This window comes from Butyrivibrio sp. AE2032, assembly GCF_000702965.1.
On sequence record NZ_JNLF01000003.1, the window covers coordinates 1,905,069 to 1,962,739 of the forward strand.

At 45.7% G+C, this 57,671-nt stretch carries 47 protein-coding genes and 1 riboswitch (2 of these 48 cut by a window edge); of the genes, 46 read left to right on the forward strand and 1 reads right to left on the reverse strand.

Annotated elements, in window-relative coordinates; translation table 11 throughout:
* From BO18_RS10420 to BO18_RS10605, 38 genes are all read left to right on the forward strand, one after another.
* Nucleotides 1-455 carry the final stretch of an SGNH/GDSL hydrolase family protein gene (locus BO18_RS10420; RefSeq protein WP_034446007.1) on the forward strand. Its footprint begins 739 nt before the window's first position, so 455 of the gene's 1,194 nt are visible here — the last part of the coding sequence; the start codon falls outside the window, past its left edge; the stop codon is at nt 453-455.
* A gap of 152 nt (nt 456-607) precedes the next feature.
* Nucleotides 608-1,309 carry a polyphosphate polymerase domain-containing protein gene (locus tag BO18_RS10425; protein ID WP_034446011.1) on the forward strand — a complete coding sequence of 234 codons (702 nt, stop codon included), beginning with the start codon at nt 608-610 and terminating at the stop codon, nt 1,307-1,309.
* Between the two features lie 3 nt (nt 1,310-1,312).
* Nucleotides 1,313-1,972, forward strand: coding sequence for a DUF4956 domain-containing protein (locus BO18_RS10430; RefSeq protein ID WP_051688647.1), 660 nt, complete (start codon nt 1,313-1,315; stop codon nt 1,970-1,972).
* Nucleotides 1,969-4,374, forward strand: coding sequence for a CotH kinase family protein (locus BO18_RS10435; protein WP_034446013.1), 2,406 nt, complete (start codon nt 1,969-1,971; stop codon nt 4,372-4,374). The genes BO18_RS10430 and BO18_RS10435 overlap by 4 nt, the downstream gene beginning before the upstream one ends.
* Before the next feature lie 66 nt (nt 4,375-4,440).
* Nucleotides 4,441-6,024 carry an NAD(P)/FAD-dependent oxidoreductase gene (locus tag BO18_RS10440; protein ID WP_034446015.1) on the forward strand — a complete coding sequence of 528 codons (1,584 nt, stop codon included), beginning with the start codon at nt 4,441-4,443 and terminating at the stop codon, nt 6,022-6,024.
* Nucleotides 6,025-6,082: 58 nt separating this feature from the next.
* On the forward strand, nt 6,083-6,703 hold the full coding sequence (gene udk, locus BO18_RS10445; RefSeq protein WP_034446019.1) for a uridine kinase: 621 nt from the start codon (nt 6,083-6,085) through the stop codon (nt 6,701-6,703).
* Nucleotides 6,704-6,736: 33 nt separating this feature from the next.
* Complete coding sequence (locus BO18_RS10450; protein ID WP_034446023.1) at nt 6,737-8,026, forward strand: DUF6077 domain-containing protein; 1,290 nt, start codon at nt 6,737-6,739, stop codon at nt 8,024-8,026.
* A 26-nt stretch (nt 8,027-8,052) separates the two neighbouring features.
* Nucleotides 8,053-9,741, forward strand: a complete 1,689-nt coding sequence (locus BO18_RS10455) for a hypothetical protein (RefSeq protein WP_185752402.1) — start codon at nt 8,053-8,055, stop codon at nt 9,739-9,741.
* The gene (locus BO18_RS10460; RefSeq protein WP_034446029.1) at nt 9,738-11,201 is read left to right on the forward strand and encodes a DUF6056 family protein; all 1,464 of its coding nucleotides are present in this window, start codon (nt 9,738-9,740) and stop codon (nt 11,199-11,201) included. Before BO18_RS10455 ends, BO18_RS10460 begins: the two co-directional genes overlap by 4 nt.
* A 12-nt stretch (nt 11,202-11,213) precedes the next feature.
* Nucleotides 11,214-11,993, forward strand: coding sequence for a hypothetical protein (locus BO18_RS10465; protein WP_034446031.1), 780 nt, complete (start codon nt 11,214-11,216; stop codon nt 11,991-11,993).
* A gap of 13 nt (nt 11,994-12,006) precedes the next feature.
* A complete protein-coding gene (locus BO18_RS10470) occupies nt 12,007-13,599 on the forward strand; it encodes an MBOAT family O-acyltransferase (RefSeq protein ID WP_081860985.1) in 1,593 nt (530 codons plus the stop codon).
* Between the two features lie 9 nt (nt 13,600-13,608).
* Nucleotides 13,609-14,703 (forward strand): hypothetical protein, encoded by a 1,095-nt coding sequence (locus BO18_RS10475; protein ID WP_051688648.1) that lies wholly within the window; start codon nt 13,609-13,611, stop codon nt 14,701-14,703.
* Nucleotides 14,703-16,154 carry a DUF6056 family protein gene (locus BO18_RS10480; protein WP_034446035.1) on the forward strand — a complete coding sequence of 484 codons (1,452 nt, stop codon included), beginning with the start codon at nt 14,703-14,705 and terminating at the stop codon, nt 16,152-16,154. Before BO18_RS10475 ends, BO18_RS10480 begins: the two co-directional genes overlap by 1 nt.
* An 18-nt stretch (nt 16,155-16,172) precedes the next feature.
* Nucleotides 16,173-17,681 (forward strand): hypothetical protein, encoded by a 1,509-nt coding sequence (locus tag BO18_RS10485; protein WP_034446038.1) that lies wholly within the window; start codon nt 16,173-16,175, stop codon nt 17,679-17,681.
* A 23-nt stretch (nt 17,682-17,704) separates the two neighbouring features.
* Nucleotides 17,705-18,706, forward strand: coding sequence for an SGNH/GDSL hydrolase family protein (locus BO18_RS10490; protein WP_034446040.1), 1,002 nt, complete (start codon nt 17,705-17,707; stop codon nt 18,704-18,706).
* 7 nt (nt 18,707-18,713) lie between these two features.
* Complete coding sequence (locus BO18_RS10495; RefSeq protein WP_066738292.1) at nt 18,714-19,124, forward strand: hypothetical protein; 411 nt, start codon at nt 18,714-18,716, stop codon at nt 19,122-19,124.
* Nucleotides 19,117-19,458, forward strand: a complete 342-nt coding sequence (locus BO18_RS10500) for a hypothetical protein (RefSeq protein ID WP_034446042.1) — start codon at nt 19,117-19,119, stop codon at nt 19,456-19,458. Before BO18_RS10495 ends, BO18_RS10500 begins: the two co-directional genes overlap by 8 nt.
* A gap of 160 nt (nt 19,459-19,618) precedes the next feature.
* A complete protein-coding gene (locus BO18_RS32660) occupies nt 19,619-23,188 on the forward strand; it encodes a GH25 family lysozyme (RefSeq protein ID WP_051688650.1) in 3,570 nt (1,189 codons plus the stop codon).
* Nucleotides 23,189-23,202: 14 nt separating this feature from the next.
* Nucleotides 23,203-24,678: a hypothetical protein gene (locus BO18_RS10510; protein WP_034446044.1), complete on the forward strand. Its 1,476-nt coding sequence runs from the start codon at nt 23,203-23,205 to the stop codon at nt 24,676-24,678.
* Nucleotides 24,679-24,724: 46 nt separating this feature from the next.
* Nucleotides 24,725-25,810 carry a dTDP-glucose 4,6-dehydratase gene (rfbB, locus tag BO18_RS10515; protein ID WP_034446048.1) on the forward strand — a complete coding sequence of 362 codons (1,086 nt, stop codon included), beginning with the start codon at nt 24,725-24,727 and terminating at the stop codon, nt 25,808-25,810.
* Between the two features lie 18 nt (nt 25,811-25,828).
* Nucleotides 25,829-26,698, forward strand: coding sequence for a glucose-1-phosphate thymidylyltransferase RfbA (gene rfbA / locus BO18_RS10520; protein ID WP_034446051.1), 870 nt, complete (start codon nt 25,829-25,831; stop codon nt 26,696-26,698).
* A 107-nt stretch (nt 26,699-26,805) separates the two neighbouring features.
* Nucleotides 26,806-27,312 (forward strand): hypothetical protein, encoded by a 507-nt coding sequence (locus tag BO18_RS10525; protein WP_034446053.1) that lies wholly within the window; start codon nt 26,806-26,808, stop codon nt 27,310-27,312.
* 27 nt (nt 27,313-27,339) lie between these two features.
* A complete protein-coding gene (rfbC, locus tag BO18_RS10530) occupies nt 27,340-27,885 on the forward strand; it encodes a dTDP-4-dehydrorhamnose 3,5-epimerase (protein WP_034446055.1) in 546 nt (181 codons plus the stop codon).
* Nucleotides 27,885-28,883 (forward strand): ABC transporter permease, encoded by a 999-nt coding sequence (locus BO18_RS10535; RefSeq protein ID WP_242856551.1) that lies wholly within the window; start codon nt 27,885-27,887, stop codon nt 28,881-28,883. The genes rfbC and BO18_RS10535 overlap by 1 nt, the downstream gene beginning before the upstream one ends.
* A gap of 205 nt (nt 28,884-29,088) precedes the next feature.
* On the forward strand, nt 29,089-30,501 hold the full coding sequence (locus BO18_RS10540) for an ABC transporter ATP-binding protein (protein WP_034446057.1): 1,413 nt from the start codon (nt 29,089-29,091) through the stop codon (nt 30,499-30,501).
* Nucleotides 30,502-30,506: 5 nt separating this feature from the next.
* Complete coding sequence (locus tag BO18_RS33960) at nt 30,507-32,672, forward strand: class I SAM-dependent methyltransferase (RefSeq protein ID WP_066738228.1); 2,166 nt, start codon at nt 30,507-30,509, stop codon at nt 32,670-32,672.
* 6 nt (nt 32,673-32,678) lie between these two features.
* Nucleotides 32,679-34,790: a glycosyltransferase gene (locus BO18_RS10550; RefSeq protein ID WP_034446058.1), complete on the forward strand. Its 2,112-nt coding sequence runs from the start codon at nt 32,679-32,681 to the stop codon at nt 34,788-34,790.
* Nucleotides 34,791-34,796: 6 nt separating this feature from the next.
* Complete coding sequence (locus tag BO18_RS10555) at nt 34,797-36,893, forward strand: glycosyltransferase family 2 protein (RefSeq protein WP_034446061.1); 2,097 nt, start codon at nt 34,797-34,799, stop codon at nt 36,891-36,893.
* 93 nt (nt 36,894-36,986) lie between these two features.
* A complete protein-coding gene (locus BO18_RS10560; protein WP_034446064.1) occupies nt 36,987-38,726 on the forward strand; it encodes a phospho-sugar mutase in 1,740 nt (579 codons plus the stop codon).
* An 8-nt stretch (nt 38,727-38,734) separates the two neighbouring features.
* Nucleotides 38,735-40,165: a glycosyltransferase family 2 protein gene (locus BO18_RS32665; RefSeq protein ID WP_051688651.1), complete on the forward strand. Its 1,431-nt coding sequence runs from the start codon at nt 38,735-38,737 to the stop codon at nt 40,163-40,165.
* A 5-nt stretch (nt 40,166-40,170) separates the two neighbouring features.
* The gene (locus BO18_RS10570; protein ID WP_034446067.1) at nt 40,171-41,136 is read left to right on the forward strand and encodes a glycosyltransferase family 2 protein; all 966 of its coding nucleotides are present in this window, start codon (nt 40,171-40,173) and stop codon (nt 41,134-41,136) included.
* Nucleotides 41,137-41,178: 42 nt separating this feature from the next.
* Nucleotides 41,179-42,588 (forward strand): undecaprenyl-phosphate glucose phosphotransferase, encoded by a 1,410-nt coding sequence (locus tag BO18_RS10575; protein ID WP_034446069.1) that lies wholly within the window; start codon nt 41,179-41,181, stop codon nt 42,586-42,588.
* Between the two features lie 124 nt (nt 42,589-42,712).
* Nucleotides 42,713-44,098 carry an LCP family protein gene (locus tag BO18_RS10580; protein WP_034446071.1) on the forward strand — a complete coding sequence of 462 codons (1,386 nt, stop codon included), beginning with the start codon at nt 42,713-42,715 and terminating at the stop codon, nt 44,096-44,098.
* 52 nt (nt 44,099-44,150) lie between these two features.
* Nucleotides 44,151-45,110 carry a glycosyltransferase family 2 protein gene (locus BO18_RS10585; RefSeq protein ID WP_066738230.1) on the forward strand — a complete coding sequence of 320 codons (960 nt, stop codon included), beginning with the start codon at nt 44,151-44,153 and terminating at the stop codon, nt 45,108-45,110.
* A gap of 10 nt (nt 45,111-45,120) precedes the next feature.
* On the forward strand, nt 45,121-45,753 hold the full coding sequence (locus BO18_RS10590) for a GTP pyrophosphokinase (RefSeq protein WP_051688763.1): 633 nt from the start codon (nt 45,121-45,123) through the stop codon (nt 45,751-45,753).
* 425 nt (nt 45,754-46,178) lie between these two features.
* Complete coding sequence (locus tag BO18_RS10595; RefSeq protein ID WP_034446076.1) at nt 46,179-46,694, forward strand: hypothetical protein; 516 nt, start codon at nt 46,179-46,181, stop codon at nt 46,692-46,694.
* Nucleotides 46,695-48,284, forward strand: a complete 1,590-nt coding sequence (locus BO18_RS10600) for a peptidoglycan DD-metalloendopeptidase family protein (RefSeq protein WP_034446077.1) — start codon at nt 46,695-46,697, stop codon at nt 48,282-48,284.
* Between the two features lie 74 nt (nt 48,285-48,358).
* On the forward strand, nt 48,359-49,651 hold the full coding sequence (locus BO18_RS10605; protein ID WP_034446080.1) for a UDP-N-acetylglucosamine 1-carboxyvinyltransferase: 1,293 nt from the start codon (nt 48,359-48,361) through the stop codon (nt 49,649-49,651).
* A gap of 62 nt (nt 49,652-49,713) precedes the next feature.
* On the opposite strand, the gene BO18_RS10610 is transcribed toward BO18_RS10605, so the two are convergent.
* Nucleotides 49,714-50,790, reverse strand: a complete 1,077-nt coding sequence (locus tag BO18_RS10610; RefSeq protein ID WP_034446082.1) for an HD-GYP domain-containing protein — start codon at nt 50,788-50,790, stop codon at nt 49,714-49,716.
* Between the two features lie 84 nt (nt 50,791-50,874).
* Nucleotides 50,875-50,992: riboswitch (FMN riboswitch) on the forward strand.
* Nucleotides 50,993-51,157: 165 nt separating this feature from the next.
* Here BO18_RS10610 and BO18_RS10615 point away from each other — a divergent pair.
* From BO18_RS10615 to ispD, 8 genes are all read left to right on the forward strand, one after another.
* A complete protein-coding gene (locus tag BO18_RS10615; protein ID WP_034446085.1) occupies nt 51,158-51,937 on the forward strand; it encodes an ECF transporter S component in 780 nt (259 codons plus the stop codon).
* A gap of 170 nt (nt 51,938-52,107) precedes the next feature.
* On the forward strand, nt 52,108-52,545 hold the full coding sequence (tsaE, locus tag BO18_RS10620; protein WP_034446087.1) for a tRNA (adenosine(37)-N6)-threonylcarbamoyltransferase complex ATPase subunit type 1 TsaE: 438 nt from the start codon (nt 52,108-52,110) through the stop codon (nt 52,543-52,545).
* A gap of 18 nt (nt 52,546-52,563) precedes the next feature.
* Nucleotides 52,564-53,820, forward strand: coding sequence for a bifunctional tRNA (adenosine(37)-N6)-threonylcarbamoyltransferase complex dimerization subunit type 1 TsaB/ribosomal protein alanine acetyltransferase RimI (locus tag BO18_RS33965; RefSeq protein ID WP_034446089.1), 1,257 nt, complete (start codon nt 52,564-52,566; stop codon nt 53,818-53,820).
* Complete coding sequence (locus tag BO18_RS10630; protein WP_034446091.1) at nt 53,817-54,740, forward strand: ribonuclease Z; 924 nt, start codon at nt 53,817-53,819, stop codon at nt 54,738-54,740. The genes BO18_RS33965 and BO18_RS10630 overlap by 4 nt, the downstream gene beginning before the upstream one ends.
* A gap of 48 nt (nt 54,741-54,788) precedes the next feature.
* Nucleotides 54,789-55,376, forward strand: coding sequence for a DUF6715 family protein (locus BO18_RS10635; RefSeq protein ID WP_034446094.1), 588 nt, complete (start codon nt 54,789-54,791; stop codon nt 55,374-55,376).
* Entirely contained in the window at nt 55,373-56,269 is an 897-nt protein-coding gene (locus BO18_RS10640; RefSeq protein ID WP_034446097.1) for a ChbG/HpnK family deacetylase, read from the forward strand. The genes BO18_RS10635 and BO18_RS10640 overlap by 4 nt, the downstream gene beginning before the upstream one ends.
* Before the next feature lie 67 nt (nt 56,270-56,336).
* Nucleotides 56,337-57,506 (forward strand): tRNA (adenosine(37)-N6)-threonylcarbamoyltransferase complex transferase subunit TsaD, encoded by a 1,170-nt coding sequence (tsaD, locus tag BO18_RS10645; RefSeq protein WP_242856552.1) that lies wholly within the window; start codon nt 56,337-56,339, stop codon nt 57,504-57,506.
* Nucleotides 57,503-57,671, forward strand: the beginning of a protein-coding gene (ispD, locus tag BO18_RS10650) for a 2-C-methyl-D-erythritol 4-phosphate cytidylyltransferase (RefSeq protein WP_034446100.1). 548 nt of this gene lie beyond the right edge of the window; only the first 169 of its 717 coding nucleotides appear in the window; the start codon lies at nt 57,503-57,505; the stop codon falls past the right edge of the window. The genes tsaD and ispD overlap by 4 nt, the downstream gene beginning before the upstream one ends.

Genomic DNA, 57,671 nt, shown 5'->3' on the forward strand with positions numbered 1-57,671 from the left:
ATGGAATCTACGTTGATTCTTCCGACAATACCTACATAGGCGATTCGTTTATTGTTAGTAATGGTATAGGAACTCTTGGCGATTACGCCAGCAAGGTACAGTACCTGGCAGATGAGATGGGGCTGATCTATTTTGATGGAATGTTTGCAACAAAGTGTGATCTTTACCTTGATACAGCAAACCAATACTTGTTTGATAACCTCCACCTGACCCTGACAGGACGCCAGATATTCTCAAGACTTCTGGCTCACTACATTAACTTCCAAGAACACAATGAACCCTATGCATATCTGGAGACAGATTTCATCAAAATCGCAGAGTTCGATCCTGAGGAGTACTACAGATACGATGAGGGTCAGATGAAGGAATATTTCCCTGAGTCCTGGGAGAAGTACATCAAGGGCGAGTTCCCTCTTGCCCAGCCTTCTGATGAGGCCCTTAGCTGGGGTGACTGATAGCATTTATATGACCACCACTTCCCTTATGGAGTGGTGGTTCTTTTTATGTTATACTACATATTTGGAAGAAATCTGACTTGCTTCGCATAGGAGCAAAAGCCTTGCTCCGGGCGGAGCAGCGGACATACCCCACCAAGGAGTGGATATTCATGAAAAAATACAGAAATGAGTGGAAGTATCAGTGCCATGAGAAGACTCTGTTTTCTGTGATGGAGCGGCTTAAGGGCGTCCTTCCCTGTGATGAGCATGGGGACAATGGAAGCTATGTCATCAGGTCTTTGTACTTTGATGATGACAGGGGTTCCTTTGCAAGGGACACGGAGACGGGAATCACCAAGAGGTACAAGTACAGGATCAGGTACTATGGCCATGATACATCAACGCTGAAGCTTGAAAAGAAAGAAAAGCTCCATGGCAGATGCCACAAGGAGAGCTGTCATCTTTCTTTGGAAAACTTTGAAAAGATAGTAAACGGGGACTACATAGAGGTCTTCTGGAGTACAGAAAACAAGGTGCTTCAGGAGTTCTGCGCAAGAGCCATGACCATGAGGCTTTCCCCTAAGATAATAGTTGAATACGACAGAACTGCCATAATCGAGCCTATTGCTAACATCAGGATCACAGCGGACAGGAACATTTCCTACTCCCCTGAGATAGACAGATTTCTACAGGGGGACTACCTGAGAGTGCCAATCATGTCAGCAGGTCAGCACATACTGGAAGTCAAGTTTGACCATGTACTCCCAGGCTACATTAAGCGTATGACCAGTGATGAGAGCCTTGTTCAAAGCTCTTTTTCCAAATATTATATGGCAAGAAAAAATATGAGTAACACCGGAAGGAGAATATAAATCATGCTATCTGCCTTTACTGAAGCGGCAAATCACTTTAATAATCCGGCTCTGACAAGGAGCACGATCCTGTCTGTTATAGGAATGGTGCTTATCTTAAGCCTTCTTGAGTTCCTTGTATACAGACTGGTTTCAAACAGGGAGTTCTACAACAGATCCTTCAACATCTGTCTGGCTGTGATACCATTTTTCATCGCAACCATCGTACTGTCCCTGCAGTCAAACTTGGTGATCACCCTTGGAACCATCGGCGCTCTGGCAATCTTAAGGTTCAGGACAGCCATCAAGAACCCTGTAGATATGCTGTACATCCTGTGGTCCGTACACATTGGAATCACCTGCGGATGTCAGCTTTATGAGCTTGCAGTCATCACCTTCATAGTGGTAACACTGCTCCTCATCGCCTTCGAGTTCATCAAGATCGGCAGATCATCATACGTGCTGGTTTTCCATTCAGATGATGACAAGGACTTCGACTTCGCAGGTATTCTCAAGGACGTAAAGTGCAAGTACACTGTAAAGAGCCGCAACTATACTTCTACAGGCATTGACTATGTTGTGAACCTTTCAAAGTGCGACACAGAGCAGGTTGTGAGCGCTCTCAAAGACGCAGGAATCCAGAAAATATCACTGATGGAGTATGAAAACGACGACATCGTATGACCAAGAAGACCCTATCAATCCTACTAATCACATTACTTGCAGCCCTTGCCCTGACCCTCCATCTTACCGGAAAAGGCCAGGGAAGCGCTGATTCATTCATCCTTGATCAGGCGGCTGCAGATACAATAATGTCAGAGAGAGCCCAGGCAAAAGAGCTTTCTCCTGACATTTATTTTGATGAGCAAAAGCTGGTCTTCGACAGCACCGCAGAAACCTTCTACTATTCTTTGGTAGAGGATTCAGATACAGCCTACAGCCCTGACATCAGAGCAACTTTGGGCACCGATAACGCCAAGGTCTACTTCATCGGAACAGGTATCTTTGACGAGCTGATCTCAACCAACACCCCAATCAAAATCCTTATAGCAAGTGAAAAGAGCTATCGCCTCTGCAACCTTATCTGCACAACCCTTCCAGTCATGAACATCGAGACGAAACCTACCATTGGCGAAGAGGACCAGGAAATGAAGCTGATGCTCTTTGACAATGAAAAGGACAGCGTAAAGCGCCGCACTGAGTCTCAGGGCTACATCAGGATCCGTGGTGGAATGTCCAGAGCTTTCCCTAAGAATTCCTTCAAGCTCACACTTCAGAAGGAATCCGTGGGCCACAGTAAGAGAAAGGACAAGCTCTCTCTCCTTGGCATGAGGCAGGATGAGGACTGGATACTGAACTCTCTCTATAACGACTACGAGAAGGTCCGCAACACCTTAAACCACAACCTTTGGACCGAGACAGTGGGCACAGACAACGCCTACAACATCGATACAGGAATCTACTACAAATACGTTGAGCTATTTGTGAACGGTGAGTACTGGGGCCTTTACACCCTGGGCTATCTTCCTGATGAGAAGACCCTAAACTCCAGAGCTCTGACCGATAACGAGGGTCTTTACAAGAAGCGTATCTACAAGGTTTCCGGCTACAGAACCGATGACTATCCCTTCGACCCTGTCTATGAGTATTACACAAAAGTCGAGGAAGCAGACCATGACCCTGCTGCGTTAAAAGAGCTGATAGACATGGATAATGCCATTGACTTTAGCCTCTACACCACCATGACCCAGGGAATCGATAATCTGGAGCACAACTATTATCTGTTGGTAAGAGACCTGGATGGTCAGCAAAAGGGCATCTTCGTGCCCTGGGATCTGGACCTGACCTATGGAAGCGAGTGGACTGTAGATGATCCAAACCACACTTCCTGCTACAGCTTCAAGGAAGACCAGAACCTTCTCTTCACCGACAGCCCGCTGTATCAGCTTCTGGCAGAAGAGGACGAAGAAACCTACAACCAGCTGTTTGAAAAGTACCGGATCCTTCGACAGAACGGCTGGTCCGACGAAAACATCGGCAAAAAGATAGACGAATACGAAAAGGACATCTTCGGCTCCGGAGCCTACTACCGTGACCAGACAAGATGGCCTGAGGGCAACTACATAGATGGCATCACTTCCCTGGATACCTTCAGAAAATATGTGACAGGAAGACTCTTCTACATGGATGCCTACATGGAGAGACTTGAAAACAACCGGACAGACAACCAGTTCATCAACCAGTGCATCAAATACGTTGACCTGGAAAAGGCAGTATTTGTGCTGGAACTGAAGAACAAGAAGCTTGTAAACGACCCGGAATACCGGGAATTCCTTGAATACATCGGCATTGACCCTGACCGGATCATAGACACTACAGGCTACATTGTAACTAGCTTTGGCGGGAAGAATGCAGAGTACATCGATAGCTCTTTTACTGCAGGGGAAAGCTATGAAACGGAAATGGGAGAGCTGGCCCTGGTTCACGAAGAAACAGCAGACTACGACCACGACGAGGACTACACAGTATTCCTGGGAAACACAAAATGCTTCGAGTCTTCCCCAATCGTGGAACAACCCATTCTTGCTGCAACCGTCATTGGGGACGTGGGTGATGAGCTGTACATGAAGTCGGAATACAAGGTGGAATCTGACTTTGATGCAATCCCCAACACAGATATCTGGTTCAGATTCCTGGACAACATCGACGGAAAGGTACTTCTGCAGCTGAACCACAAGGACGGCGTCACATTCGACAGAGATAAGTTCCTTTCAGAATTCAATCTGGACCTTGCGGGATATGAGACGGTTCAGGATGCGCTGGAAGGGGAGGATAAACTTCTTTTCCTATTGGATTGTACAAATCAGAAGGGATATCTTATAAGAAATCCTTATGTTTCAGGAACCTACGTGGAAACACCTATTGGAAGCTATGCTTACTACGAAGGAGAGGATAGCTATGGAATTTACATAAATGGTGAGGACCATGGCTCAGGAAATGTAGGAGAAGCTTGGGAAAACGCTGTTGACATCTCTGTTTATTCGGAGAATTGGACCGAAGGAAAATATCATTATGCAGATGGCTGATATTTAGGGATTGTTATGTTATACTACAAATGGTGTTTTTAAACATATGAAGGAAGGAATCGTTTTATGAAAAAAGCGCTTATTATAGGGGCAGGTCCTGCCGGGCTTACAGCGGCTTATGAGCTTTTGTCAAAGTCTAAGGACTATCAGGTAATTGTTTTTGAGGAGACCGATAAGTTCGGCGGTATTTCAAGGACTGTAGAATATAAGGGGAACCGAATGGATATGGGTGGCCACAGGTTCTTTTCCAAGGTGCCTGAGGTTAACGAGTGGTGGGAGAAGATGCTTCCACAGCAGGGGGCACCTACCTATGATGATATCGTATTAAAGCGCCCTATGAAGATGAAGGAGGGAGGCCCGGATCCTGAGAAGGTTGACAGGGTAATGCTTCGTCGTAACAGGGTTTCAAGAATTTTCTTTGATCGTAAGTTTTATGATTACCCAATTTCACTTAAGGTTGAGACCTTTAAGAACATGGGCCTTGCCAAGACAATAGCATGTGGATTCTCATATCTTCACGCTATGATCTTTAAGAGAAAAGAGAATTCCCTTGAGGATTTCTACGTTAACCGTTTCGGCAAGAAGCTCTACTCAATGTTCTTTGAGTATTACACAGAGAATCTCTGGGGCAGACATCCATCAGAGATCGATCCCAGCTGGGGCGCACAGCGTGTAAAGGGCGTGTCTATTCTGGCAGTACTTAAGAATGCCTTTAATAAAAAGAAAGGTAAGACTGGCGGAAAGGTTGAGACCTCACTTATCGAGGAGTTCTCATACCCTAAACTTGGTCCCGGACAGCTGTGGGATGTAACTGCCGAAGAGATAAAGAATCTTGGCGGAACAATCATTATGAATGCTAAGGTTGTTAAGATCCGCAAGGATGGCAATCACGTAAAGGGTGTAACTTACCTTCAGAACGGCCAGGAGATGGACATCGACGGCGACGTTGTTATCAGCTCAATGCCTGTTAAGGATCTTGTTGCAGGAATGAATGATGTTCCTTCTGATCCTGCCAGAATTGCAGAGGGGCTCCCTTATCGTGACTATATGACTCTTGGAGTTCTTGTTCCAAAGCTCAACCTTGAGAATAAGACAAACATTAAGACCATCGGCAATATCGTACCTGATAACTGGGTTTACGTTCAGGACAGAACTGTTAAGATGGGACGTTTCCAGATCTACAACAACTGGTCACCATATCTGGTAAAAGACCTTGAGCATACCGTATGGGTTGGTCTTGAGTATTTCTGCTTTGAAGGCGACAACATGTGGAACATGACTGAGGATGAGTTTGCCAAGATGGCCATTGCTGAGATGGTTACCCTTAATCTCATCAGCAGCGCAGATGAAGTCATCGACTATCATATGGAGAGAGTTAAGAAGGCTTATCCGGCTTACTTCGATACCTATGATGAGATGGACAAGCTGGTTGATTACCTCAATACTATCGACAATCTTTACTGCGTTGGACGTAACGGCCAGCACAGATATAACAATATCGATCACTCCATGTGCACATCCTTTGAGACAGTTCGCAACATCTTAAGTGGCGAGACTGATCGCAGCAATATCTGGAATGTTAACACAGAGAAAGAGTATCACGAGTCCGATGAGAGCAAGGTCGAAGAGGACGAGGTTGAGGTTGACTAATTAATATATTTATGCTCGGAGTTGCACTGCGACTCCGAGTTTGTTGTAGGAGGTAAAAATGAACGGAAATGTATGTATCGTAGGAATAGCCGGAGGAACAGCTTCAGGAAAGACTACCATTGTAAGAAAGATAAAGGAAAAGTTTGGAGATAACATAGCAGTCATCAACCATGATTCCTATTATAAGCGCCATGACGATCTTTCCTATGAGGACAGATCAAGGCTTAACTATGACCATCCCGAATCCTTTGACACAGATCTTATGATCGAGGATGTCAAGAAACTTAGGGATAATATTGAAATAGATATGCCTGTTTATGACTACACAATTCATAACAGGTCAGATGCCACTGTTCATGTGGTTCCCAAGAAGGTAATCATTCTTGAGGGAATCCTTATCCTTGAGAGCAAGGCCCTTCGTGACCTTATGGATATCAAGGTCTTCGTTGATACTGATGCCGATGAGAGACTTATGCGAAGGATCCGTCGTGACATGGTAGAGAGAGCAAGAAGCATCGAGTCTATCCTGACTCAGTACCGCGAGACAGTTAAGCCCATGCATGAGCAGTTTGTTGAGCCCAGCAAAAAGTATGCCGATATCATAATCCCTCGTGGCGGCGAGAATACTACAGGTATCAGTATTCTTCAGGAGCATCTTAACCTGATGATGCAGGGGTGATTTGGATAAAAAGTATTGTGAGGCGTTAGGCAGATGAATGTGGTTGTGGCAATCTTAGGCGTTTTGCTGTGGGTGCTTTTGGTGCCCATGTGCGTTGGTCTTGCCTTTAATTTCATATTACCAAGGGCCAGAAGGACTGTGGGCATCACATTCATTCTGGGCTTTTTGGTGTACATGGCAGTGTTTGAAGTCATTGCCATTTTCTGTATGACCAGAATTGTCTACAGCGCCTTCAGTTATTGTAGAAGCTACTTCACCGTGGCTGCGTTGATTCTGGCAGTTTTCGGAATTGCAAGAAGTGTCTGGGTACTGATAAAGTGCAGGACTGGCAGGGACTATCTTGTACTGTTTCCGGGGGAGGCTCATGCTGACATTCACGATCTTATGAGTCCCAGAACAGACCTTAAGATGTTTAAGCTTGATTACCCAAAAGAGAGCATCGTATACTGGTGTATCTTTTTTGCCATCATGACCTTTCAGATGGTAATGGCGGTAGTGATGGCAAGCTTTGATGGTGACGACGCCTACTATGTGGTGGAGTCATTGCTGGCACAACAGGCTGATGTAATGAACACGATCCTGCCCTACACCGGAACCTCCACATACCTTGATATCAGGCATGCACTGGCGGTTATTACCATGTGGATCGCCTTTGTGGCCAAGCAGAGCGGTATACACGCGACTATTTTGTCACATTCCATTATTCCGCTGTTCGTGATCCCTTTGGTTTATCTAATTTACGTGGAGATTGGAAGGATTCTTTTCCGTGAGAGGCAGCAGATAATACCTGTGTTCTTGATCGTGGTGGCTGTGCTCCTGATGTTCGGAAATGTGTCCATATACACTCCCGCTACGTTCTTCCTGATGAGAACCTGGCAGGGAAAAGCCCTTGTGGCAAACCTTGTGTTCCCAATGATCTTCTGGTTGTTCCTCTGGATGATGGAGGATGTGAAGCGGGAAAGTGGCAGTGTTCACACTGATGAGCGGGAAGTAAAAGAGATATCAAATATGTTGGGCGACGCTGGTGCGACTGGTGCAGCTGTGGCGGGCGATAAAGGAACTGAGACCCCGGTTGTGGAGAGATATCGCAAACTGGCAAAGAACCGTTTGCTGTTGGCTCCATGGGCGATGCTTACGCTGGTGAACATGTTGTCCGGTGTTTGCAGTTCCCTGGGCGTAATCTTTGGAAGTGGGCTGGTTGCGCTGCTGACTTTGGTGCTGCTGTTTTATTCAAAGCGCATTACGGTGCTGCTGGGGGCGTTTGCTTGCATCATCCCCAATATGGCTTACCTGGCTATTTATTTCTTCCTTTTTAGGGGATAATTTTTTTGATAATGGAGTGTTTTGTTGTGAAAGAAAATAAGTTTGTGAAATTTCTAAAAGAAGACGGACTGTATCTGATTATCCTGGCCTTTATGCTGGTGTGCTTTTTGGCACCATACTTTGGACATGCTTTGCCTAAGGCTGAAGAAAATGACTTCCACTACGCCAGGATTGCATCCCTGGTGGAAAGTTTAAAACTTGGTGAGTTTCCGCCAAAGCTTCGTCCGATGCTTATGCAGGGCTTTGGATACGGCGTAGGCTTCTTTTACCCGGATTTCTTTTTCTATTTCGCAGTTCTTCTGATATACATGGGCGTGGAGACTATGCTTGCCATCAAGATCTTCATTTCCCTGGTGGCTGTGATCGGAGCATTTGTGACATACAAGAGTTTTGAGGGCTTTGTAAAGAGCAAGAAAATTGCAGCGCTGGCAACCATTTTGTACTTCGGAACACTGTGCATGTGGGATAATCTCTTTTACGGCGCAGGTCTTGGTGCTTTCATAGCACAGGTCGTGTTACCTATGGCTTTCTGCGGACTGCTTAGGGCCTTCAATGACGAGAAGGCTGGCTACATCAGCTACGGCCTTGGAATCGTAATTGTGGTCTTAAGTCACCACCTGACTTTCATTTCCATGATGGTAGCCATGGTGCTGATCGTGCTTCTTAGCATTAAAAAGATAATCGATAACCCCAAGGTGCTGGGAAAGCTCTTTTGCGTCAGCATGGTAGGACTGTTGTTCACTACTCAGTACTGGCTTCCCGCTATAGAGTTGGCGGCTCACACCAAGTTCAAGGTTATTTACGACAACTACATTGATATCAATGATCACATTCTGAATTTTGCGGATGTTATAAGAGTAATCAGCATGCCGTTTTTCGTGCTGTTTTTGGTGGCGCTTGTAGTGTTCGTTGGGCTCATGATAAAGAACAAGAAGGTATACTTTGACGAGCTCATGGTGATGATCGCCGTGATCTTCCACATGGGACTGATGCGCTCGGAGCCCTTCTGGCGCGGACCTGTGGGACAGTTCTTTTCCTTCTTCCAGTCAACCTCAAGACTTATCTATGTGCTGATGGCGCTGCTGATCATGTTCGTTGCCATGGTGGCGAAGCTGGTGGATAAAGAGATGCAGGCGGCTGGGAAGAAGATGGACCTTAGGCCCTTTGCGATGTTCGTGGCGGGACTTCTGGTGGTCCTTGCAACCAGGACTTATCTGAAGGCAGATTTCTTTAATCCTAATGCTTATGACAGGCAGGATATTTCGCCGGACCTCATCACCTACGACAACGGTATTTCCTGCGGCGAGTGGCTTCCTGTGGAGAACGAGCCCAGCGAGTGCCACGGCGTGGAGAATGCCAAGGCTGACGATCAGACTTCTGCTGACGGTTTCAAGCACGACAACTTCAAGTACTTCGAGGTTTGGCTGAATCTGGACAAGAAGTACTACGACATGCCTTTCATCTATTACTACGGCTACAGGGCTTACATCCTGGATGACAACGGTAACCCTGTATCCGAGCTCTCTGTAGGCGAGGCTTACGACGACAATGGCTATGTTCGCGTGTTTATGCCCGCGAACGGTCAGGGCGTGGCTCACGTTCTTGTTAAATATGAAAAGACAAAGATCCAGAAGATCGCATATCTTGTGACCATTCTGACAACTGTTGCTTTCATAGGATATTTAATCTGGCGTAGGAAAAGAGCTAAGGCATGAGTGAGGAACATATCAAAAAATACAAATGGCTGACTCTGGTGGTGTTGGTGCTTGTAGTGATTCCAATGCTGCTGGTGGCTATATATTCAAGACCTTTCGCAGATGATTTTGGTTACAGCGCAAGGACCCATGCGGTCTGGGCTTCCAGTCACAATATTCTGGCGCTCCTTAGTGCCATTGGGGCCGAGGTAAAAGAGGTGTACTACAGCTGGCAGGGATCTTTTTCAGCGTTGGCGCTGTTTTCTCTGCAGCCTTCAATATTTGGAGATAAGCTTTACGGACTTTCCACTGTGATCCTTGTGGGATTTTTTCTTTGGGGAAACTGGTTCTTCTGGAAGAAGGTTATGGGGAAGTGCCAGGAAGCTGTGATTGTATTTGCTGCGGTTACTGTTCTTTGCACACAGGTCCTGCCCCATGCTTTTCAGGGCTTTTACTGGTGGAACGGAGCCAGCTATTATACGTTGTTTTATTCCCTGATGCTGATCCAGTGGGGAATGCTGCTGGAAAAGGAGCGTGTGGTTGTGCCCTGCATCCTGGGATTCTTACTGGGCGGCGGAAACCTGGTTTCAGGACTTCTTGGCCTGGAGGTGACAGCTCTTTTCCTGCTGGTTGAAATTGTAGATGCGGTGAAGGGGCGTGGAGAAGGGAAGACTGCTGATGCGAAGAGCGTGGTTAGAATTGCGGCTATCTTTATCTTCTCTTTGGTGGGTTTTATCATTAATGTCATCGCACCGGGAAATGCAATCCGGGCCCAGTCACAGCCTTATACACAGGGACCTTTAGAGGCTATAGGGAATTCTTTTCTGGAAGCCTACAGATACATGAATGAGTGGGTTGATGAACCACTTATCGTGATGACTTTATTTCTTTTGCCGTTCCTGTGGCATTATGCGGGGAAGAGACCTTTCAACTTCAGGAAGATTCCTTTCTTTGCGTACATGGCGCTTGGTTTTGGGCTTTTTGCATCTACCTTTACGCCTACGCTGTACTCCATGTGCGAGGTTGGGCCTAGGCGTGTGCAGAACATCAGATTTTTCTTTTTCGTGATCCTGGTGGTTTTGGTGGAACTGGAGGCTGTAAGGCGGATCAGAGCTCTTACAGACGTAAAAGTGAAATCAGGGCAAAAGCTCCTTCGAGGATATATGCTGGTGTTGCTACTTGGAATTTTGATCTTCCTGGGAGACAATGCGCTTCCAAAGGATAACAGGTACAATGTTACGAGCATTGCAGCTGCTAGAAGTTTCCTGATCGGAGAGTCCGGGAAGTATGCCCGGGAGCGTGATGAATGGGCTAAGGTACTGGAGTCTGATGAGCCTGTGGTAACTGTGCATGCCCTTCACGATCATCCCGTGCCCATCTATTACAGCGAGTTCGACATCACGGGCGATCCCGAGGACTACAGGGATCAGAGCATGTGCGAGTACTATGGCAAACAGCAGATTATATATGTACAGGACTGAGGAATAATTCATATGTATGGAATCTTTATGGAGTGCTGGGTTTCCTTTAAGCTTTTCTTTGGAAATCCGGTGCTGCCGGTTCTTTTGATTGCGTCGGCGCTTTATATTGCCATTGCGGAGAAGGACCTTAAGAAAAGAATAGTGCTGGGGTTTCTGCCCCTGGTAGTGATGGCAGGATTTCTTTTGCCTATCACGAAGATCCTGTATGTGGCGGCCTTCGATGAGGGTAGCGACACCTACTACAGGCTTATGTGGCTTGTTCCCATGTACATCGTCATGGGCTATGCTGTGTGCAAGCTTTGCTTCTCCTTCGGAAAAGAGCTGCATCAGCGTTTGGCGCTTGTGGTAGCGCTGGTGGTTTTGGCGCTTTCGGGGTCATTGGTTTACTTCAATCAGTACATGTCTGTGGCGCAGAATTTCTACCACATTCCACAGCATGTTATCGATATTTGTGATGTTATCGCACCTGAAGACGGTGAGCCCAGAGTCAGGGCGGCTTTTCCTTCAGAACTGGTGCATTTTATAAGGCAGTATGACACGGACATTCTGATGCCCTACGGCCGCGAGATGGTGGCAACCCAGTGGGACTACTACAATGCGGTTTACGAGGTGATGGAAAAGCCCGAGGTTATCGACGCTGAGGCGCTCCTTGAGGCTACCCGCCAGACAGGCTGCGCTTACATCGTTTTATCTGAGAATCGAAAGATCGACAAGAACCTGGTTTCACTGGGGCTTGTCCTTGTGGACACCGTAGGCGGCTACAAAATCTACAGGGATCCCACAATCAGTTAAGGATATTCATCAAATGGTTTTTAACTCATATGCATTCTTTTTAATACTTTTCCCATTGTTTATGGTGGGATTCTATATGCTGCGGGGGAGGTCTGTCCTTGGTGCTAAGTGGTGGATTGTGCTGGCTTCCGCAGTTTTTTATGCGCCATTTGGATGGCGGAACTGTGCAGTACTGGCGGTGAGCGTTGCAGTTAACGCACTTGTGGCATGGAGTCTTGCGGGCAAGCGTGGGAAATCTGCTGCGGTACTGGGATGCGCACTGGTGGCCAATGTGGTGGCGCTACTGTTCTTTAAGTTCTCGGGATTTTTCTTCCCAATTGCGATCAGCTTTTATACCTTTAATCAGATTTCATATCTTGTGGACATGTACAGGGGTGAGATTGAAGATTTCAGCCTCCTGGATTATTTGTGCTACATTCTCTTTTTCCCAAAGATACTTCAGGGACCGCTCATGGGCTATGGAGATTTTGCAAGGGAACTTGAGAAGGCGATTGGGACCGATGTTCGCGGAAAGTCTGGGAATTATGATTTGAGTTCTGGACCGGTTGGGGATGATGTATCTGAGGATCGCAATTCCGGAGCACATGCTGCAGTTGATTTCGAGATTGTGATGCGGGGATTGCTGCTGTTCTCCATGGGCCTTTTTAAGAAGGTGATTCTGGCGGATATCTTTGGGAAGGCGGTGGACTTTGGTTTTGGAAATATCCCTGGGCTGGGGAGCCTTGAAGCTATTCTGGTGGCGATCTTTTATTCGTTCCAGCTTTATTTTGATTTTAGTGGATACTGCGATATGGCAGCAGCAATCTGCATGATGATGGGATTTGAACTGCCTCTTAACTTTGATTCACCCTATAAGGCAGTTAATATAGTGGATTTCTGGAAGAGGTGGCACATCACACTTACAAAGTTCTTCACAAAGTACGTGTACATTCCCCTTGGTGGCAATCGCATGGGCCAGGCAAGGATGTATCTGAACTTCATGATCGTATTCCTGCTCAGCGGCCTCTGGCACGGAAGTGGCTGGACCTTCATAATCTGGGGCGCCATGCACGGCGTACTCTATGTGCTGACCAGGGCCTTGGATTCACAGAAGAAAACAACTGCGAACATTTCGGTCAAGACATCAGCAAACACAATTGCAGATTCTGCAGATAAAGCGCATGAGGATGCAACAGAGGAAAACAGGGGTGGAATCTCAGAAAAACTCGTCCACGGCTGCAAGGTGGCCCTTACCTTCATCTACGTGACTCTTGCGTGGGTGTTCTTTAGGGCTAATACTGCGGGAGATGCGGTGGCGTTGATACTTAGAATGTTTACTGGTGGAAGAAGGAGGATCAACACTCATCTATCTTCCTGCTTTCAGCTTGATGAAATATGGTACGTGATCAAGGTTACACCAATAATGAAGATGAATTTTGCGTGGGATATATGTTTGTGGATGTTCCTGATCCTGGGAGCAATCATGATATTCTTCGCACCAACAGCTATCAACTTTAGCAAGAAGTGCAGGATTGGAGTAAGGTCCACGTTGCTGACAGCTCTTTTGCTGGTATGGAGTATCATCAGCTTCGCAGGGGTGAGCACCTTCCTATACATGAATTTCTGAGGCTAAAAAATGAGTGACGAAACAAAAAATGTGAGTAAACTTCATAAAAAGCTCTTTTGCCTGCTATTGGCGCTTGTCCTGGTGCCGCTGACAGCCATTGCGGCGCTGATCATCTACGTGGATCCGTTTTTCCACTATCATGAGCCGTTACAGAACTTCCCTTACCTGGTGGAGAATCAGCTGAGCCAGAATCCGGGTATGGCAGCCAATATGGATTATAATGGTTGTATCATTGGTTCTTCCATGACGGTGAATTTCGACACAGACGATTTCAAAGAGCTCCTTGGCTATGATACTGTAAAGCTCAGTTATAGCGGGGCTTACCCAAAGGACGACTACAACATCCTTTCCATAGTCTTTGACGAGAACAACCTGGCTAGGAAGAAAAGGCCTATGGGAGCAGTGTTTTTTGCTATGGATATTCCGACCATGACGGCGGACCCTGACGAGACCAAGTATCCTTTGCCGGAATACCTTTACGATCAGAACCTATTAAATGACGTGAACTATGTGCTTAACAAGGATGTACTGTTCCAATATATATTTAAACCTGTAATCCAGGGGAAGGGATCTGATCTTTCACAGATCTACTTTAGCTGGTGGACGCCGGATTATTACAACGAAGAATACGTGGTTGGAACCTACGAGGAACCGCCAAAGTCAGATCAGATCATAGATACAAAAGAAGTGATAAACTCCACTCAGGAGAATCTGGAAAAGAATATTCTGCCCTTCGTGGAGCAGCATCCTGAAACGCAGTTTTATTTCTTTTACCCGCCCTACAGCATTCTATATTGGCATAACTTAAAGCAGGAGAATTTCTATGAAGCGGCCCTGGCCCAGTATGGCTACGTGACTTACAGGCTCCTTCAGTATGACAATGTGCATCTTTTCTACTTCCAGACCATGGATGAGGTGACGGACCTGAACAACTACGCGGATTACTCCCACTATAAGCCGGAGATCAACCGCTACATGGTGGAGTGTTTTGCAGATGGCACCCATGAGATCAAGAGCGTAGATCAGATGGCAAATGAGCTATCAAAAATGCAGGCGATAGTTGAGGCCTACGATTTCGATAAGTTGCTTCACAAGGATAAATAATGAATACAAAAGCTTTTGAGATAATAAAGAAAATATTGGGAGTCTTAGCTTTCCTTGGGCTCGTTTTGATGATAGGTACAGTGGTGAGGGTTTCTGCCTACACCGTGTTTGTATCTGATGATTTTTGGCATGCCCATACTACAGGTGCATTGGGAGCAGGCTTCTTCGAACAGATAAAGGCGGCCTGGGACTACAATTACTACATGTACATGAACCACCAGGGGGCTTATTCTCTGTTCTTTCTGGCATTGTTTAACCCCGTAAGTGGAAGTGGTTTTCTTGGGCTTCGAATCATAATGATATTTAATGCGATCCTGTTCTTTGGATCCATGATTCTTTTGATAGAGGGAATATATCGGGATGCTGCAACTGAGATTGATAAGAGCGTGTTGCTTCTTATGCTGTTTGCCGGAGTCTTTGTGATGACCCAGTACGATGCCTTTGTTGAGACCTTCTACTGGTATACCGGGGCAACCAATTACAGCATGCCCCTGGCTTTAGTGAATCTGGTCATCGCCATGTCCCTTAACGGGAAAAGAAACGCATCCTACACTGTCACTGCATCCATATTGGCATTTCTTGCAGCAGGCGGAGTTCTTCCAATTGGTGGAAGTCTGTGCTATGTGCTGCTTTTGGTGATTCTTTATGAGCTTCTCACAGATCACAAGCTTGACAGGGCACTTTTAATTGTGACCGTAGTTTCTTTTCTTGGAACCCTTTTGAATTTCCTTTCTCCCGGCTACCGGATCAGGCAGGGGATAGAATCCAGCACCACAGCTTCCTTGTCCAGTGCGATTGCTGATACTTTGGAGGTTGCAGGGACTAACATGGAATGGCTCTTTGTTTCAAAGAACTTTGTGCTGGTGCTTCTTGTTTTACTGGGCTGCGGCTTCCTGATTGCAGAGAAGACAAGAGTAAAGAAAAACGTATACTTCTTTGTGAGCGTTCTGGCTCTTTTGCTGCCATTTATCACTATTTTCCCGGTAGTCTATGGATATAACAATCCATGGATGCCTAACAGATGCGTGTTTATAACTATATTTGTAATTGATATGGTTATGGGGAATCTGGCAGTTAGTATCGGAGCTCTGATCGGAGAAATGGTGATGAACAGGACTGTTGCCAAAAAGGTTTTGGCAGTAGTGTTTGCTGCCTGCTTTGTCATGTTTGCAGTGACCACACAGTACCAACCCTGGGAATACACTGTTGCCAAGATCAACAAGCAGCTTTATGACAGGCAGTATCAGGATTATTATGCAGACATCAGGAGTATGTTCGAGGACTTTAAGAACCATCAGGGTGAAGACGTTGAGGTAGATGTACCTACAGATCCTGATGGAATGAGGAATTTCTACTGCTTTTTCCTAGTGGAGTCTGATAACAGGATAAATGAGGCTGTGGCCTGGGCTAATGGTCTTAATTCTATCTCAAACGTGAATGCCGAGTATTGATACCGGAGGAAACTTTTTATGAATAAAAAGGGACAGGTGGTTATCACCGTTTTGTTGTCGGTGGTTACCCTTGCAGTGATAATCATATATTCCTACGCAAACATTTTTCATTACACAGCGAACATGGATGCGGACATTGCCTCTGAAACCCTGCTGGCACAGGTGCTATATCAAAACGGCCATTTACAGCCCGACACCTGGTATGCGTCAACCGCCAACAGAATTCTGGGGGCTCCGCTTCTTGCCTCCTTTATCTATCCTTTGACTGGTTTTGACTTGAACATGGCCATGGGAATTGCATGTTCCGTTATGACTATAGTGCTGGTGGCAACAATGCTTTTCTTTTGCAGACAGATTGGTTTCAGCACCCTGGAGAGTCTGGTGGCAGTTCTTTTGATGCTGGTGCTGTCATCTCCATCCAATGAACCTCAGCGAATGCTGTACCTTTACGCATCCTACTATGTGGGACATTTTATATGCATGTTTTTGCTTCTTGGCTTTTACTCCATGACCCTTAAGATGGGAAATGTTCCGCTATTCATTTTTGTGATTACTATACCTATGGCGATCCTTAACGGTGTCCAGGGAATGCATGCCAACATGTTCTTCTACATGCCACTTCTTGGAACGGAGATCCTGAGGCGGATAGTTCTTTTTCTGAAAAAGAAAAAGGCTGATTCCAATGTGGTGACTATCTGGGTTATCCTTGTAAGCGCAATTTCTCTTGTGTGCACAAAGGTTTTTGGAAGTCACATGGGAGACACTTCTCGTAACATCCGCCATGCCCCCGAAAAATTCGTGGAGGTTGTTTGGCCGCTGTTTAAGGAAGTGCTGGGATATGGGCGCTGGCCTCTTTTGATCATCTTGTTTATTGTGATGGCTATTGCAGGATATTTGCTTATGGCTTCAAACCTTAAAGAAGAACCTGAGCTTTGGAGCGCACTGCCAATCCTGTTTGGCGTTATTGTGACAGTACTTGCCATGACCTTTTCCACTATTGAAGTGGCACCAAGATATTTCCTGATGCAGATATTCGTGGTGGGTGTGGGAACAGCTCTTTTGCTGCATCTGTTTAAGCTTGAAAAGAGCTATCTGCTGGCAATTCTGGTAATTGCTTACGGAGTAAATTCTGCGCTGGTCTTTAATGAGGCGCTGATCCTAAGAGACAACTCAGCAGATTCAGAATATGTGAAGGTTACGGACTGGATGGCCGAAAATGGTTATACCTACGGGTATTCAACTTTTGACCATGCAAATACCATGACCATAATGTGTGATGATAAAGTTAAGGTCAGACCATTGATCGACATGAATAATTTGGAACAGCTGCCTTGGCTCAGCGATAAGACCTGGTATCCGCCTTACAGGGACGCCAGTGAAAAGGTGTGTTACGTGGTTTCACAGGCCAGAACGGAAGACTTCCAGGCCTTTGTAGATAGAGAGCATCCTCAGATACTGGAAACAAAGGCTTTTGATGTTTTTGTTGTATATGTCACTGATCATGATTATACTAAGCCTGTTGAATAAAACTATGAAAAGGGATTTGAATTATGAGCAGAAATAATGATAGGAACGAAGGAATGGACGAGGGTCGCGGATTTCAGGATATTCCCAGATGGGTGTATTGGGCTGTGGCCGGAGTTATCGTGGCTGTTTTGGCTTTCTCGATCTTTAAGCTGGTTCGCTGGAACATGGGAACTGCCGAGACTGAGGGTGTGGTTGAAGGCGACTTTGAGGTAGAGGTCCTTGATCAGATTTTCCTTATGCCTCCGGACAAGAAGGCCCTTGGAGTGGATGATGGGAAGGAGACGATTCTTTTCCTTGGTAATGATGTACTGACCTATTACAGTGACGAGAATGGATTTGTGCAGCAGGTAGAAAAGAAACTTGGAGCAACCTGTATCAATGCCGGATTCCCTGGCTCAACCGTTGCTTTAAAAAATGCTACTTATGATCCTGAGTATGCTATGGACGCATTCAGTTTCTACAATGTGGCAAACAGCATTGTGAATCAGGATTTCTCCAGAATGCTTCAGGCTTCAACAAGCTTTGGGGATTCAAGATTTGATGAGAACAGCGCCCTTTTGAAGAGCGTTGATATGAGTACCGTAGATACGCTTGTTATCTTTTATGATGCCCAGGATTACATCAACCTTCGAATTGGCATGAATCCTGATAATGATTCTGATCCAATTACCTACAGCGGAGCTTTGAATGCTGGGATCAAGGCGATTCAGGAGAAATATCCATACATCAGGATCGTATGCATGTCTTTCCCTATGTGTTATGCCTATGATGCAACCGGGGCCCTGGTAAGTGGAGACAGGTTTGACTTCGGAAACGGAAGACTTACTACTTACCTTCAGTTTATGATAGATACTTGTGGTGCTACCGGAGTGTCTTTTGTGGACAACTATTACGGAACTATCCACGAGGACAACAGCTCAGGTTGGATGCTGGATAACATCCACGTAAATGCAGCCTGCAACGAGCATATGGCGCAGCATTTTATTGAGGCTATTTATCCTAACGGCCTGAATGCAGAGGAATGATCAGATTATGAAAAAGAAACTTAAGTTTGGAGATATACTGCTCCTTGAGATTTCAGTAATAGTGTATTCACTTTCTACAGTGGCCGGAAATCTGGCAGGGCAGAATCCATTTTTATCAAGAAACTATATTATATTCTTTGGGCTGGAATTTGTGATTCTGGCTATTTATGCGGTTTTATGGCAGCAGGTTATAAAGAGGTTTGAACTCTCCATTGCCTACTGCAACAAGTCAGTGACGCTGCTTTGGTCTATGCTGTGGAATTTCCTGATCTTCAGTCAGATCATCACACCCGGAAAGGTTGTAGGGGTTCTGCTGGTTATGGGCGGAGTTATCGTGATGAATATGGGAGGACATGGTTCAGAAGAAAAGACTGCTGATGGCACCCAGAAGGAACAGGGAGGTGACAGCGATGAGTAAGTACTTTTTGTTTATGGTCATGTCTGAGCTGCTTGCCTCAACTTCCCAGATGCTTTTGAAAAAGAGTGCACTGAAGAAATATCCCTCATTTATAAGGGAATATCTGAATATTCTTGTTGTTGGTGGCTACGGACTTCTTGTGGTGTCCATGGTGATTGCAATATTCTGCTATGGCGGACTTGGTTATATGGGTGTTGTTGTCATGGAGCCCATGGCCTACATTCTCGTAATGATTATGTCCAGGATATTCTTCAAAGAGAAAATCACAAAGTCAAAACTCCTTGGTATGGCTCTGATTCTTGGAGGAATAGTAGTATTCTACACATTAGGATAATGTGTCAGCCTTTCAAAGGGGACGGTTCTTTAAGCAAAAAGAACCGTCCCCCTTGGCATATTGCCTTGATTGTGCATAAATGATACAATTTTATGAATAAGATATTGTGGTGAAGGTGTGTCTACCACAAGATGTTGGGTGATTTTAAAGAGGAGATCGCATGAAAAGAAGTTTGAAATTATTCAATAAGAAGGGGAAAAAGCCACGTCGTAGAGAAGAACGTTATGACTACGATGAAGAGTATGAGCGTGACGACTACGACGAGGAGTATGACGAGGACGATTATCCCGACGACGAGTTCGAAGAGGAGTACGGAGACTATCAGGATGAGGACGACTATTCTGATGAAGACTATCGTGACCGCAGAGAATACAGGGATGAGGAATACTATTCTGAGGACAGGGATGAGCGTCGCAGAGCAGATCGCTACGAATCTGATGAAGATTATAGAGAAGACGACTACGAAGATTATGGGGAAGAAGAGCCTGATAATGTAGTTGTTGGAAAGTTTGGAGCTGATCGCAGGGCAGATAACGCCGATGATGAACGCTATGAGTCAGATGAAGATTATAGAGAAGATGATTACAATCGGGAGGTCGAGCGTGATTACCGCGACGAAGATGTAGACGAAGAGGATTATCCTGAAGACGATTATGATCGCGAAGAGGATTACAATCTGGAAGACGACTTCGAAGACGATTATGATCCTGATGCGGATGAGGATTATGACCGGGAAGATAACAGGGATGAGGAGTACGATCCGGAAGAGGATGAGGACTACGATCCTGAATACGATGAAGACTACGATCCTGAGTATGACGAGGACTATGACCCTGAGTACGACGAGGAAGATGAGGAGTACGAAAGAGGCAGCCGTGGCGGCAGAAGAGGTCGTGGCAGGAAAGATCGTGATGGAGAACCTGTTGTCGCCAAGATACTGAACTTCATTAAGGAAACCTCTTTTGCTGAAAGAGCTGCAGCCATAGTGGCAGTGATTTTGGTGGTTGGCGGAATCTTTACCATGTCCTTCTATTCAAAGGCTCTTGGAAGGACTGAAGAGATCCAGTCCTTTGTAGAAGTCGGTACAAATCTTCAGGTTTCTGATGTGGTAGGATCAAGTGGACTTATTGCCATAGCTGATGCTCAGAGAGCAAAGGCAATGACTGCTGAGATGCTCGGAGAAGATGAAGAGGAAGAACCTGAGGTTGCTGATGATGCCAAGGGTGTTGTCATAAAGATGACTGTCACCTCCATCAAGAGCGATATGAAGGTCAAGTTCATCAACTCAGAGACCGGAAAGCTGGTTGCCAATGTTCCTTTCAACATCGAAGTTGTAACTCCGGATGGAACTAAGGTGACCTACGACGATCACGATAAAGACGGAATCATTTACAAGAAGGATATCACTGCCGGTAATTACAAGATCACTCCACTGGCACTTCCTTCTGAATACAGCAATTACAATCTGGACACCTCCACTAAGTCCCTTACAGTAAAAGACACTGTAGAGATGAAGGCGGTTGATGTCAGCAACGAGATAAAGAAAGAATCCCAGGTCAATGCAGCAGTAGAGGATACAGCAGTTCAGAATGTTGTGGAATCAGAGCTTAAGGATACTGTTGATTGGGTAGATTCAAACCAGGGCGTTTCTTCCGGAGACGGAAAGTACAGCTATGAAGCTGTAGATAAGAAGAACAATGTTTCTGATCCAAGCAGCACTTCAAAGCTTGAACTTGGAAGTGTAAGAAGAACAGCCCGTTCAAGAGCCAGAGCCACAGATACTACAGAAGGCCAGCTGGGTGAAAATGGAAGTGCTGGTGATAGCAGCAGTACAGAAAATAGCAGTAGCACAGGCGATAGCAGTAGCACCGGTGACAGCAGCAATACAGGAAGCGGTGACAGCGGAAACACTGGCAGCACAGATACTCCTACAGAACCGAAGCAGGATGAGACCATGTCTCTTGCAAACTCCAGCCTCAGCTTAAAGGTTGGCGAGACTGGTTCAGTAAAGGCATCAGGTCCATCATCTCCAAGCTATTCTTCCAGCAATGACAGTGTTGCATCAGTATCAAGCGATGGAACAGTTACAGCAAAGGGCGAAGGCTCAGCCACAATCACAGTTAAGGCTGATGGCTATAAAGATGCAACAGCAAGTATTACAGTAACTGCAGCTCCTGTTGAAAACAAGACCATGACTCTTGCAACCACAAACCTTACCATAAAGGTTGGTGAGACTGGTTCGGTTGCAGCATCGGGCCCATCTGCACCAAGTTACTCATCGAGTAATACCGGTGTAGCAACAGTAGGTAGCGATGGAAAAGTTACTGCAGTGGCTGAAGGTACAGCAACTATTACTGTTAAAGCTGAGGGATACAATGACGCTACAGCTACAGTTACAGTTGGCAAGGCAGACAAGGGCACCATCAAGCTTACATCAAATGCTCTTAGCATTCCTGTGGGTCAGACTGGAAAGATCCTTCCTACAGAGCCTAGCTCAGTTACTTACAAATCAAGTAACGAGGCTATTGCAAAGGTTTCATCTGACGGAACAGTTACAGCGGTTACAGAAGGTACAGCAACCATCACGGTTTCAGCAGACAAGTACAATGATGCAACAGTAACCATCACAGTAACAAAGGGTGCTTCTGTATTCCAGATGAAAGTATCCAATGTCACTATGGTTCAGGGCAGAACTTACCAGGTTGCACCATCAGATTCAAGCTTAAAGCCTAAGTACTCATCAGCAAACACAGGCATTGCAACTATTGCTGAAGATGGAACAATCACAGCAGTGTCTGAGGGTGAAACAACCATCACAGCAAAGGTTGATGGCTTCAACGATTGTACAATAACAGTTAAGGTTCGCTCTAAGTCTGCAGTCCTTAAAGATAAGAACGGAAATACCCTCTACGTAAAGGACGGCGACAGCTACAGAGAAGCAACCTACGCTGATTACTACAGCGACGCGACTTTGTATCTCAGAAAAGAGAATTCAAACTCAGGTACACGTTACGGTTGGTGGACAATCGACGGCAAGACCTACTATTACGATAGAAATGGTAACTACGTGACCGGAGAACAGGTTATCAAAGGCGCCAAGTACTCTTTTAACTCTGACGGAAGTCTCTCATCCTCGTCAGGAACACTGGGAATCGACGTCAGCAAGTGGAACGGCAACATTGACTGGGGTCAGGTTAAGAAGTCCGGAGTAAACTTCGTAATCATCAGATGTGGTTACAGAGGTTCATCTGCCGGAGCACTCATTGAGGATCCTAAGTTCAAGGCCAACATCAAGGGAGCCCAGAATGCAGGTCTCAGAGTTGGAGTATACTTCTTTACGCAGGCTATCAACGAGGTTGAGGCTGTAGAGGAAGCTTCAATGGTAATAAGCCTTATCAAGGGCTACAACATCAGCTTCCCGGTTTATCTGGACGTTGAGGGAAGTAACGGCAGAGGCGATACCATCAGCGCAAGCCAGAGAACTGCCAACATCAAAGCGTTCTGCGGAACTATCCAGAGCGCAGGCTACAAGGCCGGTGTTTACGCAAATAAGACCTGGTTTACAAGCCACATCAACACATCTCAGATCACTAATTACAAGATCTGGCTGGCTCAGTATGCAGCAGCAGTAACCTACAACGGATCCCGTTACGACATGTGGCAGTACACCTCAAAGGGTTCTGTTTCGGGAATCTCCGGAAAGGTTGATATGAACATTCTTTATAACTGATGATCGGAGGACTTATGTCCAAAGCGAAAACATCCAAAGGAACAGGAGCTTTCAGGCTTCTGTCCTTTGCGTTACTGACAATATTTTTTATAGGCATCGCACTTTTTGATGGCCCGGAGTGGTGTAAAGACTCTCCAAGTTATGAGAGCATGGACTTTTCCAGAGAACCGGTTTATCCACTGTTCTTGATGCTCCTTAGGATGGCTTGTAATGCCATGGGCATCACGGCAACTCCCTATGATCTTGCACCGCACCTTACAGCTGCAGTGCTGCTCCAGAGCTTGTTATGGGTAGGTGTTATCTGGTACCTGGGATGCTTTGTCTATGACATTTCCACAAGATATCTTTCGGAAAAGAAATCTCTCATCCTGTCAGCTATCGCCATGCTATCTCAGGTGGGAGTAGCAGTTCTTAACAGGTTTGTGGCCAACCGAGGCTCCATGTATTCCGAGTCCATAATGACGGAGTCCCTTGCAATGCCACTGTTTGTGTTTTTTACGATCACACTGGTAAAGAGCCTTGAAAACTACAACATAAACGCCTGTATTGCTCTTGCTCTTCAGGGGATCCTAATCTCCAGCATAAGAAAGCAGATGCTCATAACTCTTTTAATGTGGGGAGCAACCTCCTTTGTGCTTCATCTTTTTGTAAAGAAATATAGAAGCCTTCAAAAGTTCTTTATGACTTTCATCGCAGTTATTGCTGCATTTGTAATGATCCAGGGCCTGGACTGTGTTTACAATCAGGCTATCCGTGGCGTGTTCACTACCCACGTGGGGAATAGCCGTGGAGGACTGGATACGGTTCTTTACACTGCAGAACCTGAGGATGCAGAACTTTTTGAAAACGCAGATCCAAATGAATTTCCGGAGCTTAAATCTCTTTTCACAAGAATCTACGATGAGTGCCAGGCAAGACAGCTGACCATCGATTACGCACCGGGATATGAGCTGGGGCCGGATTCAAACATTCTTAATTCAGACTGGGTGGCTATGGTTGACCATTATGCCCAGAGCTATGATGTGATCGGTTTTGAGATTGTCCTTCCCATGTGCGATGAGTACGTGGCAGAGCATTTTCCAGAGCTTGATCAGGTCCATGCCCAGATAAAAGAAAATCAGGTGGAAGCCAAGTTGTTGAAGGTGCTGATGTTTGATCATATAGGTGACATCTTCAAAGGAAAGGATAAGGGAACCTGGTATGTGCTTAGTGCCAATGTTGTGAAGGCTTTTGTCATGTCAAATGCCAACATTGCGCCACGGATCCTGATCACAGTATCTGCAGTAATGTACGCCTTGTTTGTGGCTGCCATGATACTGATGGGCATGAGAAGGCGGCCAACATTTCTTTTGCTGGGGCTTGTTATGATCCTGGGACTTGCTATAAACTGCGTGATTACGGGCTCTATGATCTTTCCACAGCCCAGGTATATGTGCTATAGCATGGGACTCTTCTACTTGACTTTGTGTTGTGGTATACTAAGTCAGTGAAATTATGTAAAATCGAGCAAAGACTCGGCTTCGAAAGGAAAAGACTATGAGAACATACCTCGTAACAGGTGGAGCTGGATTTATCGGATCCAACTACATCAACTATATGTTTAAGAAATATGACAATGACATCCGCATCATCAACGTGGATGTGCTTACTTATGCAGGAAACCTTGAGAACCTCAAGGATGTTGAGGGCCGCGACAATTACACCTTTGTGAAGGCTGATATCTGTGATCGCGATGCTATCAACAAGATCTTTGAGGAGAATGATATCGACAGAGTTGTACATTTTGCGGCTGAAAGCCACGTGGATAGATCAATCGTAAATCCTGAGGTCTTTGTGCAGACCAACGTTCTTGGAACTGCAACAATGCTGAACGCAGCCAAGAAGGCATGGGAGCTTCCTGATGGCTCTTTTAAAGAGGGCAAGAAGTTCCTGCACGTAAGTACTGACGAGGTTTATGGTAGCTTGGATGACGATCCTAATGCGTATTTCTACGAGACAACGCCTTACGATCCTCACAGCCCATACTCTGCAAGTAAGGCCAGCTCAGACATGCTGGTGAAGGCATACATGGACACCTATAAGTTCCCTGCCAACATCACCAACTGTTCAAACAACTACGGACCTTACCAGTTCCCTGAGAAGCTCATTCCTCTAATTATTCACAATGCTCTTGCAGGAAAAGACCTTCCGGTTTACGGAGACGGTAAGAACGTCCGCGACTGGCTCTATGTTGAGGACCACGCAAAGGCTATTGACATGGTTCAGGAAAAAGGCAGACTTTTCGAGACTTATAACGTTGGTGGACACAACGAGAAGCAGAATATTGAGATTGTTAAGACAATTATCGATGTCCTTCGCGAGGAGCTCGATGACTCAGATCCAAGGAAGGCTCATCTTACATACGATTTGATCAAGTACGTTACAGACAGAAAGGGACACGATCGCCGTTATGCCATTGCACCTGACAAGATCAAGGCTGAGATCGGCTGGGAGCCTGAGACAATGTTCGCAGAGGGTATCAGAAAGACCATCAAGTGGTACTTCGATAACCAGGAGTGGATGGAACACGTAACCAGCGGTGATTACGAAAAATACTATGATCGCATGTACAGTAACAGGTAATTAAAAGGAGATTAATCCATGAAGGGAATTATCTTAGCAGGTGGTTCAGGAACCCGTCTTTATCCGCTTACAAGGGCAATGTCCAAGCAGATGATGCCTGTTTATGACAAGCCTATGATCTATTATCCTTTGTCAACACTTATGCTGGCAGGGATAAGAGATGTTTTGATCATTTCAACACCCCGTGATCTTCCAATGTTTGAGGAACTCTTCGGAGATGGAAGTCAGCTGGGCATGACCTTTAAATACGCAGTTCAGGAGCAGCCAAGAGGACTGGCAGATGCCTTCATCATTGGTGCAGACTTTATTGGATCTGATTCGGTTGCCCTGGTCCTTGGCGACAATATCTTTTACGGCCAGAGCTTTTCTAAGCTTCTTAGAGAGGTTGCTTCCCGTGAGAGTGGTGCAACAATCTTTGGTTACTATGTTCGTGATCCAAGAGCTTACGGTGTTGTTGAGTTTGATGAGAACGGCAAAGCAATCAGTATTGAGGAAAAGCCTGAGCATCCAAAGAGTAACTACGCAGTTCCGGGACTATATTTCTACGACAACAAGGTTGTTGAGATCGCAGCAAATGTTAAGCCTTCACCAAGGGGCGAGATTGAGATCACCAGCATCAATAATGAATATTTAAACCGCGGAGAGCTCAGAGTCGAGACCATGGGCAGAGGCTTCGCATGGCTTGATACAGGTAATCACGACTCGCTTTTGGATGCATCTGACTTTGTCTGCGCTTTCCAGAAGAGACAGGGACTGTACATTTCCTGCATCGAGGAAATCGCCTATAAGCGTGGCTTTATAGATAAGGATCAGCTTCTTAAGCTTGCTGAGCCTCTTATGAAGACCGACTACGGTAAGTATTTAGTAGAAGTTGCTAATGGGCTGTGACCATGATCACTTGACGAAGTATTGTTGAGCCTAGTGAGCATGGTCGTTCTGGCGAACGCGAAGCGTGAGAGCAGAACTACCTTGTGAAACTGGACGGGAAGGTGGAAATGGACGCAAAAGTTTTCAGAATGGCATTACTTACCATCATAAGCGCCTTTATCCTGGTGCTTGTGATCATATATGCGACTAATGCAGATAAGATCAACAGCCTTTTAGGTCGTGAACAGGCAAAAGAGACTTCTTCTGTTGAAGCTTCAGTTGAGGAGAGCAGCGAAGAGGTAATCTATGGGGACCAGATTGGTGACAATCTGCATGGTTTTCTTTTGGATGAAGACTTTTTTGATGAGACAGAAAAGGTGCCTTCAGTGGTTGTAAGAAAGAAGACCACAACCGAAAAGAGCGAGGATACTGATCAGGATGCATCAGCTGAGGAAAGCTCAGAGCGTGACGGAACAGGAATGGCTGTAGTTGGAGAGCTCTTTAATCCTAACCCCGAGGCGACTGCAGATACTTCAGGGTATCTTACAAGTCTTCCGGAAGCTCCGGCAGGCGGCTTTGGACAGTATATTCCGGCGGGACAGACTGTGACAGGAACTCAGGTTGGAACGCCATAAATATTTTTAAAGGAGTAGTTTTTAGAAATGGGACAGATTACAGTAGAAACATGTGAAATTGAAGGACTTAAGGTTATCACCCCTAAGGTTTTTGGTGATGCCAGAGGCTATTTCATGGAGACATACAACAAGAACGATTTTGTAGAAGCAGGCATAGACGTGGAGTTCGTTCAGGACAACCAGTCAGCCAGCAGCAAGGGAGTACTTCGTGGCCTTCATTTTCAGAAGACACATCCACAGGATAAGCTTGTACGCTGCATAAACGGTGAAGTATTTGATGTGGCAGTTGATCTTAGAAAGGGATCTAAGACTTTTGGAAAGTGGCATGGCGTTCTTCTTTCTGCTGAGAACAAGAAGCAGTTCTTTATTCCAAAGGGCTTTGCCCATGGTTTTTTAGTTATTTCAGATTACGCAGAATTTGCTTACAAATGTTCAGACTTTTATCATCCTGAAGATGAGGGAGGCCTTTTGTGGAATGACCCTGATATCGGCGTAGATTGGCCTATTCCGGAGGGCGTAACCCTTAACCTTTCTGACAGGGATACAAAATGGGGAGGAATCAAGGAGTTTTGATGAGCAGGTCAGAGAAATTTCCCAAGGCATTGGGCTTGGGTATTTTCTATTGTTTGGCGCTCATACTGGCGCTTCTTTTGGTATTTCATAATAACCCCCTGGCAGACCAGCATACCGAGTTTTTGAAAAAGACCTGTGGCTGTATTCTTATTGGTGTCAGCTGTATTTTAGTTTTCTTCTGGTATGACAGACTTATGGTGCTTCCTGTAGAACTTTTCAATTCCAGGAAGCTCATTAAGCGTCTTGCTATCAATGATTTCAAAAAGAGATATGCAGGTTCATACATGGGTATAGTGTGGGCACTGGCTCAGCCGGTGGTCACTGTTGTTATGTACTATATTGTCTTCGACGTGATATTTCAGGCAAGGTCTCAGGCTGTTGCTGGGGGCATAGAAGTGCCCTACGTGCTGTTTCTCACATCAGGCCTGGTACCTTGGTTTTTCTTTACTGAGGCTCTGACTAATGGCACTACTTCTTTATTGGAATACAACTACCTGGTAAAGAAGGTCCTTTTTAAGATCAGTATTCTGCCAATTATTAAGATAATAGCAGCAATGTTCATTCACGTGTTTTTCATTGGCGTTTTGATGTTGATAGCTTGCATCTATGGTTATTATCCCAATGTTTATTGGCTACAGATTATTTATTATGTGGGATGTGAATTTATCCTTGTGCTGTCATTGAGCTACGCCACTTGTTCGATAACAGTATTTTTTAGAGATCTTTTACAGATTATCAGTATTTGCTTGCAGCTTTTCCAGTGGGCAACTCCGATTTTATGGGATATTCACATAGTTCCAGACAAATATAAGTGGATCATTAAGCTTAATCCTATGACTTACATAGTAGAAGGCTACAGAAATGCAATCTTTGGAGATACATGGTTCTTCGAACATTTCTATTCATCAACCTATTTCTGGTTGTTTGTTGTGGCGGCCTTCTGCTTTGGTGCTCTCGTATTCAAGAGAAGTAAGACCCACTTCGCTGATGTGCTTTGATTCTTTTATTATATGAATGAGCCTCTGGCACAAATAAGTGTGCACAAGCCGCGATTCTTAGGCGCTGTGGAGCAAAGACCAAGGAATGTTTTCGTGCCATTGCACGGGAACACGACTTCTCTGGGCTTTGTGGAGCGCTTAGCGCCCTGAGCGGCGGTGGACAGTTATTTGTGCCAGAGGCGGGGTATATACACAAAGGAAAATCATGGACAACAACACTGCCATTGAGGTGAAGAACCTCACGAAAATTTATAGATTGTACGACAAACCCATGGACCGTCTCAAGGATTCTCTGGGCTTGGCGCGGAAGAACAGCTTTAAGGAGCACCGTGCTCTGAACAACGTGTCCCTCTCTGTTAAAAAGGGTGAGACCGTGGGTATCATCGGAACTAACGGCTCCGGAAAATCCACCATTCTGAAGATCATTACAGGAGTTCTTTCCCCTACAGAGGGAGAGGTCAACGTGGATGGCCACATTTCTGCGCTTCTTGAATTGGGTGCCGGCTTCAACATGGAGTATAACGGAATCGACAACATTTACTTAAACGGTATGATGATCGGCTTTTCCGAGGAAGAGATCACAAAGCGTCTTGACTCAATCCTTGAGTTTGCAGATATTGGCGAATATGTTTATCAACCGGTAAAGACCTATTCCAGCGGTATGTTTGTCCGCCTGGCCTTTGCCGTTGCAATCAATATTGACCCGGAGATCCTTATCGTCGATGAGGCTCTTTCCGTAGGAGACGTATTCTTCCAGGCAAAGTGCTATCACAAGTTTGAGGAATTCAAGAAGCAGGGAAAGACTATCCTCTTTGTTTCCCATGACCTTTCTTCTATCAGCAAGTACTGCGACAGGGCTGTTCTTCTGAACCAGGGTGTACTCCTTGGAGAGGGCACACCAAAGAAGATGATTGACATTTACAAGCAGGTTCTTGTTGGTCAGTATCCTCTTCCAAAAGGTGAGGGTGAGAATCTTCTTGATGACGAGGAAATCCGCAAGGCTGCTGCTGATGCTGCAGACGGCGATGGTAAGAAGAGTGGCAAAAGAGCTGATTCTGAAAAGGACAAGGCAGCAAAGACGGCCAACGAAGATAATTCCAAGGAAAGCGCTTCAGGAAAATCTGGCGACGGTGCAAAGTCAGCTGATGATGCAGCTGCCACAAATCCTGACACCCTTGAGTATGGCGATGGTGCAGCTTCCATCGTAGACTTTTTTGTTACGGATAATAAGGGAACTCGCTCTAATTCCATCATCAAAGGCACAGAATTTACAGTTCATATGAAGGTGCGCTTTGACAGGGATGTAGCAGCTCCTATTTTTGCTTTCACCTTTAAGAACATTATGGGAATAGAGATCACCGGAACCAACTCCATGGTGGAGAAGGCCTTCCTGGATCCGGTGAGGGCAGGAGATATAAAAGATATTTCTTTTACCCAGAAGATGACGCTTCAGGGAGGGGAGTATCTGTTAAGTTTTGGGGTAACAGGCTTCGAGCAGAACGACTTTACAGTTTACCACAGGCTTTACGATGCGCTAAATGTGACTGTAGTATCAGATAAGAACACGGTTGGCTACTACGACATGGAGTCAAAATGCACAGTGGTTGATGGGAAGTGAACCGAATGAACGAGGAAATAAAGATTGGGGGCGTAAGCCTTAACTTCAAACATTACTCAGGGGTTGATCTCTACAGCGATGGCGCTATAGAGAACGACCTTCTTGATATTGTAAAAAACTATAAAAAAGAGGACTACCAGAAGGTTATCGAGGAGCGAAACAGCTGGCCGATCCTGTACCATCTCTCAGACCAGAGAGCCAATATTGTTGAGTGGATCCCAATGGACCCCAAGGCAAAGGTTCTGGAAGTGGGTTCAGGATGTGGTGCCATCACCGGAATGCTGGCTAAGAAGGCAAAGACTGTTGTTGCCTGCGACCTTTCAAGGAGACGTTCTGAGATCAATGCCACACGTAACTCAGAGTGCGACAATGTCACTATTCATGTGGGCAATTTCAGGGATATCGAGCCTGACCTTCCTAAGGACTTTGACTACATTTTCCTGATCGGTGTATTCGAGTATGGACAGGGCTACATCGGAACAGACAGCCCCTACGAAAGGTTTCTTCGCATGCTTGGAAGACACCTTAAAAAGGGTGGAAGAATTGTCATTGCCATTGAGAACCGTCTGGGACTTAAGTATTTTGCCGGCTGCGCAGAGGATCACCTGGGAAGCTATTTTACAGGCATTGAAGGTTACTCCCCTGACAGCGTTGCCAAGACTTTTTCAAGAAACGGCCTCATCAACATCTTCAAGAAATGTGGCATGAATGAGTACCATTTCTACTATCCATATCCTGACTACAAGCTGATGACTCTTTTGCATTCTGACGCATATCTTCCAAAGTTTGGAGAGCTTCAGGACAATGTCAGAAACTTTGACAGGGACAGGATGGTTCTTTTCAATGAGAAGCACGCCTATGAGGATCTGGTGAAGGAGGGCATGTATCCTGAGTTTGCCAACTCCTTTGAGGTAATATTGGGGCCTGGATTTGATACCATCTACTCCAAGTATTCAAACGACAGGGTGGATGAGTTCAAGATAAGAACCGACATAGCAATTGACAGGGCCGGACGAAAGGTCATCAAGAAATTCCCTCTTACAGAGGCAGCAAGAGAGCATGTTTTCAGCATCCGTGATGCGTATCTTGGACTTCAGGAGAAGTTCAGGGGCGGAGACCTTGAGATCAATGACTGCCAGATAAATGAGAAGGAAGGCTGTGCAATGTTTTCCTTTGTCAATGGAGTTCCGTTGGCTTCACTTATGGACGAGTGCATCGATAAGGATGACATGGATGGCTTCAATGCCCTTTTGAATGAGTACATCAAGAGAATAGGCTACAAGCCGGATTATCCGGTTTCCGACTACGACCTTATCTTTTCAAATATTATGGTCAACGGGCCTATTTGGACTATAATAGATTATGAATGGACCTACGGTAAGTGCATTCCAGCCAAGGAACAGGTCTGGAGAGCGCTTTACTGCTATCGTCTTGAGGATCGCAAGCGTGAAAGATTTGATCCCAAGCCGGTTTATGCAAGGCTTGGCCTTACAGATAAAGAGATGAAGGTGCTCCTTGATGAGGAGTATGCCTTCCAGAAATATGTCACCGGAAATCGCAGATCCATGGTAGAGATCTGGAAGGGCATCGGCAGGAAGGTGATAGTGCCAAAAGAGCTCCAGGCCACAGCCACAGCTGCCCGCCCCGATGACTGTGTTCAGATCTATATGGACAACGGTGATGGCTACTCTGAGGATGAGTCGATCTTCCCGGAGGAGAGCTACAACGATAAAAATGAGATAGACCTTGATATCAAGGTTTCTAAGGAATGCAGGACAGTCAGAGTTGATCCGGCTTTTGCTCCATGTATCGTCACAATACTTGATGCTACCTGGAATGGTAAACCTATTGCTGAGTCTTCCTGCAACATAGACATCCATCCGGTGAATGGAGAGTGGATCTCTGACGACACCTTTGTTTTCAATACCGAGGACCCTAACATTGAGTTTGGGCTTTCCGATAATAACCTGAGTGTTCAGGAACGTAACCATTTGGAGCTTTCTCTTTTAACCACACTGATCCCCAAGAATTCGGCAGATGCCATCGTGGAGTCAGTTCATGTGGAGGAAAAAGAGACACCTCAAAAGGGTAAAAACATCCTTGGTAAAATTGGGAGAAAGATCAAGGAAAAACGCGAGGAGCGCTTCTATAAAGACGAGGAGTGGGATTAAGGGGATATGCTGAAAGGCGTAGTTAAAGGGGCACTGACAAAGACCAGAATAACTAAATACAACAAGCAGCTTGCAGTGAAGTCTTCTGCCTATGACAAGTGGCAGCATGCTCAGGAAAAAGAGCCTGTTATCCCTGCTGAGGCGCCTGTCCAGTACGAGCCTGATGAGAATGGGGAGATGATTCCCCACAAGCTCCCAGAGCCTGTCGTTAAGGTTTTTCCCTACGGGGAGGTGTGGGAAGCTCAGGACATAAAGAAGGACGAAAACACTGTCTATCTCTTTGTAAGCCCTAAGGGCAAGCTTGTTAAAAAGGCTGCAGAAGTGGTCAAACAGTATTTCATTGCCCACCCGGAACACAACGTAGTTTATGGCGACGAGGACGAGGTTTCAAAGGGAGGAAAGTACATCCACCCATATTTCAAACCCGACTGGTCACCTGATTCATATCTTAATGCCTTTTATATAGGCAGTTTTTTCGCATGCAGGGCTAAGACCATGCATGAATCTCAAAGCGAATATGATAACGCAGTAAGAATGCTGGGCGGAACGGCTCACAAGAAGGGCTCGGTTGAACAGACAGGGCTGGAGGCATCTCTTTTGTCTGCAGATGTACTGTTCTGTATGCTGGCAATACATGAGCATGCTTTCGGCAAAAGAACCGGTCTCGAGTTCCCAATTGGTCACATAAGGGAAGTGCTGTTCCACAGGAATCCTGAGCAGGACGTATTCTACGGCAGGAGCTTCCATTCCTCAAAGCATATGCTCCTGGCCCCGGCAACTGTCAGTATCATTATTCCATCCAAGGACCATCCTGAGATACTTCAGCAGTGCCTTAATTCAATAATTGAGACTACAACCGATGACAATATCAAGTATGATATCGTCGTTATTGATAATGGTTCAACGGCGGCAAACCGTGTTAAGTACGGCGTTTATGCCTCTCGTGCACCAAGGAAAAACGGTCTTACCAAGATCAACTATATTTACAAGACCCAGGATTTCAACTTCTCGGCCATGTGTAACCAGGGAGTTAAGAGCTCAAACGGTGAGTACCTTCTTTTCATGAATGATGACATCGAGTGCGTTAAGGAGGGGTGGCTTAGGGAGATGTTGTCACAGGCCCAGCTCAAACACGTGGGTGTTGTTGGAGCAAAGCTCATTTATCCTGAGACAGATCTTATCCAGCACGCGGGAATTGCCAATGTTCGCAGGGGGCCTGTGCACAAGCTTCAGAAGATGCACGACAACAAGAACCACTACTTTGGATATAACCGTGGAATCCATAACACGATTGGCTCCACAGCAGCGTGCCTTTTAGTCAGCAGGAAAAAGTTCCTTGATATTGGAGGCTTCCCCGAGGAACTGGCAGTAGCCTTTAATGATGTGGATCTGTGCTATCTTTTCCACGAGAAGGGCTACTATAATGTGTGCTGCAATCACATTTATCTGTATCATCACGAGTCTCTGACCCGTGGCCTTGATAACCTGGACCCTAAGAAGATGGAAAGGCTTGCCCATGAGGGTGACACTCTTATGACTAGGCATGCCCATTTATATAATGTGGACCCTTTCTACAGCCCACATCTTACAGAGGATGAGACCATTTCAGCCATCATCCCCAAGGAGGATTACACTCCTGTTGAGGACTTGCCTTATGCATCTGTGACCATTCACGAGAAGGGCATTCGCGGTGCCCGTGAGGACCAGTGTTTGAGAGTTGGCTGCGAGTACAATGGCACGATGGACAACTGGCTTTATGGCGTAACAGCTGAGGGCAATGAGGAAGGTTATTTCCTTAAGGGCTACAGTTTTGTTATTGGGTCAGACAATGCTATTTTTGAAAAGAGATTGTTGCTGCGCCTTGTAGAGCGTTACGAGGACGGGGCAGGACCTGTGGGACCAAAGGTCTACAGTTTTACACCTTACGTTTGGTATCGCCCTGACATCAGAGTGAGGCTGGGAGATCAGGTGAACGTGGATCTTACGGGCTACAAGCTTCGTATTGAGAAAGGTCTTTTGCCGCCGGGCTACTACCAGATCGGAATGATGGCAATCGACAAGACAAGTCGCCTCAAACTTATCAATTGGGTACCGAATATTTTAAGAGTGAGAAAGTGAAATTTTATGGCAGATAATAAAGAGTTAGACTACAAAGCTGCATATGAAAGAGAGAAGCTGAAGACTGCTGATCTTGCCGGACGTATTGCTGAGCTTGAAGACAAGAACCAGGAATTAGAGTTCAAACTCAACAGGATCAAGAATAACCCTATCTGGAAGGCTTCAACTCCTGCCCGTAACACCATGCACTGGGTGATCAGGCAGAGGGACAGGCTTAGGAATCAGGGGTCACTTAAGGGAGTTATTGCCAAGGTTAAGTACAAGCAGATTGAGAAGAAGGCTATGACCCATTATGGTACTGAGAGCTTCCCTTCTGAGGAGACAAGGAAGGAACAGGAGAGTACTGTATTTGAGAAGATGCCGCTGATATCAATCTTAGTACCTTTGTACAACACTCCTGAAAGATTTCTTCGAGATATGATCGAATCTGTGCTTGATCAGACCTACAGCAATTGGCAACTGTGCCTTGCTGATGGTTCAGACGATCAGCACGTGGGCGAGGTTAAGTCTATTGTAAGAGAGTATCAAGCTGATAAGAGAGCCAGGATGAATGCCTCTGAGACCGGAGATATGGGCTGCAGGATCAAGTACCAGAAGCTGGAAAGAAACGAGGGAATTGCAGGCAATACCAATCATTGCCTGGAGCTGGCTGAGGGAGAGTACATAGGTCTTTTCGATCATGATGATATCCTTCACCCGGAAGTACTGTACTGGTATGTAAAAGCCATCAACGAGGAGAATGCAGATTACATCTACTGTGATGAGACCACCTTTAAGGGCGACGACATCAACAAGATGATAACCATGCACTTCAAGCCGGATTACGCTATAGATAATCTTAGAGCTAACAATTATATCTGTCATTTCAGCGTTTTCAAGCGAACTCTCTTGGAGGGCACAGAGCTCTTCAGGACAAAGTTTGACGGAAGCCAGGACCATGACATGATCCTCAGGCTTACGGATAAGGCAGAGCACATTGTTCACGTGCCCAAGCTTCTTTACTACTGGAGAAGTCACGCCGGGTCAGTTGCATCAGACATCAGCGCAAAGCCCTATGCCATCGATGCAGCCAAGGGCGCAGTTGCAGATCACCTTCGCCGTCACGGCTATGATCACTTCAAGATCACCAGTACAAGAGCTTTTGAGACAATCTTTAAGATCACCTACGAGGTTCAGGGAACACCTAAGATTTCCATTGTGATCCCTAACTGTGAGCATGCACAGGATCTTAAGAGATGTATTGATTCAATATATGAGAAATCGGTTTATGACAACTACGAAATAATCGTTGTTGAGAATAATTCCAAGGGCAGCGAGATCAGGGGCTACTACGAGGAGCTCAGGACAGGATCCCTTAAGGATATAGTGAAGGTTGTGGATTACACGGCAGCCAAGGCAGCAGGGCAGATTGCTACATCTGGCGACCACCAATCAGCCGATGGCTCTTTTAACTACTCAGCAGTTGTAAACTACGGCGTAGCCCAGTCCACCGGAGAATACATCATCCTTCTTAACAATGACACCCAGGTAATCACCGTAAACTGGATGGAGGAGCTTTTGATGTATGCTCAGCGTGAGGACGTTGGCGCAGTTGGAGCAAAGCTCTATTTCCCTGACAGAAAGATCCAGCATGCAGGTGTGGTACTTAAGCTTGGCGCCCATAGGACAGCCGGACATTCACATTACGGTCAGGCTGGAATGAACCTTGGATACATGGGACGTCTTTGCTATGCTCAGGACGTAAGCGCTGTAACAGGTGCATGTCTTATGGTTTCGAGGGCTAAGTATGACGAAGTCGGCGGTTTTGATGAGACCTTCCAGGTGAGCCTTAACGATGTGGACTTCTGCCTTAAACTCAGAGAAAAAGGCTATCTTAACGTCTTTACACCATTTGCTGAGCTTTATCACTACGAGTCCTTGTCCCGTGGTCTTGACCTTGAGGGCAAGAACGCAGCCAGATATGAGAAAGAATCAGAGCACTTCCGCACAAAGTGGAAGGAAGTTCTTGATAAGGGAGATCCATACTATAACCCGAACTTCTCCCTTGATCGCAGCGACTTCAGTCTTAATGTAGAAGGCTATTCAAGCCTTAGGGACCAGTAAAATCAATAACCCTGCGGAATTAGTACCATTATTGTGGTATACTTTTATGTTGAAGGGACTAATTTAAACGATATTAGTACAGGAGGAAAGAGAATGAGTGAAGCTACAAAGCAGCTGGAGTACTGGCTGAATGACGATTACTTTGATGAGGAGACCAAGAAAGAGCTTCTTTCCATCAGAAATGATGAGGCAGAGGTTGAAGACCGTTTCTATAGAGAGCTTGAGTTTGGTACCGGCGGACTTCGCGGAGTTATCGGAGCAGGAACCAACAGAATGAACAAGTACACTGTTCGTAAGGCTACTCAGGGGCTTGCAAACTATATCAAGAAGCATGGCGGACCAGATGCAGCGAAAAGAGGTGTTGCAATCTCTTTTGACTGCAGAAGATTCTCACCTGAATTTGCTGATGAGACAGCACTATGCCTTGCAGCTAACGGTATCAAAGCATATGTCAGCGATATTCTCCGTCCTACACCTGAGCTTTCATTTGCCCTCAGGGAGTTTGGATGCATCGCAGGCGTAATGGTCACAGCATCTCATAATCCACCTGAATATAACGGATATAAGGTTTACTGGGAGGATGGCGCCCAGGTTACACCACCTCACGATACAGGAATTATCGATGAAGTTGTTGCCATCACTGATTATCACGATGTTCTTACAATGTCTAAGGATGAGGCAATTTCAAAGGGGCTTTATGTTTCCTTTGGTGAAGAGATTGATGACAAGTACATGGTTGAGCTGAAGAAGCAGATCATCCATCAGGATGTTATTGACGAGATGGCTGACAAGTTCACCATCGTTTACACACCATTTCATGGAACAGGTAACCTTCCTGTAAGACGTGTTCTTAAGGAGCTTGGCTTCAAGAACGTCTTTGTAGTACCTGAGCAGGAACTTCCAGATCCTGATTTCACCACACTTGAATATCCTAACCCTGAGGATCCTAAGGCCTTCGAGCTTGCTCTTAAGCTGGCAAAAGAAAAAGATGCCGATATCGTACTTGCAACCGATCCGGATGCAGACCGTCTTGGTATCTACGCTAAGGACAGCAAGACCGGCGAGTATGTTGCATTCACAGGTAACATGTCCGGTATGCTCATCGGTGATTATATTTTGAGAGAACGTCAGGCAACAGGCACAATGCCTGCAAACCCTGCTTTTGTTACAACTATCGTTACCACCAACATGGCAAAGGCTGTAGCTGAGTCTTATGGTCTTAAGTACATCGAGGTTCTTACAGGCTTTAAGTACATCGGCGAGCAGATCAAGCTCTTCGAGCAGAACGGAAACAGCAACAACTATGTATTCGGTCTTGAGGAGTCTTATGGATGCCTTGCTGGAACCCATGCAAGAGATAAGGATGCGGTAGTAGCAGTTATGATGCTCTGTGAGCTTGCTGCTTTCTACAAGAAGCAGGGCAAGACCGTATGGGATGCAATGATCGATACCTATGAGAAGTACGGATATTTCAAGGAAGGCCAGTACTCCATCACCATGAAGGGTAAGGAAGGTGCTGAACAGATCGCAGCTCTTATGGATAAGCTTAGGAAGAATCCTCCTAAGGAGTTCGGACAGTGGAAGGTAGAAGAGTTCAGAGATTATAAAACCGGCAAGACCCTGGATATGGCTTCAGGTGCAGAAGGAACCACAGGACTTCCTACATCAAACGTACTGTACTTTGCACTGGATAATGACGCATGGTGCTGCGCAAGACCTTCAGGTACAGAGCCTAAGATTAAGTTCTACATGGGCGTAAAGGGCAAGAATCTTGAAGATGCTGCTAAGCTCCAGGATGAATTAACAGATGCTGTAAAGGCTGTTATTCAGTAAGGATAGATATGGGAATAATAAATGCGGTCCGAAAGACAATTGCATATTATAAACGCAATGGTTCAAGGGCCGCATTTTTTGCTGCCCTTGAACGACTTTCAGATGGTCGTAAGGATAGGAAATACACCTATGCACCACTGTCTGAAGCTGTGTTAAAAGAGCAGCGACAGGAATACAAGAAGCTGGCTGAAAGTGATAACACGGTACACTTCAGCATTGTGGTTCCCTTGTACAACACTCCTGATAAGTACCTTCGGGAAATGATAGAATCTGTGATAAACCAGACCTACGGAAACTGGGAGCTGGTGCTGGCGGATGCCTCTGAGATGCCGTTAGATCTGGCCATGCAGTATGATAAGGATGACCCAAGGATCAGGTATATTCATCTTGATGAGAACAAGGGAATTTCCGACAACACCAACGCTGGTATCAGAAAAGCCACGGGAGACTACATAGGTCTTTTGGATCACGACGATGTATTGACTCCTGATGCGCTTTACGAGTGTTCAAGAGTTATCAGGGAGAGTATGCGTAAGGGGAAGCTGGCAAGGTTTTCCGACTGCCCTATTCGCCTTATCTACTCCGACGAAGATAAATTTGACGACAAGAAGGGCAGGTACTATGAGTACCATCAAAAGCCCCCATTCAATATGGACTATCTCATGTCCAACAATTACATCTGCCATTTCACCATGCTTAGGGCAGATATCATAAAGAGACTTAAGCTTCGCGGTGAATATGACGGAGCTCAGGACTTTGATCTGTTTTTGCGCGCCTGCGCAGAGACAGCTCTTTTCATGCCTCAGGCTTCAGGACAGATTGTGCATATCGACAAGGTTCTTTATCACTGGAGGTGTCATCAGGGCTCAACTGCTGCAAATCCTGCCAGCAAGACCTATGCCTATGAAGCTGGGAAAAGAGCTCTTCAGAGCCTTATGGACAATTACGGTATCAAGGCTACCGCTTCAGAAATGCCTCATGTGGGCTTTTACAGGCTTACCTATGACCCGGATGTCTTTTCCCAAAGGAGAGACGTGGGCTGCGTTGGAGGCAAGCTCTTAGATAAAAGAAACAGGATCTGCGGCGGAATGTATCGCAAAAACGGAACCCTTGCCTATGAAAAGCTTCCTGAAGGGTTTTCCGGGGGACTTCAGCACAGGGCAGTCCTGCAGCAGGATGCATACGCTGTTGATATCAGGTGCATGGCGGTTCGTAATGAGCTGATCCCTCTCTATGAAGAAGTAACCGGAGTCAGGTATCAGGATAGCTTTGAGTATGCAAAGAGGGCTATGGCTGCCACGGAAGCAGCTTCGGTCCAGGATCCCTTTGAGGGGCTTGATAAGGAGGAGATGGTGGCACTTAGTCTTCGCCTTGGAAGTGAGATAAGAAAACGTGGTTACAGGATCATCTGGGATCCCCAGGTTATTAAGAGGATATAATTTACATGGAACTTCTTACAGTTGTAATTCCAAATTATAATGGCAGAAAATATCTCGATGACTGCCTGAAAAGCCTCCGCAAACAGACCTTTCAGGAGTTTAAGGTCATCATTGTGGACGATGGCTCCACAGACGGAAGCCAGGAATATATCAAAAACAGATATCCTTCGGTGAAGCTCATTGAGCTTTCGGAGAACACCGGGTTTGCCAATGCAGCGAATGTGGGGATAAAGGCTGCAGACAGTGAATATGTCTTTTTGCTGAACAATGACACCATGTGCGACGAGAAAGCACTGGAGAGCCTTGTGAGCGTAATGGAGAACAAAAAGCGTCTCTTTTCCGCCCAGGCTAAGATGCTGAAAATGGAAAGACCTCATGATATCGATGATTGTGGGGACCTTTACTGCGCTCTTGGTTGGGCCTTTTCTCCGGGGAAGGATAAGGACAACAGGCAGTTTGTGAAAAGAGAGTCTATGACCAGCGCCTGTGCCGGAGCTGCTATTTATAGGAAAGAGTATTTTGACAAGGTTGGATATTTCGACGAGGAGCACTTCTGCTACCTTGAGGACGTGGACCTTGGGTACAGAGCAAGGCTTCACGGCTTTGCCAATGTTATGGAACCAACAGCCATCGTGTACCATGTGGGAAGCGGATCCAGTGGCTCAAGATACAACGATTTTAAGGTGGAGCTTACAGCGGGGAACAATATCTATCTGATCTACAAGAATATGCCGGCTTTCCAGATTTTCATAAATTTTCCACTGATTCTTTTGGGAATCATCATCAAGCATGTCTTTTACGTAAAGCACCATTTGGGGAAGGCCCATATTCGTGGGCTTATGAAGGGCTTTGAAAAGATCGCAAAGAATGCTGATAAGAGGGTGAAGTTTGGAAAGACAGAGTTTATAAATGCTATAAGGCTCCAGATCGAGCTGTGGGTCAACCTGGCCAGGAGGGCCTTAAGCATATAGGTTTGCCCTTGGGAGTGAATTACACTATAATGGTATTCAGGTATGATAAAAGATAATCAGGTACATCTTAATAGGGCTCATGTTATTGTGGACGGGCTTTTGGTGGCTGGTTCCTATTCATTGTCCTATTATCTTAAATTTGAATCGATTTTTGCTGATAAGAGACCGGTGGTCGGACGTCTTCCAATGCCGGTTTATTTTTCTGCGCTTTATTTTCTGATTCCCTGCTACCTGATGCTCTACTACATGGTCCAGCTCTACACCTCAAGAAGGGCGCTGAGACTCTGGGATGAGTTCGTGGATATTGTTCAGGCCAATGTCATGGGGGTCATCGGGTTCCTGGTTGTTTTGTATATGATCAATCAGCCCTATTTCTCTCGTTCCATGATCGGTATATTCTTTGGACTGAATGTTACGTTGACCACATTTGCCCACTGGATGCTCAGGAAGTTCCTCCGTTACATCAGAAAGAAGGGCTATAACATCAAGCATATTCTTCTGGTTGGATATTCCAGAGCTGCAGAGGCCTATATTAGCAGGATTTTGGACAATCCACAGTGGGGTTACATAGTGGCGGGAGTTTTGGATGACTTCGTGCCCATTGGCACCAGCTATCACGGTGTAAAGGTCGTTGGCAAGATAGACGAGCTGGCTAATTACATTGAAGAAAACAGTTACGACGAGATCACCATTACCCTTCCTCTGGACGATTACGACAGGCTGGAGGTATTGGTTGCCCAGTGCGAGAAATCCGGCATCCACACCAAGTTCATTCCGGATTACTCATCTCTTTTCCCAAGTGCACCATACACAGAGGATGTTCAGGGAATACCTGTTATCAACATCAGGTACGTGCCCCTGACCAATTCCTTTAACAAGCTGGCAAAGAGGCTGGTGGATATTATCGGATCACTTCTGGCTATCATCCTGTTTTCGCCTACAATGCTGGTTTCAGCCATCCTTATAAAGCTAACCAGTGAAGGCCCTGTTATTTACAAGCAGGAGCGAGTGGGGCTTAACGGCGTGCCCTTTATGATGTACAAGTTCAGGACCATGAAGGTCCAGACTGAGGCCGAGGAAAAGAAAGGCTGGACCACGAAGGGTGATCCAAGAGTCACGAGGGTTGGCGCCTTCCTTCGGAAAACCAGTATCGACGAGATGCCACAGTTTTTCAATATTTTTGTGGGACAGATGTCACTGGTGGGACCAAGACCCGAGAGACCTCAGTTTGTTGAGAAGTTTAAAGAGCAGATCCCCAGATACATGGTCAAGCATCAGGTTCGTCCCGGACTTACCGGCTGGGCGCAGATTAATGGCTATAGAGGCGATACTTCTATTAGGAAAAGAATCGACTACGATATTTACTATATCGAAAACTGGTCTATGGCTTTTGATTTCAAGATTCTTCTTGGAACCATCCGACATGGCTTTGTTAATAAGAACGCATACTAGTGCAAATGCTGCATTGGCGTGCGTTTTTTCATGGGGTTGTATATTCCTGTTAAATGTGGCAAAATGTATTGGTGGTTTTCTGCATTTATGAAAACCAAAAACGTTGGGTGAGGAGAGTTTTGTAATGTCAAACAGAGACGACGAGTACTACGAGAGAGAAGAGCGCAGGCCTTCCCGCAGAAGCGACAGATACGACGATCGTTACGATGATAGATACGACGACAGAGAGCCAAGGAGGAGTTCACAGGGATCAAGAAGCAGCTCAGCTTCCGGAAGCAGAACTCAGGGATCAAGAAACGGATCATCATCAAGAAGTAATGGGGCATCCTCAAGAAATGGAGGATCAGCATCAAGAAGTTCTTCAAGACCATCTTCCTCAAGACCTTCTTCTTCAAGAAGTGGTAATGGGGGAAGAAACGGCGGCGGTTCCAGAAATGGTGGAGGAAACGGCCCTAAGAAAAAGAAAAACAGCACAAAGGCAATAGTTCTTTTAGTAGCAGAAATGCTTGTTGCCTGCATTTTAGTATATGTGGCATACACACTGTTCTTTAAGGTTGATGTCACAAAGGTAGGTAAGGTAAACCTGAACGAGGAGGCTATCTCCCAGAGTATCAGTGAGACCGTTGTAAATGATGAGAACATGAAGGGCTACACCAATATCGCCCTCTTCGGTGTTGACTCCCGTGAGGAGGAGCTCACCAAGAACACAAGATCAGATACAATCATGATCGCGTCCATCAATAATGAAAACGGCGATATCAAGCTTTGCTCAGTTTATCGTGATACTTACCTGAATCTTTCAAATGATACTTATACCAAGTGTAATGCAGCATACGCCCAGGGCGGTCCTGAGCAGGCTATTTCAATGCTTAACATGAACCTTGATATGGATATTGAGAACTTTGTAACTATTGGTTTCAGAGGACTCACAGACGTGGTTGATGCTCTTGGTGGCGTAACAATTGATGTTACAGATGCAGAGATCTCCCACCTTAATAATTACCAGTCAACGATGGCTACTGAGCTGAAGCTCAACTACACACCTGTTACAAGCTCAGGTGTTCAGACCCTCAATGGTCTTCAGGCAACAGCTTACTGCCGTATCAGATACACAGCAGGTGATGACTTCAGACGTGCCGAGAGACAGAGAACTGTCCTTATGGCATGCCTTGACAAGGCAAAGGGCATGAGCTACTCACAGCTTGAGACTGTAGCTAACAAGGCCTTTGGTGAGACTTATACATCACTTGACCTGGATGAGATCCTTGCACTTCTTAAGAACATTGCTAACTACAACGTTGTTGAGAACAGCGGATTCCCTGCAGAGGATATGCGTGCTACAGGTACCATGGGTAAGGCCGGAAGCTGCGTACTTCCTGTTGACCTTCAGAGCAACGTTAAGTGGCTCCATCAGTTCCTGTTCAACGATTCTGAGTACGAGGTTTCAGGAGACGTTCAGAAGTACAGCGAGAAGATCAAGGGTGACGTTAGTAAGTATCTTACCAACTAATATTTATTGAGATTAAAGGGGCTGGGTTCTTTTAGGAGCCCGGCCCGTTTTTATGAAAACAGGAAAAAGAATGAGTACCATCGATGTAATAATACCAACCTATAAACCGGATCTGTCTTTTTTACGCCTTATCGATGATCTGGAGAGCCAGGCACTTCGACCTTCCCATATCATCATTATGAATACGGAAAAGAAATATTGGGATGATCTCATTTCCAGATCAAAGGAAGATCCTTTAGAGAAATATGACAACATTGTTCTGCAACATGTGACCAAGGCTGAATTTGATCACGGTGAGACAAGGAATCAGGGAGTTAAGCTTTCAAAGGCCGATTTCTTTTTGATGATGACACAGGATGCATTTCCTAGGGATAAGATGCTTATTTCAAGCCTTTCAAAGGTCATTGAGGACCCGGAAGTGGCAGCAGCCTATGCAAGACAGTATCCTAAGTCAGACTGTAACCTGGCTGAGCGTTATTCCAGGAAATTCAACTATCCTACAGAGCCCATGAGAAAGACCCAGGCGGATTTGGGACGTCTTGGCATCAAGACCTACTTCTGTTCCAATGTTTGTGCAATGTACAGAAGAGATATTTTTGATAAGCTGGGTGGTTTTACCCATAAGACTATCTTTAACGAGGATATGGTCTATGCCGGCACAGCCTGTCAGAAGGGCTATGCAATCTGCTATGTCCCTGAGGCAGGAGTGATCCACTCCCACAACTACTCATGTATGCAGCAGTTCCACAGAAACTTTGATCTTGGAGTATCCCAGGTGGATCACCCGGAGATCTTTGGGGCTGTAAAGTCAGAGACTGAAGGAAAGAAGATGGTGTCCCAGACCATAGAACACTTCAGACAACTGGGGAAGGGGTATCTCATTCCCCATTACGTGATAATGTGTGGCTTTAGATTCATTGGCTACAAACTGGGAAGAAACTACAAAAAACTGCCACGCAAGATGCGCATGGCATGTGCACTTAATAAGGAATATTTTGCAAATGGAACTTGATCTATCCGGAATGGACATGAAAATATCTGATGATATGAACTCCTGGGAGGAAGTAAACCTCCTTTATAATGCTGCCCTGAAGCAGATCACCACCAAGATTGAGATCCTTAATGAAGAGTTTCAGGAGGTTCACAGGTATAACCCTATCGAGCATGTAAAGGCCCGTGTTAAGGTCCCTGAGAGCATTGTAAAAAAGCTTAAGAGAAACGGCTATGAGTCCACCCTGGAAAACATGGTCCGTTATGTCAACGATATAGCAGGTATTCGTATCATCTGTTCCTTTACCTCAGATATCTACAGGATAGCTGAGATGATAAGCAATCAGAAGGATATCCAGGTTTTGACGGTGAAGGACTATATCATGAATCCAAAACCCAGCGGATACAGGAGCTATCACATGATAGTTTCTCTTCCTGTGTATCTTTCAGACAGGATTGTAAACGTTAAGGTTGAGATTCAGATAAGAACTGTTGCCATGGATTTCTGGGCTTCACTGGAGCATAAGATCCAGTATAAGTTTGAGGGAAAGGCTCCGAACCATATCAATTCAGAGCTGCATGAATGTGCCAACATGGTGGCTAATCTTGATGCTCGTATGCTGTCTTTGAATGAGGAGATTTTGGCTATAGAAGCGGAACGGTAAATTGAAGGTATTTGTATGATATCCGGATTGCTCCGCTGCACTTTCGCAATCCGGCAAACATTCGGAATCCGCACTGCCGTGCTACTTCCTCATGCTTGTTAGTGTCACAAGAGCATAAAAAAAATCGAGCGAGCTCGATTTTGTTATACTCTGTGACCACAATATCATACAAATGAGGAGTGGCCAGACACATTTCTGCGCCCGGCCTATTATGAAAAAATCTATCTTTCGTTATTAGTTAGCCGCCTTGCTTGCGACTAATTAAAATATACAGGATAATTATTAACAAATTATGAACTTACCATGAACAAATGGTAAAAACGCACAACAAAAGTCTTTGTCACAATATAAACTTGTATAAATTGCATAATAAATGCTAAGCTATAGGGGATGTACAAAAAGTACATAATAATAAGGAGAAAGACATGTTGGGAGGAAACGTAGTGGAGAACTTTATGGACAAGCTTGCACAGAAAATCAGCGCTTCAGATATCATAAAGGCTAATGCTCAGGCTGAAGCAGCAGAGGCAGAGAGAACAAAGCAGGAAGCACAGCAGTATAAGCAGCAGCTTGAAGAGCTTCGCCTCAATGAACAGGCGCACAGGTCAGCCCTTGAGGATACCAAGGCTTCTTTGGAAGAGGCTAAGGCTACTATTAATGAGACCAAGGATTCTATTTCAAGTCTTTCTAAGAGAATAGATGAGAATGAGACTCAGGTACACGATGTAGGTGTGCAGGTATATAGAAACGTCCAGGCTATCGTTGAGAAGGGCCAGGAAAAGAACCGTGACGAGTTCAAGGAACTTAACAGAAGGGGAGAAGCTATCCAGGTTGCTATTGAGACCAAGAACAGCGCAGCAATACCTCTTTTGGTAATTGTTCTCCTTGTATCAGGTGCAGACCTGGTGATCAATATATTGAGGATTTTAGGAATTATTTAAATGAGTTTAGGAAATACCGTTTTTCGCAACAAGATAAAGATATGGTATCTTCACTCTGCTTTGGTGATAATAGTTGTATGGATTCTTTTCATGCCAAGTATTGTCAAGTTTGAAAAGGGTGGAGATAACATTTTTACCGTAAGTCTTAACAATATTGTGGTAGGAACTGCTGCTTCAAAGGATGAGGCTTACGAGGCATATAGGAATGCAAGGCGATCAATTGCTTCTTCCGATGGAGAGCTGACACTGGCTAACGGAGACCTTTCCATACAGGGAGACAATGTGCTTTGGGGCACTGTGGATTCTGTATCTTCCATGTCCCGCGCCATGACAGATATCTTAGCCGGTAACAAGAGAAGCACCCTTAACAGGGCTTACTCCATAAAGATAAATGAGTACTCAGTAAATCTGTCATCAATAGATGACGTAATGGAGCTTCTCTCTACAGCTCTTTCAAATTTTGATGAGAGTAATCTCTTTGACGTGAATCTGGTTCTTGATTCTGACAGAGAGGTTAATGTTCTGACCCCTCAGGTTCAGAGCAGGGAAGAGATCAAAAAGGAAAAAGAGATTGAAAGCACCAGCATGCCACAGGCAGGATTTCAGGCTGAATTGACACAGATCGTCAATGATGCAAAGCCTCTTGCCTATGACAGAGATTTCTCTGATTATGAGCTTGGACTTATGACCATGGATTTCGCCGATAAGGTTGAGATCGTGGAAAGCTATCTGCCGGATAGTGAGATCACAGATCTGGCTGTAGCAATAGATGATGTTACAAAGGATAAGGAGACAAACCAGATCTACGAGGTTCAGTCCGGAGATACACTGGGGTCAATCGCTCTTAAGTTTGGACTTACAGTGGACGATCTTGTAAATATGAACGAGTCTCTTGAAAGTGAAAAGACAATGATCCGTGTTCAGGATAACCTTATTGTAACAGTGCCTGAGCCGGAGCTTTCCGTTGTGTATACTTTGCAGGAGTACTACGAGGAAGACTATGAGGCAGAGGTTCAGTACGTGCCTAATGATTCCTGGTATACAACCCAGTCCAAGGTTCTTCAGGAGCCTTCAGCAGGACACAGAAAGGTTGTTGCTCTTGTTACTTATACAGATAACAGCGAGGTAAGCCGTGAGATCCAGAAGGAAGAGGTTACTTACCAGGCTGTTCCTAAGATTGTTGAAAGAGGAACCATTGTTCCACCTACATATATCAAGCCTATTTCCGGCGGAAGACTTACTTCCGGATTCGGAAAAAGATCAAGACCCACCAAGGGTGCCAGCACCTACCATAAGGGTGTTGACTGGGCTACACCTGTTGGGACATCTGTTGTTGCTTCTTCCAGTGGTACAGTTACGAGAGCCGGCTGGGGTTCCGGTTACGGTTACTGCGTATACATAAGACACCCTGATGGAAGGGAGACCAGGTATGGTCATCTTTCAAAAGTTCTTGTCTCTGTGGGCCAGTCAGTATCACAGGGACAGAGGATAGCTCTTTCCGGAAATACCGGTGTATCCACAGGACCACATCTGCACTTTGAGATCCTGGTTGGTGGAAGTCAGGTGAATCCGCTTAATTACTTGAACTAAGCTTATCGGTTTTACAAATCAATTTTATTGTGGTATAACTAATATTTGTTCAAGAGTAAAAAAGAGAGATACCTATGGAAAAATACGTGATCAAGGGCGGAAATCCGCTTGTTGGCGAGGTTTGGATCGGGGGCGCTAAAAATGCAGCTCTGCCTATCCTTGCAGCAGCCACAATGACAGATGAGACCGTCTATATAGATAATATGCCAGATGCATCAGATACCAACGCTATGCTAAATGCTATGCAGAGCGCCGGTGCTTTTGTTGAAAGAACCGGAAGGCATTCTGTAAAGATCAATGCATCACAGCTTAATGGCTACATAATTGATAATGAGTACATCAAGAAGATAAGAGCTTCCTACTATTTCCTTGGAGCTCTTCTTGGTAAGTATAAGCAGGCCGGAGTGGTTCTTCCCGGTGGCTGCCATATCGGACTTCGTCCTATTGACCAGCATATCAAGGGATTTACAGCTCTTGGGGCACAGGTTGGTATTGAACATGGCATTATCCAGGCTAAGGCAGATCAGCTTGTGGGAAGCCATATATACATGGATGTAGTAAGTGTTGGTGCAACTATAAATGTCATGATGGCAGCAGCACTTGCAGAAGGAAAGACTATCATTGAGAATGCGGCAAAAGAGCCACACGTAGTTGATTTTGCCAACTTCCTTAACAGTATGGGTGCTAATATAAAGGGCGCTGGTACTGATGTTATCCGTATCAGAGGAGTTGAGAAGCTCCACGGGACAGAATATACCATCATTCCTGATCAGATTGAGGCAGGAACCTTTATGCTGGCAGCAGCTGCTACAATGGGTGATGTTACAGTAAAGAACGTTATCCCTAAGCACCTTGAGTCTATCAGTGCCAAGCTTGTTGAGATGGGATGCCAGATCCACGAGTCTGACGATGAAGTCAGAGTAGTGGCTACAAAGAGACTTCAGAATACACATGTTAAGACCCTTCCATATCCAGGATATCCTACGGATATGCAGCCACAGATCACAGTGGCACTTGGTCTTGCCAGTGGTATCAGTATCGTAACAGAGAGTATTTTCGAAAGCCGTTTCAAGTATGTTGATGAGCTCACCAGAATGGGCGCCAGCATCAAGGTTGAAGGAAGTACAGCTATTATAGAAGGCGTTGAAAGATATACAGGCGCCACAGTTTCAGCACCGGACCTTCGTGCCGGAGCAGCACTTGTTATCGCAGCTCTCACTGCAGAAGGCTTTTCTACAGTAGAGGATATCAAGTACATTGAAAGAGGCTATGAGGACTTCGAGATCAAACTCAGAGAGCTGGGTGGACAGATCGAGAAGGTTGAAGAAGATAGAGACGTGCAGAAGTTTAAGCTTAAGCACGCGTAAGGTAACAAATAGGACTTGGCATACAGTATGCCAGGTCCTTTCTACTTGTTACCCTATATCGTTCAGATGATCTCTTGAATATATACTCCCGGACATTTGCTAAGATCAATATAATCATTTCCAACCTTTATGGTAGGCTTGGACAGTGCGTTTATATTGATGAATATGATCTCGCCGATTTCTCCGGTATTAAGTCTTACTGTGTTGAAAAGATAAGTATTAACGATGTTGTGAAGGAAGGCGAGAAGCATTTCTGGGTCATATCTGTCAAAGCCTTCTTCAAACATTGATATCGCAATGAATGGACAAAGTGGACCTCTGTAGTACCTTGAGCTGGTCATGGCATCGTATACATCTGCTATGGCCACTACTTTGGCAAATTTATCTATCTGTGGTCCGGTCAGTTTTAAAGGATAACCAGAACCATCGCATCTTTCGTGGTGCATAAGTGCTGCATTCTTAACATGGCTGCTGACCTCGAGCTTTTCCAGCGCATCATAACCCTTCTGAGGATGGGTTTTGATTATGGCGTACTCATCATCGGTTAGATGTCCGGGTTTTGTTATGATGTTGTCGGGAATAAGTAGCTTTCCTATATCGTGTAGAAGCCCTGCCTGGGTAGCGGTCTGAATCTCGGATTCGTTCCATTTGAGCCATTGGGCTAAGATATTGCTTATCAGTGCAACATTTATACAGTGCGTGTAGGTTGCATCATCGTACATGCGAAGATTATGGAGCATATCGAAGATGCTTGATGCTCTTTTTCCATCTCCAAGAAGTGAATAGATGGGAGACATCATCTGGTCAAGGTCAAGTTCCTTGTTGCCTGCTATTATGTCTTTTATGGAGTGCTCGAATTTATCTGCGCACTGTTCGAAATCTTTTTTAAACTCTTTGAAATCTTCAGAATTCTTTAAGCGCTCAGAATAAGTAAGCCCTGAAGCTAAGCCTTCATCCAGGGTCTGGGCAGGTTCGTCCTCTACAAGGACATCATTTATTGAGTAGAAGACCAGTCTTGCAATGTCTTTCTGGGTGATCACGGTACCTTTTTCCATGAGTTTGTTGTTAGATTCATGGGTGAAGACATCGCTGGCCAGTATCATGCCAGGTATTAACTGTTTGCTGATTACTTTTTTCATACATTTAATTATATTTTTGCCTTAAACGCTTGTCAATTAGGGCTTGACAGCAATGTTTCACAGTAATATCATATCCACATAAAATAAATTCTTCGGGGCAGGGTGAAATTCCCTACCGGCGGTATAGTCCGCGACCCACTTCGGTGGCTGATCTGGTGAAACTCCAGAACCGACAGTAAAGTCTGGATGAGAGAAGAAGTGTCGTGCAGAGCACTTGATGAGGTTTTGACGAATCTAGTGCAAACCGGTTGTTTTACACTTGGCGAAGTTCTCTCGAGCCTAGTGAAAAACAACTTCCTTATTTTTTCCCACTTTATCTCTCCTTCAAAACAAATACCATTTACCCGATGAGAAAGAAGGAGAAAAAATGAACAACTTAAAATCCGCTCTCGAGATGATCGCGAGCAACACACAGCACTTTGTAGCACTTACGCTACTGATCCTGGCAGCTTTTGCCATCGCATACTTTGCAGAGACACAGGCACGCAAGCGCGAGATCAAGCAGACAGGAGCAACTGAGGATATGTTTAGCACAAGGAAGATTGCCATAATCGGCGTTTTCGCAGCTATCTCTTTTATCCTGATGCTCTTTGAATTCCCTCTTCCGTTTGCACCATCATTCTACAAATTTGACTTCAGTGATATTCCTGCTCTTATCGGCGGATTCGCAGCAGGCCCTATGGTTGCAGTAATGATCGAGTTCATCAAGGTTGTGTTGAACATTGCAATTCAGGGTCCTACACCTGGATTCATCGGTGAGATCGCAAACTTTGTTGTTGGCTCAGCTTTTGTAATCCCTGCAACAGTCATCTACAGATTTAAGAAGACCAGAAAGACAGCTCTTATCAGCTGCCTGACAGGTACACTTTGCATCACATTTGTAGGTGCATTCATTAACGCATTCTTCCTGCTTCCTGCTTATGCAGTTGCATTCGGACAGGGCGTTGATGCTTTCATAGCAGCAGGAACAGCAATTAACCCTGCAGTTACAAACCTGTTTACATTCTGTGCTCTTTGTGTAGCACCTTTCAATCTTTTAAAGGGCGTTGCAGACAGCGTTCTTACATTCCTTGTTTACAAGCAGCTCAGCCCAATCCTTAAGCTTACTCCAAGTCTTAAGAAGGCAGCTAAGGTAAACGAGGCCTAAGTACTCGGCTGAAAATCCATTTATAATAATCTCCACCGAGCGCCATGGGAACTACCCGTGGTGCTCATTTTTTATGTAATGCACCATTCTATTTGTGGTATACTTGGTGATATAGAAGACTAAAGTGGAGAAATCTGCATATCACCTAGTGCAAGCGTTGGGAGATTCGCATGGAAATTGTAACCAGACATGAAACAAATACTCCGGAGGAAACCTTTGAGATCGGACGCCGTATCGGAGAGAGCGCAGCCCCCGGTACCGTATTTACCCTGATCGGAGACCTGGGAGTTGGCAAAACTGTCCTTACCCAGGGTGTAGCAAAAGGTCTCGGAATAAAGGGGCCTGTCAGCAGTCCTACCTTCACTATCCTGCAGGTGTACGACGAGGGAAGACTTCCTTTCTATCATTTTGATGTGTACAGGATTGGCGACATCAGCGAGATGGATGAGATCGGCTATGAGGATTACTTCTACGGCGACGGAATATGTTTCATCGAATGGGCCAATCTTATCGAGGAGCTGCTCCCGGAGCACTATACAGAGATCGTGATCGAGAAGAACCTTGAAAAGGGCTTCGATTACAGACTCATAACCATGACTAAGAAATAAAAAGAGAAATCGGACAATATGAAGATACTTGGAATAGATACCTCAGGACTGGTAGGAACAGTCGCTATCTCAGACGGCGACCTTCTGACTGCCCAGTTCTCAATCCAATATAAAACAACACATTCAGAGATCCTGATGCCAATGCTTGAGGACATTGCAAAGAAGATCAACCTGGACCTCAAATCCATTGATGCAATTGCCATAGCAAAGGGGCCTGGATCCTTTACAGGACTAAGGATAGGAAGCGCAACAGCAAAGGGTCTGGCACTGGCACTAAATAAGCCCATCATCGCTATTCCCACCGTTGATGCCCTGGCCTACAACCTCTACGGTAATGAGAAGATCATCTGCCCTATGATGGACGCCCGCAGAAGCCAGGTCTATACCGGCATCTACACCTTTGTTCCAACCACAACAGAAGGGAAGATGAAGGAGCGTCACTTTGACATGCAGATAATAAAGGAGCAGTTTGCTGCTTCTGTTGATGATGTGATAAAAGAGCTGAATGCTATCGGTAAGCCGGTAGTTCTTTTGGGAGACGGAATTCCTGTATACCACGACAAGCTGGAAGCAGGTCTTACGGTTCCTTATTCTGTAGCACCTTTGCACCAAAATCGCCAGTCGGCAGCAGCTCTTTTGGCCCTGGCTAATGTATACGCACAGGAGGGACGTTTTGTGTCAGGGGATGAGTTTGCTCCTGAATATCTGCGCCTTTCCCAGGCGGAGCGTGAGGCTTTGGCAAAAGAGACTGGGGAGGGTTCGGGAGATTCCCAGCCGACCAGAAAACAGGCTGCTGCAAAGCGAATGGAAGAGCGCAACACTCCCGGAAAAGTAAGGATCCGTCAGATGAGCGTGGAAGACGTGGAAGATGCCTGGAAGCTTGAAAGCGTGAACCTTGGAAAGGAAGCCTGGACTCAGAAGCAGCTTCTGGAGGCCATGACCAGGGATGATACCATTTATCTGGTGGCTGAAATGGCAGGCAGGATTGTAGGTCTTTGCGGAGTTCGGAATATTTCCGGGGAAGGTGACATCACCAACGTTTCCGTTTCGGGAGATGCAAGGCGCATGGGCACAGCCTACAAGATGATGAGACAGCTCCTGGAAAGAGGAGTGGGAATAGGAATAAAAGACTACACACTGGAGGTCCGTGCCTCCAATGCCCCTGCCATCGGGCTTTACGAGAAGCTGGGCTTTAAGAGTGAGGGAGTACGTCCCGGATTCTACGACGACCCCAAGGACGACGCAGTAATTTACTGGAAGAGAGCTAATTTATGATAGATGTTTGTTTACTGGGAACCGGCGGAATGATGCCACTTCCCAACAGATTTCTCACATCACTTCTTGTGAGATATAACGGTAAGTGTGTGCTGATCGATTGCGGAGAAGCTACACAGATAGCCATGAAAAAGAAGGGCCACAGTGCCAAGCCGATTGACGTGATATGTTTTACCCATTACCACGCGGACCATATTTCGGGTCTTCCCGGAATGCTGCTTACCATGGGTAACGCCGAGAGGACAGAACCTCTTTTGATGGTGGGGCCAAAGGGTCTTGAAAAGGTGGTAAAGTCTCTTCGAGTTATCGCTCCGGAGCTTCCTTTTGAGATTCAGTACAAGGAACTTACCGAAGACGAAAGCTCTTTTACCATAGATGGAATGCCAGAATTTACTATTACAGCCTTTAAGGTCAACCACAACATCACTTGCTACGGCTACTCCATGAGTCTTCGCCGTCAGGGCAAATTCAACGTGGAATCCGCAGAGGCAAACGGCATTGAGAGGAAGTACTGGAACAGCCTTCAAAAGGGCGAAACAGTGGTTTCGGAGGACGGCAGGACTTTCACTCCGGACATGGTACTTGGGGAGGAACGAAAGGGCCTTAAGCTCACATATAGCACTGACTCAAGACCTACCGACAGCATCGTTAGAAACGCCAAAGGTTCTGATCTTTTTATCTGTGAGGGAATGTACGGGGAAGCAGATAAGATTACCAAGGCAAAAGAATATAAGCACATGACCTTCTACGAGGCCGCCAGAATGGCCAGGGATGCAGGGGTAAAAGAGCTATGGCTCACTCACTACAGCCCTTCATTGGTGAACCCAATGGAGTTCATGCCTGAGACTAAAAAGATCTTTCCGAATACTATCGCTGCCAAGGACGGCAGAAGCTTAGAACTTAAATTTACTGACTTATAAGACAGTTAAAGCCCGCTTTAGGGGATCTGCGGGCAGAAAAGAGGGGAAATGGAAAAAGGTGGAGCAGGTTCAGCTATCGTAAAATCAATTGTACTGGTGGTTTTGGGAGCGCTGGTTGTTCTTGGTGTGTACATGGCCCTTACAAGGACCAAGAAGAGTCCCACTGAGGAGACTTACGTTTCTACTGTTGTGGACGAATTCACCACCATGAATCTGGAAAAGAACTATCCAGCCAGCTCAAGAAAGGTTGTGGAGACCTTTATCCGCGCCATGCAGGTGCTCTACAAGGAGCAGTACACTACTGAGCAGGAAGACAAGATAGTTGCCAATATTGCAGGGCTCATGGATCAGGAGCTTCTGGACAATAATGTGTTCTTTGAGAAAGACATAAAGGACGATGTTGATAGGAAGAAGAAGGAGGACAACACTATCTCCAACTTCGAGATCCTTCAGAAAAGAGAGCCTGATGAGTACAAGACCGACGGTAGATGGATGTGCAAAGTGGATGCCATCTACTACATGAGGATGGGAACCCAGGGTACAGTGACCGTGGACTACACCTTTATCCTCAGACGTGAAGAAGGTTCCGGCAATTGGAAAATCTACGGATGGGCATTAAAGGAAGAAAATAAATGATTGAGTATCATGCAGACGACTATGGGATGTTCAAGACCCAGAGTAAACATATAATGGACTGCTATCATGAGGGGGCATTAAACGGCATAAGCATCATGCCAAACAGCCCCTACCTTGATGAATGCATGGCAGAAATTGCAGACATCAGGAAAAAGCTGGCAGTTACGGTACATCTTAATTTTGTTGAGGGAAAGCCTCTGACTGGTTCCAAGGCAACCAGACTTATCAACCGGGATGGAAACTTTAGTATAGGCTTTGGAAAGCTCCTTTTAGTGGGCTTCGTGCCGGTACTTCGGTGCTTTTACAGGAAACAGATAAAAAGGGAAGTGGAGGCACAGCTCCTTAAGTGCCAGTCCTATATGAACGATGATAAGTTCAGGATTGACGGGCATATGCATTATCATATGCTACCCATTGTTTTTGACGCAGTAATGCAGGTGGTAAAAGAAAATAACCTTCAGGTAAGCTATATAAGATTCCCCAGGGAAGAGCTGGAAATCTACAGACGTGCTTCCGGGAAGGTAAAGGGCATTAAGCCCATCAATATTGTTAAGGTCATGGTCCTTAATACGTTAGCCTCACGCAACGAGCGAAAGTATCGCGAAGTCCTTACCAGACTCGACGTTAAGAGAAAGCTCTTTATGGGTGTTATGCTCTCAGGCCACATGTTCTATGACGAGGTTAAGGAGTGCATCAGCCACGCAGCAGATATCATGGCTGACCGTGGCTTTCAGGATATGGAGATTTTGTTCCATCCCGGAGATGTCACTGAGGAGAACGAGGTAAAAGAGCTGACCAGCAAAGATGACCTTGATTTCCTGAATATCAACAGTAAGAACAGACAGCTGGAGGCAGAGGCCCTTAGGAAGTTCGGCGGAAATCTAAGACGTTAAGGCTGTGAACCTTTGAGTGCTCCTTAGATGGAAGTTGTAAACGAATAATTTGTAAGGATAGATTTATATGCAGATAGATAAGAATGTAGAAGATGACGGTGTCATCTTTATGTCCATAAAGGAAGGGGAGGCAGGTGCTGCCGGTGAAGCAAAGGCGAAGCTGGCTGAAGGTGCTGTCGCGCCCGTTGATGATAGCGACGTAACAATACTTGCTCTTGAGAGCTCCTGCGATGAAACTGCAGCAGCTGTTGTTCGAAACGGCAGAGAGGTACTTTCCAATATCATTTCATCCCAGATTGCCCTTCACACCGTTTATGGTGGAGTTGTTCCTGAGATTGCGTCCAGGAAACACGTTGAGAAGATAAACGGATGTATCAAGGCTGCCCTTTCTGAGGCGAACCTCACTTTAGACGATATAGATGCTGTTGCTGTAACTTACGGGCCGGGCCTTGTAGGTGCTCTTTTGGTGGGCGTTTCAGAGGCCAAGGCCATTGCTTTTGCAACGGGAAAGCCTCTAATTGGAGTTCATCATATCGAGGGACATATCAGCGCAAATTTTATTGAGAATAAAGACCTGGAGCCTCCTTTTGTATGCCTTGTTGTTTCCGGTGGACACTCTCATCTTGTGGTGGTGAAGGACTATGGAGAATATGAGATCATCGGCCAGACCAGGGATGATGCAGCAGGAGAGGCCTTCGACAAGGTGGCAAGAGCAATAGGACTTGGATACCCCGGTGGACCTAAGATCGACAAGGCAGCCAGGGAAGGAAATCCTAAAGCTTTTTCTTTTCCCCAGGCAAAGATACTTGACGCGGAGTACGACTTCTCCTTCTCGGGACTTAAGTCAGCGGTACTCAACATCATCAACCAGGCAAAGATGCAGGGACAGGAGCTTAACCAGGCAGACGTGGCAGCTTCCTTCCAGAAGGCTGTGGTAGAGGTCCTGGTGGGCCACGCAATCAAGGCCTGCAAAGAGTATGGTTACGATAAGCTTGCTATAGCCGGCGGAGTTGCCTCCAACACTGCACTTCGAGAACTTATGGAAAAAGAGTGCGCGGCGAACAATATCAGATTTTACAGGCCAAGCCCGGTGCTGTGTACAGACAACGCAGCAATGATCGGAGCAGCGGCTTATTACGAATACAAAAAAGGCGTTAGATTCGGACTGGATATGAACGCAGTACCAAACCTGCCCCTTGGAGACAGAGAGCGCAGATTCCATGGAGGAAGAGCATGAAGACAGTAGCAGTTGTTCTGGCGGCCGGTAGTGGCAGCAGGATGAATTCCGACGTAAAAAAACAGTACATGGAGATTGGCGGGAAGCCGCTTATTTACTACTCTTTAAAGGCTTTTGAGGAGAGTATCATCGATGATATCATCCTGGTGGTCTCCAGGGGAGACG

What these genes read in the sequence shown, in the direction of transcription:
- BO18_RS10425 (WP_034446011.1), top strand. Translation starts at nt 608, where the DNA reads ATGAAAAAATACAGAAATGAGTGGAAGTATCAGTGCCATGAGAAGACT.
- BO18_RS10430 (WP_051688647.1), top strand. Translation starts at nt 1,313, where the DNA reads ATGCTATCTGCCTTTACTGAAGCGGCAAATCACTTTAATAATCCGGCT.
- BO18_RS10435 (WP_034446013.1), top strand. Translation starts at nt 1,969, where the DNA reads ATGACCAAGAAGACCCTATCAATCCTACTAATCACATTACTTGCAGCC.
- BO18_RS10440 (WP_034446015.1), top strand. Translation starts at nt 4,441, where the DNA reads ATGAAAAAAGCGCTTATTATAGGGGCAGGTCCTGCCGGGCTTACAGCG.
- udk (WP_034446019.1), top strand. Translation starts at nt 6,083, where the DNA reads ATGAACGGAAATGTATGTATCGTAGGAATAGCCGGAGGAACAGCTTCA.
- BO18_RS10450 (WP_034446023.1), top strand. Translation starts at nt 6,737, where the DNA reads ATGAATGTGGTTGTGGCAATCTTAGGCGTTTTGCTGTGGGTGCTTTTG.
- BO18_RS10460 (WP_034446029.1), top strand. Translation starts at nt 9,738, where the DNA reads ATGAGTGAGGAACATATCAAAAAATACAAATGGCTGACTCTGGTGGTG.
- BO18_RS10465 (WP_034446031.1), top strand. Translation starts at nt 11,214, where the DNA reads ATGTATGGAATCTTTATGGAGTGCTGGGTTTCCTTTAAGCTTTTCTTT.
- BO18_RS10470 (WP_081860985.1), top strand. Translation starts at nt 12,007, where the DNA reads ATGGTTTTTAACTCATATGCATTCTTTTTAATACTTTTCCCATTGTTT.
- BO18_RS10475 (WP_051688648.1), top strand. Translation starts at nt 13,609, where the DNA reads ATGAGTGACGAAACAAAAAATGTGAGTAAACTTCATAAAAAGCTCTTT.
- BO18_RS10480 (WP_034446035.1), top strand. Translation starts at nt 14,703, where the DNA reads ATGAATACAAAAGCTTTTGAGATAATAAAGAAAATATTGGGAGTCTTA.
- BO18_RS10485 (WP_034446038.1), top strand. Translation starts at nt 16,173, where the DNA reads ATGAATAAAAAGGGACAGGTGGTTATCACCGTTTTGTTGTCGGTGGTT.
- BO18_RS10490 (WP_034446040.1), top strand. Translation starts at nt 17,705, where the DNA reads ATGAGCAGAAATAATGATAGGAACGAAGGAATGGACGAGGGTCGCGGA.
- BO18_RS10495 (WP_066738292.1), top strand. Translation starts at nt 18,714, where the DNA reads ATGAAAAAGAAACTTAAGTTTGGAGATATACTGCTCCTTGAGATTTCA.
- BO18_RS10500 (WP_034446042.1), top strand. Translation starts at nt 19,117, where the DNA reads ATGAGTAAGTACTTTTTGTTTATGGTCATGTCTGAGCTGCTTGCCTCA.
- BO18_RS32660 (WP_051688650.1), top strand. Translation starts at nt 19,619, where the DNA reads ATGAAAAGAAGTTTGAAATTATTCAATAAGAAGGGGAAAAAGCCACGT.
- BO18_RS10510 (WP_034446044.1), top strand. Translation starts at nt 23,203, where the DNA reads ATGTCCAAAGCGAAAACATCCAAAGGAACAGGAGCTTTCAGGCTTCTG.
- rfbB (WP_034446048.1), top strand. Translation starts at nt 24,725, where the DNA reads ATGAGAACATACCTCGTAACAGGTGGAGCTGGATTTATCGGATCCAAC.
- rfbA (WP_034446051.1), top strand. Translation starts at nt 25,829, where the DNA reads ATGAAGGGAATTATCTTAGCAGGTGGTTCAGGAACCCGTCTTTATCCG.
- BO18_RS10525 (WP_034446053.1), top strand. Translation starts at nt 26,806, where the DNA reads ATGGACGCAAAAGTTTTCAGAATGGCATTACTTACCATCATAAGCGCC.
- rfbC (WP_034446055.1), top strand. Translation starts at nt 27,340, where the DNA reads ATGGGACAGATTACAGTAGAAACATGTGAAATTGAAGGACTTAAGGTT.
- BO18_RS10535 (WP_242856551.1), top strand. Translation starts at nt 27,885, where the DNA reads ATGAGCAGGTCAGAGAAATTTCCCAAGGCATTGGGCTTGGGTATTTTC.
- BO18_RS10540 (WP_034446057.1), top strand. Translation starts at nt 29,089, where the DNA reads ATGGACAACAACACTGCCATTGAGGTGAAGAACCTCACGAAAATTTAT.
- BO18_RS33960 (WP_066738228.1), top strand. Translation starts at nt 30,507, where the DNA reads ATGAACGAGGAAATAAAGATTGGGGGCGTAAGCCTTAACTTCAAACAT.
- BO18_RS10550 (WP_034446058.1), top strand. Translation starts at nt 32,679, where the DNA reads ATGCTGAAAGGCGTAGTTAAAGGGGCACTGACAAAGACCAGAATAACT.
- BO18_RS10555 (WP_034446061.1), top strand. Translation starts at nt 34,797, where the DNA reads ATGGCAGATAATAAAGAGTTAGACTACAAAGCTGCATATGAAAGAGAG.
- BO18_RS10560 (WP_034446064.1), top strand. Translation starts at nt 36,987, where the DNA reads ATGAGTGAAGCTACAAAGCAGCTGGAGTACTGGCTGAATGACGATTAC.
- BO18_RS32665 (WP_051688651.1), top strand. Translation starts at nt 38,735, where the DNA reads ATGGGAATAATAAATGCGGTCCGAAAGACAATTGCATATTATAAACGC.
- BO18_RS10570 (WP_034446067.1), top strand. Translation starts at nt 40,171, where the DNA reads ATGGAACTTCTTACAGTTGTAATTCCAAATTATAATGGCAGAAAATAT.
- BO18_RS10575 (WP_034446069.1), top strand. Translation starts at nt 41,179, where the DNA reads ATGATAAAAGATAATCAGGTACATCTTAATAGGGCTCATGTTATTGTG.
- BO18_RS10580 (WP_034446071.1), top strand. Translation starts at nt 42,713, where the DNA reads ATGTCAAACAGAGACGACGAGTACTACGAGAGAGAAGAGCGCAGGCCT.
- BO18_RS10585 (WP_066738230.1), top strand. Translation starts at nt 44,151, where the DNA reads ATGAAAACAGGAAAAAGAATGAGTACCATCGATGTAATAATACCAACC.
- BO18_RS10590 (WP_051688763.1), top strand. Translation starts at nt 45,121, where the DNA reads ATGGACATGAAAATATCTGATGATATGAACTCCTGGGAGGAAGTAAAC.
- BO18_RS10595 (WP_034446076.1), top strand. Translation starts at nt 46,179, where the DNA reads ATGTTGGGAGGAAACGTAGTGGAGAACTTTATGGACAAGCTTGCACAG.
- BO18_RS10600 (WP_034446077.1), top strand. Translation starts at nt 46,695, where the DNA reads ATGAGTTTAGGAAATACCGTTTTTCGCAACAAGATAAAGATATGGTAT.
- BO18_RS10605 (WP_034446080.1), top strand. Translation starts at nt 48,359, where the DNA reads ATGGAAAAATACGTGATCAAGGGCGGAAATCCGCTTGTTGGCGAGGTT.
- BO18_RS10610 (WP_034446082.1), bottom strand. Translation starts at nt 50,790, where the DNA reads ATGAAAAAAGTAATCAGCAAACAGTTAATACCTGGCATGATACTGGCC.
- BO18_RS10615 (WP_034446085.1), top strand. Translation starts at nt 51,158, where the DNA reads ATGAACAACTTAAAATCCGCTCTCGAGATGATCGCGAGCAACACACAG.
- tsaE (WP_034446087.1), top strand. Translation starts at nt 52,108, where the DNA reads ATGGAAATTGTAACCAGACATGAAACAAATACTCCGGAGGAAACCTTT.
- BO18_RS33965 (WP_034446089.1), top strand. Translation starts at nt 52,564, where the DNA reads ATGAAGATACTTGGAATAGATACCTCAGGACTGGTAGGAACAGTCGCT.
- BO18_RS10630 (WP_034446091.1), top strand. Translation starts at nt 53,817, where the DNA reads ATGATAGATGTTTGTTTACTGGGAACCGGCGGAATGATGCCACTTCCC.
- BO18_RS10635 (WP_034446094.1), top strand. Translation starts at nt 54,789, where the DNA reads ATGGAAAAAGGTGGAGCAGGTTCAGCTATCGTAAAATCAATTGTACTG.
- BO18_RS10640 (WP_034446097.1), top strand. Translation starts at nt 55,373, where the DNA reads ATGATTGAGTATCATGCAGACGACTATGGGATGTTCAAGACCCAGAGT.
- tsaD (WP_242856552.1), top strand. Translation starts at nt 56,337, where the DNA reads ATGCAGATAGATAAGAATGTAGAAGATGACGGTGTCATCTTTATGTCC.